The organism is Arachnia sp., from assembly GCF_057238465.1.
In genome coordinates this window covers 1-49,180 of sequence record NZ_DBHHFZ010000007.1, presented here as the reverse complement: position 1 = coordinate 49,180, position 49,180 = coordinate 1, and the positions used below count along the sequence as shown (strand labels likewise).

General features: G+C 67.0%; 40 protein-coding genes. 26 read left to right on the top strand and 14 right to left on the bottom strand.

All coding sequences use genetic code 11. The features are described from left to right. Window positions 1–47 precede the first annotated feature (47 nt). From ACO6D6_RS08635 to feoB (ACO6D6_RS08615), 5 genes are all read right to left on the bottom strand, one after another. Window positions 48–626, bottom strand: a complete 579-nt coding sequence (locus tag ACO6D6_RS08635) for a NifU family protein (protein WP_484784857.1) — start codon at window positions 624–626, stop codon at window positions 48–50. Then, window positions 623–2,503, bottom strand: coding sequence for a ferrous iron transporter B (gene feoB, locus ACO6D6_RS08630; RefSeq protein WP_484784974.1), 1,881 nt, complete (start codon window positions 2,501–2,503; stop codon window positions 623–625). Before feoB (ACO6D6_RS08630) ends, ACO6D6_RS08635 begins: the two co-directional genes overlap by 4 nt. 56 nt (window positions 2,504–2,559) lie before the next feature. After that, a complete protein-coding gene (locus ACO6D6_RS08625) occupies window positions 2,560–2,805 on the bottom strand; it encodes a FeoA family protein (RefSeq protein ID WP_484784856.1) in 246 nt (81 codons plus the stop codon). A gap of 100 nt (window positions 2,806–2,905) precedes the next feature. After that, window positions 2,906–3,493, bottom strand: coding sequence for a hypothetical protein (locus tag ACO6D6_RS08620; protein ID WP_484784855.1), 588 nt, complete (start codon window positions 3,491–3,493; stop codon window positions 2,906–2,908). Then, window positions 3,490–5,367 carry a ferrous iron transporter B gene (gene feoB, locus ACO6D6_RS08615; RefSeq protein WP_484784973.1) on the bottom strand — a complete coding sequence of 626 codons (1,878 nt, stop codon included), beginning with the start codon at window positions 5,365–5,367 and terminating at the stop codon, window positions 3,490–3,492. The genes ACO6D6_RS08620 and feoB (ACO6D6_RS08615) overlap by 4 nt, the downstream gene beginning before the upstream one ends. A 299-nt stretch (window positions 5,368–5,666) precedes the next feature. Between feoB (ACO6D6_RS08615) and ACO6D6_RS08610 the strand changes: the two genes are divergently transcribed. The 5 genes from ACO6D6_RS08610 (at window position 5,667) to ACO6D6_RS08590 (ending at window position 10,735) form a co-directional block, all read left to right on the top strand. Next, window positions 5,667–6,599 (top strand): 2-hydroxyacid dehydrogenase, encoded by a 933-nt coding sequence (locus ACO6D6_RS08610; protein WP_484784854.1) that lies wholly within the window; start codon window positions 5,667–5,669, stop codon window positions 6,597–6,599. Further along, the gene (locus ACO6D6_RS08605) at window positions 6,596–7,267 is read left to right on the top strand and encodes a GNAT family N-acetyltransferase (protein WP_484784853.1); all 672 of its coding nucleotides are present in this window, start codon (window positions 6,596–6,598) and stop codon (window positions 7,265–7,267) included. Before ACO6D6_RS08610 ends, ACO6D6_RS08605 begins: the two co-directional genes overlap by 4 nt. 320 nt (window positions 7,268–7,587) lie before the next feature. Next, complete coding sequence (locus ACO6D6_RS08600; protein ID WP_484784852.1) at window positions 7,588–8,229, top strand: TetR/AcrR family transcriptional regulator; 642 nt, start codon at window positions 7,588–7,590, stop codon at window positions 8,227–8,229. Beyond that, window positions 8,226–9,107: an ABC transporter ATP-binding protein gene (locus ACO6D6_RS08595; protein ID WP_484784851.1), complete on the top strand. Its 882-nt coding sequence runs from the start codon at window positions 8,226–8,228 to the stop codon at window positions 9,105–9,107. Before ACO6D6_RS08600 ends, ACO6D6_RS08595 begins: the two co-directional genes overlap by 4 nt. Continuing rightward, window positions 9,104–10,735, top strand: a complete 1,632-nt coding sequence (locus ACO6D6_RS08590; protein WP_484784850.1) for an ABC transporter permease subunit — start codon at window positions 9,104–9,106, stop codon at window positions 10,733–10,735. The genes ACO6D6_RS08595 and ACO6D6_RS08590 overlap by 4 nt, the downstream gene beginning before the upstream one ends. 9 nt (window positions 10,736–10,744) lie before the next feature. On the opposite strand, the gene ACO6D6_RS08585 is transcribed toward ACO6D6_RS08590, so the two are convergent. The 4 genes from ACO6D6_RS08585 to ACO6D6_RS08570 form a co-directional block, all read right to left on the bottom strand. Further along, entirely contained in the window at window positions 10,745–11,350 is a 606-nt protein-coding gene (locus ACO6D6_RS08585; protein ID WP_484784849.1) for a hypothetical protein, read from the bottom strand. Then, complete coding sequence (locus ACO6D6_RS08580; protein ID WP_061787454.1) at window positions 11,343–11,702, bottom strand: helix-turn-helix domain-containing protein; 360 nt, start codon at window positions 11,700–11,702, stop codon at window positions 11,343–11,345. The genes ACO6D6_RS08585 and ACO6D6_RS08580 overlap by 8 nt, the downstream gene beginning before the upstream one ends. A gap of 70 nt (window positions 11,703–11,772) precedes the next feature. Beyond that, on the bottom strand, window positions 11,773–12,813 hold the full coding sequence (mgrA, locus tag ACO6D6_RS08575; protein ID WP_484784848.1) for an L-glyceraldehyde 3-phosphate reductase: 1,041 nt from the start codon (window positions 12,811–12,813) through the stop codon (window positions 11,773–11,775). 139 nt (window positions 12,814–12,952) lie between these two features. Then, entirely contained in the window at window positions 12,953–13,450 is a 498-nt protein-coding gene (locus ACO6D6_RS08570; RefSeq protein ID WP_484784847.1) for a flavodoxin domain-containing protein, read from the bottom strand. A gap of 69 nt (window positions 13,451–13,519) precedes the next feature. Between ACO6D6_RS08570 and ACO6D6_RS08565 the strand changes: the two genes are divergently transcribed. From ACO6D6_RS08565 to ACO6D6_RS08490, 16 genes are all read left to right on the top strand, one after another. Further along, window positions 13,520–14,647 (top strand): 6-phosphofructokinase, encoded by a 1,128-nt coding sequence (locus tag ACO6D6_RS08565; protein WP_484784846.1) that lies wholly within the window; start codon window positions 13,520–13,522, stop codon window positions 14,645–14,647. Between the two features lie 247 nt (window positions 14,648–14,894). Then, the gene (locus tag ACO6D6_RS08560) at window positions 14,895–20,774 is read left to right on the top strand and encodes an Ig-like domain-containing protein (RefSeq protein ID WP_484784845.1); all 5,880 of its coding nucleotides are present in this window, start codon (window positions 14,895–14,897) and stop codon (window positions 20,772–20,774) included. Window positions 20,775–20,799: 25 nt separating this feature from the next. Further along, the gene (locus ACO6D6_RS08555) at window positions 20,800–21,768 is read left to right on the top strand and encodes an AAA family ATPase (RefSeq protein ID WP_484784844.1); all 969 of its coding nucleotides are present in this window, start codon (window positions 20,800–20,802) and stop codon (window positions 21,766–21,768) included. A 7-nt stretch (window positions 21,769–21,775) separates the two neighbouring features. Then, a complete protein-coding gene (locus ACO6D6_RS08550) occupies window positions 21,776–22,978 on the top strand; it encodes a DUF58 domain-containing protein (protein WP_484784843.1) in 1,203 nt (400 codons plus the stop codon). Beyond that, the gene (locus ACO6D6_RS08545) at window positions 22,975–25,245 is read left to right on the top strand and encodes a transglutaminase TgpA family protein (RefSeq protein WP_484784842.1); all 2,271 of its coding nucleotides are present in this window, start codon (window positions 22,975–22,977) and stop codon (window positions 25,243–25,245) included. Before ACO6D6_RS08550 ends, ACO6D6_RS08545 begins: the two co-directional genes overlap by 4 nt. Beyond that, window positions 25,235–26,239 carry an FHA domain-containing protein gene (locus ACO6D6_RS08540; RefSeq protein WP_484784841.1) on the top strand — a complete coding sequence of 335 codons (1,005 nt, stop codon included), beginning with the start codon at window positions 25,235–25,237 and terminating at the stop codon, window positions 26,237–26,239. Before ACO6D6_RS08545 ends, ACO6D6_RS08540 begins: the two co-directional genes overlap by 11 nt. Continuing rightward, a complete protein-coding gene (locus ACO6D6_RS08535; protein WP_484784840.1) occupies window positions 26,236–27,042 on the top strand; it encodes a PP2C family protein-serine/threonine phosphatase in 807 nt (268 codons plus the stop codon). Before ACO6D6_RS08540 ends, ACO6D6_RS08535 begins: the two co-directional genes overlap by 4 nt. Further along, window positions 27,039–28,277 (top strand): FHA domain-containing protein, encoded by a 1,239-nt coding sequence (locus tag ACO6D6_RS08530; RefSeq protein WP_484784839.1) that lies wholly within the window; start codon window positions 27,039–27,041, stop codon window positions 28,275–28,277. Before ACO6D6_RS08535 ends, ACO6D6_RS08530 begins: the two co-directional genes overlap by 4 nt. A 1-nt stretch (window position 28,278) precedes the next feature. Then, entirely contained in the window at window positions 28,279–29,868 is a 1,590-nt protein-coding gene (locus ACO6D6_RS08525) for a serine/threonine-protein kinase (protein WP_484784838.1), read from the top strand. Further along, entirely contained in the window at window positions 29,865–30,581 is a 717-nt protein-coding gene (locus ACO6D6_RS08520; protein ID WP_484784837.1) for an FHA domain-containing protein, read from the top strand. The genes ACO6D6_RS08525 and ACO6D6_RS08520 overlap by 4 nt, the downstream gene beginning before the upstream one ends. Beyond that, window positions 30,581–34,981: a type VII secretion EssC family protein gene (locus tag ACO6D6_RS08515; RefSeq protein ID WP_484784836.1), complete on the top strand. Its 4,401-nt coding sequence runs from the start codon at window positions 30,581–30,583 to the stop codon at window positions 34,979–34,981. The genes ACO6D6_RS08520 and ACO6D6_RS08515 overlap by 1 nt, the downstream gene beginning before the upstream one ends. 87 nt (window positions 34,982–35,068) lie before the next feature. Beyond that, window positions 35,069–36,532: a hypothetical protein gene (locus ACO6D6_RS08510; protein WP_484784835.1), complete on the top strand. Its 1,464-nt coding sequence runs from the start codon at window positions 35,069–35,071 to the stop codon at window positions 36,530–36,532. Then, on the top strand, window positions 36,516–37,715 hold the full coding sequence (locus tag ACO6D6_RS08505) for a hypothetical protein (protein WP_484784834.1): 1,200 nt from the start codon (window positions 36,516–36,518) through the stop codon (window positions 37,713–37,715). The genes ACO6D6_RS08510 and ACO6D6_RS08505 overlap by 17 nt, the downstream gene beginning before the upstream one ends. A gap of 31 nt (window positions 37,716–37,746) precedes the next feature. After that, on the top strand, window positions 37,747–38,442 hold the full coding sequence (locus tag ACO6D6_RS08500) for a hypothetical protein (RefSeq protein WP_484784833.1): 696 nt from the start codon (window positions 37,747–37,749) through the stop codon (window positions 38,440–38,442). Then, window positions 38,435–39,010: a hypothetical protein gene (locus ACO6D6_RS08495; protein WP_484784832.1), complete on the top strand. Its 576-nt coding sequence runs from the start codon at window positions 38,435–38,437 to the stop codon at window positions 39,008–39,010. The genes ACO6D6_RS08500 and ACO6D6_RS08495 overlap by 8 nt, the downstream gene beginning before the upstream one ends. A 79-nt stretch (window positions 39,011–39,089) precedes the next feature. After that, the gene (locus tag ACO6D6_RS08490) at window positions 39,090–39,389 is read left to right on the top strand and encodes a WXG100 family type VII secretion target (protein ID WP_484784831.1); all 300 of its coding nucleotides are present in this window, start codon (window positions 39,090–39,092) and stop codon (window positions 39,387–39,389) included. 49 nt (window positions 39,390–39,438) lie between these two features. Here ACO6D6_RS08490 and ACO6D6_RS08485 read toward each other — a convergent pair whose 3' ends face one another. Further along, a complete protein-coding gene (locus tag ACO6D6_RS08485; protein WP_484784830.1) occupies window positions 39,439–40,041 on the bottom strand; it encodes a mycothiol-dependent nitroreductase Rv2466c family protein in 603 nt (200 codons plus the stop codon). 105 nt (window positions 40,042–40,146) lie between these two features. Here ACO6D6_RS08485 and ACO6D6_RS08480 point away from each other — a divergent pair, with 105 nt between their 5' ends. Genes ACO6D6_RS08480 through ACO6D6_RS08470 form a run of 3 tightly spaced genes read left to right on the top strand, consistent with a single transcriptional unit; the run spans window position 40,147 to window position 43,549 of the window. Continuing rightward, window positions 40,147–40,698 (top strand): ECF transporter S component, encoded by a 552-nt coding sequence (locus tag ACO6D6_RS08480; protein WP_484784829.1) that lies wholly within the window; start codon window positions 40,147–40,149, stop codon window positions 40,696–40,698. Then, complete coding sequence (locus tag ACO6D6_RS08475) at window positions 40,695–41,456, top strand: AIR synthase family protein (protein WP_484784828.1); 762 nt, start codon at window positions 40,695–40,697, stop codon at window positions 41,454–41,456. The genes ACO6D6_RS08480 and ACO6D6_RS08475 overlap by 4 nt, the downstream gene beginning before the upstream one ends. After that, window positions 41,453–43,549: an ATP-binding cassette domain-containing protein gene (locus ACO6D6_RS08470; RefSeq protein ID WP_484784827.1), complete on the top strand. Its 2,097-nt coding sequence runs from the start codon at window positions 41,453–41,455 to the stop codon at window positions 43,547–43,549. The genes ACO6D6_RS08475 and ACO6D6_RS08470 overlap by 4 nt, the downstream gene beginning before the upstream one ends. Here ACO6D6_RS08470 and ACO6D6_RS08465 read toward each other — a convergent pair. Genes ACO6D6_RS08465 through ACO6D6_RS08455 form a run of 3 tightly spaced genes read right to left on the bottom strand, consistent with a single transcriptional unit; the run spans window position 43,520 to window position 45,303 of the window. Beyond that, window positions 43,520–44,326, bottom strand: coding sequence for an HAD-IIA family hydrolase (locus tag ACO6D6_RS08465; protein ID WP_484784972.1), 807 nt, complete (start codon window positions 44,324–44,326; stop codon window positions 43,520–43,522). The two genes, ACO6D6_RS08470 and ACO6D6_RS08465, sit on opposite strands and share 30 nt — an antisense overlap. 12 nt (window positions 44,327–44,338) lie before the next feature. Further along, window positions 44,339–44,911, bottom strand: coding sequence for a globin family protein (locus ACO6D6_RS08460; RefSeq protein ID WP_484784826.1), 573 nt, complete (start codon window positions 44,909–44,911; stop codon window positions 44,339–44,341). Window positions 44,912–44,913: 2 nt separating this feature from the next. Next, entirely contained in the window at window positions 44,914–45,303 is a 390-nt protein-coding gene (locus ACO6D6_RS08455; RefSeq protein ID WP_484784825.1) for a roadblock/LC7 domain-containing protein, read from the bottom strand. Window positions 45,304–45,542: 239 nt separating this feature from the next. Here ACO6D6_RS08455 and ACO6D6_RS08450 point away from each other — a divergent pair, with 239 nt between their 5' ends. Next, window positions 45,543–46,283 (top strand): OmpA family protein, encoded by a 741-nt coding sequence (locus ACO6D6_RS08450; RefSeq protein ID WP_484784824.1) that lies wholly within the window; start codon window positions 45,543–45,545, stop codon window positions 46,281–46,283. Window positions 46,284–46,286: 3 nt separating this feature from the next. Next, on the top strand, window positions 46,287–48,131 hold the full coding sequence (locus ACO6D6_RS08445) for a hypothetical protein (protein WP_484784823.1): 1,845 nt from the start codon (window positions 46,287–46,289) through the stop codon (window positions 48,129–48,131). Here ACO6D6_RS08445 and ACO6D6_RS08440 read toward each other — a convergent pair whose 3' ends face one another. After that, window positions 48,132–48,962 (bottom strand): fructosamine kinase family protein, encoded by an 831-nt coding sequence (locus ACO6D6_RS08440; RefSeq protein WP_484784822.1) that lies wholly within the window; start codon window positions 48,960–48,962, stop codon window positions 48,132–48,134. Window positions 48,963–49,180 lie beyond the last annotated feature (218 nt).

Below are 49,180 nucleotides of genomic sequence, written 5' to 3'. Positions count from 1 at the left end.
ATAGATATGCATGTATAATATACCAAATGAAAGCGAGCCGCGCGACTTCAGCAGTTGTGGCCCGGGAGGTTCAGCCAGGTGATGCCCCGCTTCTTCTTGCCTGTGTCGCCCACTCGTTTGACGGTTTTCAGCTGCGGGTAGCGGGCCCGGATGGTGGCCTCGATGCGCTGGTGGAGGGTCTGGCCGGCGGCGGGGCAGTCCTGGCATGCCCCGCCGAAGTCGACCTCCACCGTCTCGGCGTCGTTGTCGGCCACCTGGATCTGCCCGCCGTGGCTGGCGATGTAGGCCGCCAGCTGGTGCTCCACGACGTCACGGGAGATGTAGCCCAGCAGGTCGGCCGAGCCGGGCTCGACGTCCCAGTCCTCCTCCTCCGCGAGGGAGGCGACGATGGCGTCGCGGACCTTGGATCCGACCCTGCTCCACGCCTGGTCGGAGGCCAGCCACGTCCACACACCGTCGGCTTCCACCATGGCCCGGGAGATCACCCCGTACTCCAGCATCGACCCGAAGCTGCCGGGCGCGCCGCGCACCTCCCCGACGGGCACGCCGCCGGTGGGAACCACCCACCGGACGGCCTGCGGGTCGCCGGGAACGGCCTCGGGATGGATCGGCAACCTCCTGGTCATGTCGCGATCGCCCCCACGATGAGTTTCGCCGCGAACGCCGCAACCCAGGCGAGTCCACCCATGTAGACGAATGCGATGACCGACCACCGCCACGTGCCTGTTTCGCGTCTCATCACGCCCAGGGTGGATGCGCACTGCAACGCGTAGACGAAGAACACCAGCAGCGCCGCAATCGTGCTCGGCGTGAACACCGGCTCACCGGCATGCGGGCCGTCCGAATGCGTCATTCCCTCCAGCGACTCGCCCGGATCCTCCGGGTCCTCCGCGGATGCGACCTGACCCAGCGTCGAGACGACGGTCTCACGGGCGGCCAGGGAGCTGAGGACACCGATGTTGATGCGCCAGTCGAAACCGAGCGGATCGAAGACCGGCGACACCGCCCGACCAATGGCCGCGGCATAGGAGTTGTCGAGGGTGTAGGCAGTCACGGCCGCCTCGTCGCCGACATCCACCCCGGCCGCGGTCATGGCGTCCTCACTCGGAGCGGGGAAGTTCAGCAGCCCCCACAGCACGATGGTGACCACCATGATGATCCCCGCCACCTTCCGCAGGAACGCCTTGCACGCATCCCACACGGCGATGATGACGGAACGGGCGCTGGGCAGCCGGTAGGACGGCATCTCCATGTAGAACGGCAGCTGCGTGGTTCCGTGCCCGACGATGCGCTTGAACACCCACGCGGCGATCATCGCGGAGACCGCGCCGAGCAGGTACAGGCCGAACATGATGGTGCCCTGCGCCTGGAACGGACCCCAGAACAGGTCACCGGGAACCATGATCCCGATCATCAGGGTGTACACGGGCAGGCGTGCGGAGCAGGTCATCAGCGGCGCGCCCATCATGGTAGCGATCCGGTCCTTGGCCGACGGCAGGGTCCGGGTGGCCATGATCCCCGGGATCGCACAGGCCACCGAACTCAACAAAGCAACGAACGCGCGCCCTTCCAGACCCGCCATCCCCATCACACGGTCCATCAGGAACGCGGCCCGCGCGAGATATCCACTGCCCTCCATGATGGCGATCATGAGGAACAGCAACGCGATCTGCGGGATGAACGCCACCACCGCGCCGACACCGGCGAAGATGCCGTCGCCGATCAGCGAGGCTAGCCAGTCGATGGGAATGTGTTCCTTGGCGATCCCGCCCATCCACACGAAGAAGCCCTCGAAGGCGTCATTGATGGGCGCCGCGACGGTGAAGATGATCTGGAAGAACAGATACATCGTCGCGAAGAAGACCAGCGTCCCCCACAACGGGTGCAGCAGCACCTTGTCGATACGGTGGGTGCGTTCGTCGACGTCCGGGGTGCGGTAGTTGGCGCTCTCCAGCACCGAATCGACCCAGGCCGCGACCTCCTCGTGACCTGTGGGCGGGGGCACGATCGGCGCGGGCCACGAATCAGCCTCCGTGAAGGCCTTGGACAGCGCCTCGACGCCGCGCTTGTCGCCTGAGACGACAGGGATCACCCGCGCCCCGACGGCCCGCGACAGGGCGTCAACATCGATGGAACCGCCGCGCCGCGCCAGTTCGTCGGTGAAGGTCAGCACCGCGATGGTGGGGCGTTCACGCTGCTGCACCTGGGCCAGCATCCCGAGGCCGCGACGCAGCTGCGTGGCGTCCATCAGCACGACGTGACCGGAGATCGGCGAGTGCACCGACTCGCCCGCGTCCAAGACCTCCGTGACCACTTCCTCGTCGGGGCTGATCGGGTCGAGGGAGTAGGTGCCGGGCAGATCCTCGATGATCGCCTCGACGTCACCAAGCTTGTGGACGCCCTCGTAGCGGGAGACGGTGACCCCCGGATAGTTGCCGGTCTTGGCGCGCAACCCGGTCAGTGCGTTGAACAGCGTCGTCTTGCCGCAGTTCGGGCTGCCCACCAGCACGAAACGACGCAGATCCGTCGCGACCGGTGCGGATTGTTCGTCGTGACAGGTCATGATGTCACCAGCACTCTCGACGCCTCGGAGTGGCGGAGCACGATCTCGGTGCCCCCGACGTTGAACATGAGGGGATCGCGCAAGGGGGCGCGGCGCTCCAGCCTGCACGTCAACCCGGGAGCGAATCCGAGGTCGAAGAGTCGACGGCTGATCACGTCGTCACCGTCGAACCCGGTGATGCGTGCGCTCGCCCCGACCTTCAGGTCGGCGAGTGTCCTTGCGGTGGAAGGTGTCTCGTTCATAGTCGTGAACTTAGCAATGCCTTAACTGATCTGCGAAGATTTGCCCGAGGATTCATGAACTTTCGTCAATAGGCTCCACTTACCGGAATTGAGTTTCAATTCACTCATCCGTCCACAGCGCCCGGCGTGGAATGTTGGACAGCGTGAAGCGGCTGCTCTGCGGACCCCCCACCCGTGACGTCTCCCGCAGCGATGGGTACCGGGCGCGAACCGCAGTCTCAATGCGCTGCTGAAGCTCCGCGCTGGCGGCGGGATCGCGGGAATCGAGCTGGCCGAGGTCGAGCAGCAGCCAGCGGGCGTCGTTCTCCACCACTTCGACGGTGGTGTCGGCCGCGTGGATCTCGTCGGCAAGATCGCCCAGGAGCACGTCGTTCGTGACCAGACGCAACAGGTCCGCTGAGTCGCCATTGATCCGCCAGCCGTCGAGATCCAGGGAGTTGAGGATGGCCTCGCGCACCTTGTGACCGTAATCGGCCCAGGTGTTCCCGGGGGCCAGCCAGACCCAGATCCCCTCGGTTTCCAGCAGGGCCAGCGAGATCACCCTGTCCCGCATCAAAGCGCCGAGGGGATCCGGCGCGGCAACCACCTCGCCGACGATTTCCCGGGTGCCCGTGTGGACCACCCAGCGAACCGCCGACGGATCATCCGGAACCGCCTGGGGGTGGATCGGCCGCATGACATGGGTCATGTGATGAGCCTAGCGATACCTGATCCGAGGAAAGCCATCACCCACGCGACCACGCCCATGTAGACGAACGCGATGACAGGCCACCGCCACGTCCCTGTTTCACGTCTCAGCACGCCCAGGGTGGATGCACACTGCAACGCGTAGACGAAGAACAACAGCAGCGCCGTGACCGTGGGTGCCGTGAACACCGGCTCCCCGGCATGCGGGCCATCCGTGTAGGTCATCTGCTCCAAGGCCTCACCCGGATCCTCCGGGTCCTCCGCGGCCGCCACCTGACCCAGCGTCGCCACGACGACCTCTCGCGCCGCCAAGGAGCTGAGGACACCGATGTTGATGCGCCAGTCGAAACCGAGCGGATCGAAGACCGGCGACACCGCCCGACCGATGGCCGCGGCGTAAGAATTGTCGAGGGTGTAGGCCGTCACGGCCGCCTCGTCGCCGACATCCACCCCGGCGGCGGTCATGGCGTCCTCACTGTGGGTGGGGAAGTTCAGCAGCGCCCACAACACGATCGTGGTGGCCATGATGATCCCCGAGACCTTCCGCAGGAACGCCTTGCACGCATCCCACACGGCCACGACGACGGAACGGGCGCTGGGAATCTGATAGGCGGGCATCTCCATGTAGAACGGCATCACGGTCCCGCTGCGCCCCGTGAAACGTTTGAACACCCAGGCGGCGATCATCGCGGAGACCGACCCGAGCAGGTACAGCCCGAACATGATGGTGCCCTGCGCCTGGAACGGACCCCAGAACAGATCGCTGGGCACGACCATCGCGATCAGCAACGTGTAGACCGGCAGGCGTGCGGAGCAGGTCATCAGCGGCGCGCCCATCATGGTGGCGATCCGGTCCTTGGCCGACGGCAGGGTCCGGGTGGCCATGATCCCCGGGATCGCACAGGCCACCGAACTCAACAAAGCAACGAACGCGCGCCCTTCCAGACCCGCCATCCCCATCACACGGTCCATCAGGAACGCGGCCCGCGCGAGATATCCACTGCCCTCCATGATGGCGATCATGAGGAACAGCAACGCGATCTGCGGGATGAACGCCACCACCGCGCCGACACCGGCGAAGATGCCGTCGCCGATCAGCGAGGCTAGCCAGTCGATGGGAATGTGTTCCTTGGCGATCCCGCCCATCCACACGAAGAAGCCCTCGAAGGCGTCATTGATGGGCGCCGCGACGGTGAAGATGATCTGGAAGAACAGATACATCGTCGCGAAGAACACCAGCGTCCCCCACAACGGGTGCAGCAGCACCCTGTCGATGCCATGGCTGCGGCGGTCGGTGTCGGCCGCCCGGTAGTGCGCCGCATCCAGGACGGATGCGGACCAGCTGAAGATGTCGCTCTGACCGATGGGCGGGGCGACGATCGGAACGGGCCACGAGTCGACCTCGCTCAGCGCCTCGGAGAGCTCCTCCACCCCCGCCCGGTCACCCGCGACGATCGGGATCACCCGCACCCCGAGGGCCCGCGAGAGCGCTTTTATGTCGACGGAGCCGCCGCGCCGCGCCAGTTCGTCGGTGAAGGTCAGCACGACCAGCGTCGGTCGCGGAACCTGCTGCACGTGGGAAAGCAGGTTGAGGGAACGTCGCAGCGACGTGGCATCCAGGAGCACAATCTGCCCGCTGATTGGAGAACCAACGGAAATCCCGTCGCCGAGCACCCGGGAGACCACCTCCTCGTCGGGGCTGATGGCCTCGAGGGAATAGGCGCCGGGCAGATCCTCGATGATCACGTCGGCATCCCCCACCCGGTGCCGCCCCTCGTAGCGAGCGACGGTGACGCCCGGGTAGTTGCCGGTCTTGGCGCGCAGGCCGGTCAGTGCGTTGAACAGCGTCGTCTTGCCGCAGTTCGGGCTGCCCACCAGCACGAAACGCAGGATGCGATGGGCCTTGGCTGCGGAAGCGATCCCTGAACCGTGTCCGTGGTGGCTCATGACATCACCCTCCGAGGTTCGATGTCGGCAGTCATCGTCATTGGCGAAGTCTTGTTCACTCTCTCGAACCTAGCGTCGCGACACCCTGTCGTCAGGATTTCAGCCAATCAAACCGCGATCAACCCTGTCGGCTTTTTAACCGATGAATTCTGTGGTTTTTACGAATCAAGCCCGTCACATGGGGCCTCGCCACATCCCACCAAGCCCACGAGTCCTAGACTCAGGACATGATCGTGACTCTTCCGGACCGACAGCTCCTCGAAGCCCTCACCTCACACACCCCTGCAGATCAGCTCGGCGTCGAGCTGCGCATCTGGGACTGGAACTCCCCCGTCCGCGACGTGCTCGGCGACGAGGCCGACGACGTGGTGGCCACCGTCCTGCCGTACTTCCGTCCCGCCCCGGCGTGGAGGTCGCTGGCGGACCTGCCGAAGCTGCGTCTGCTGCAGGCACAGTCGGCGGGCTACGACAATCTCCTTCACATCACCCCCGACGGCGTCGCCCTCGCCAACGCGCGCGGAGTGCACGAGGCCTCCACCTCGGAGCTGGCCGTCGGTTTGATGCTCGCGGCGCAGCGGGAACTGCCCCGCTGGGCGCGTGAACGTCGCTGGCAGGCAGCATCGACCCGGGCGCTCGCGGATTCGCGAGTTCTGGTGGTCGGGGCGGGAGCCATCGGCGAGGCCATCCGGTCGCGCCTGGCGCCCTTCGAAACCGAGATCACGCGGGTCGCCACCACCGCCCGCGACGACGAGCACGGCCACATCCACGGCATCGACGAGCTGCCCGAGCTGCTGCCGAACACCGACATCCTGGTGCTGATCGTGCCGCTAACCGACTCCACCCGCGGCCTGATCGGAGCGAAGGAGCTGGCCCTGCTGCCCGACGGCGCCCTGGTGGTGAACGTGGCGCGCGGCCCCGTCGTCGACACCGATGCCATCACCGCTGAGGTGGTCGCGGGCCGGCTGCGGATGGCCTCCGATGTGTTCGACCCGGAACCCTTCCCCGACGACCATCCGCTGTGGCAGGCCGATGGGGCCTTCATCAGCCCCCACATCGGCGGCAACACCACCGCGATGCTGCCCCGGATCGTCGCGCTGCTGGCGGACCAGCTGCCGCGCCTGGCCGACGGCCGGGAACTCAAGTTCGTCGTGAAATCATGAGCGACCCCCTCGTCGAGGCCTATCCGCCTTTCGGACTGCGAATCACCCACGACGACATGACGCTGCGGGTGTTCCGCGACGCCGACATGCCCGAATACCTCGACCTGCTGAGCGCCCCGATCTTCGCCGAGGAGAACGTGGACTGGTTCTTCCCGTGGTGTGAGGCGCCGGTTCCCGAGCGGCGCCGCAACGCCATCCAGGCGCACTGGGGTTGGCGTTCCAGCTTCCGCCCGGAGTCCTGGACGTTGGCGTTCGGGGTCTACGTCGGCGGTGTGCTGGTCGGCTGCCAGGACCTCATCTCCGAGGACTTCCCGAGGCGGCGGGTGGTGCACTCGGGTTCTTGGCTGGCGCTGGAGCACCAGGGCAGGGGCTGGGGTTCGCGGATGCGCAGGCTGCTGCTGCACTTCGCCTTCGACCACCTGGGGGCGCAGCGGGCCGAGTCGGAGGCGGTGGCCGGCAACGAATCGTCGCTCGGGGTCTCCCGCAGCGCGGGCTACGAACCGAACGGCGCCGGGGTCGAGATCTTCGGAAAACGGGTGGTGGAGATGCATCGCGTCGTACTCACCCCCGACCGGCTCCGTCGCCTCGACGGCGAGGTCGTGGTGGAGGGGTTCACCGACGAACTGCGCGCCATGATGGGAGCGGGGCCAAAAGAAATCAGCTTGTAGGGAACCGGTTCATCGATACTTTCGAGGCGTGAAGCTGGTTGAGCCGACCTGCGAGCGCCAGCGAGCCGGTCGAGTCGAAACCACCGTGCGCATGTCCGAGGACTCGTGGTCGGGTCTGCCTCCCGAGCTGACGAACCCCTCCTTACCTGTTCACGAATCGCGGAGGTTCGACGGTTCAACGTCGCCACACGACGTTGAACCGTTTTTCTCCTGCGTTTCGTGTACGGGAGGGGGTGCGGATTTCAGTGGTTCTTTGAAGAAGAGCGGGTTCGACACGCCCGGTCCTTGTACAAGCGTTCAGCTTCTTATACGCTTGTATCATGATTGCTGATCTGACAGCCCGGGCGCGACTCCGTGACGCCACCATCGCGCTCATCGCGGCGGGTGAGAAACCCACGGCGCGCTCCGTCGCGGCTAGGGCGGAGGTGTCCATCGGGTTGATCCGGCACCACTTCGGCACCATGGATGGCCTGCTGCTGACCTGCGACGAGCACGTCGCCACGCTGATCCGCAACGCCAAGAACGATGCCATCCGCGGGCCGATGCCCAACGTGCTGGAAACCCTGCGGGAAACCGGGCAGGACAACATCCTCGGCTACCTGGCCCACCGCCTCACCGAATCCAGCGCCGCCATCGACGCTCTCGTCGACCAGCTCGCCGACGACGCCGCCGACTACATCCGCCGCGCCATCGACGCAGGTTTGCTGACCCCCATCCCCGACGTTCCCGTCGCGGCGCGGATGCTGACCATCTACTCGCTGGGTTCGCTGGTGCTGGGCCGCCACCTGAAACGCCTCCTCGACATCGACATCGCCGCCGAGGACATCGCGGCCGAACCGGGGGTCAGGAATTACGTGCAGGCCCAACTCACGCTGTTCGCGAGCCTGTTCACCCCGCACCTGCTGGAGCAGATGCAACCCCAGCTGGAGGAGACAGGAGAAAGGAAGGAGAAAGAGCAATGAACGCCATCGAGGTGAGGGAGCTCCGGAAGAAGTACGGCTCCTTCGAGGCGTTGAAGGGCATCGACCTGGAGGTTCACACCGGGGAGATCTTCGGATTCCTCGGCCCCAACGGCGCGGGCAAGTCCACCACCATCCGCATCCTCCTGGACGAGATCCGCGCCACCGGCGGCACCGCCCGGCTGCTCGGCCTCGACTCCCGCCGCGACGCCGCGGCGATCCACCGCCGGCTCGGCTACCTGCCCAGCGACCTGGCCCTCTACCCCGCGATGACCGGCGCGCAGACACTGCGGTTCTTCGCCCGGCTGCGCGGCGGCGTCGACTGGAATCACGTCAATGAGCTCCGGCAGCGACTCGACGCGAACCTCGACAAGCGCGTCGGGGAGCTGTCCTCGGGGAACCGTCAGAAGGTGGGGCTGATCGCCGCGTTGATGCACAAACCCGAGCTGATCATCATGGACGAACCCAACGCCGGCCTCGACCCCCTCGTGCAGCACGAGTTCCACCAGGTGCTGCGGGAGATCGTCGCGGAGGGCCGCACCGTGTTCCTGTCCTCCCACACCCTCTCCGAGGTGCAGCAGGTGGCCGACCGGGTCGGCATCATCCGCGCGGGCCGCCTGGTGGCGGTGGAGAACGTCGCGGACCTGCGCTCGGTGCGGCGCGTCGATCTGCTCCTGGACCGCGACGCCGATCCGCGCGACTTCGTCCGCATCCCCGGGGCCCGCGACATCACCGTGGACGGGCCGCGGGTGCGCATGGCCTTCGACGGGGAGCTCGGAACGTTGCTCAGTTCACTCGGCGGCCGTCGCGTCGTCGACCTGACCGCCCACGACGCCGACCTGGAGGAGATCTTCCTCGCGTTCTACCAGGAGCAGTCATGACCACCCTCGCAGTGTTGGGACGCGGTCTGCTGCCGCGCTGGAAGGCCGTCTGCGTCATCGTCGCGTGCATCCTCGCCTTCCTGCTGATGGGGGTCGCAATGGTGCAGTCAATGGACACCAATGTCTACGCATCCCTGCCGCCCGCGCTGCTAGCGATGGCCGGGATTCCCGCCGGCGCCTCGGCCCCGGTGATGTCCTACACGCAGATGCTCGGTTTCCTGGGCGCGATCGCGGTGGCGGGGTTCGCCGTCGCGGTGGGGGCGCAGCTGGTCGCGGGTGAGGAGAAGGACGGCACGCTGCCGCTGCTGCTCAGCCATCCCGTCTCCCGGGTCGGTGTCGGCGCGACGAAGGCCGCGGTGCTGGTGCTGGCGGTCGGTGTGACGTCGCTGGGGCTGTGGGGTGCGGCCGCGCTGGCGAGTCTGCCCTTCGACCTCACGCTGGGGGACGCCCATCTCGGGGAGCTCTGCCTGGCGCTGGGAGCCAATGCCCTGGTGTACGGGGGCGTCGCGTTCGCGGTCGGAGGTGCCACCGGGAGCCGCGGCCTGGCGACAGGGGCTGGTTCCGCGATCCTCGGGCTCGGTTGGTTGTTCGCCGGGCTGCTGCCCCAGTGGTCGGAGGGCCGCGACCTGGCGCAGTTCATCCCGTGGTACTGGTACAGCAAACCGACGGTGCTGCTGAACGGCATCGACGGCGGCTACCTGGCGTTGATGCTCGGCGTCGCGGCGGTGCTGCTGGCCGTCGGGGTCGCCGGCCTGATGGTCCGCGACCTGCGTCGAACAGCGACGAGGACACGACCGGCCAGGCACGCCACAACCAGATGGACCGGTTCGGCGGCTGGTCGCGGACCCTCCCGCTACCGCCTCCTGGTCTCCCGTCACACCGGTCTGCTCCTGGTGCTGGGTGTGGTGATGTTCGCGGTGATGGGCCTGTTGATGGGTCCGTTGTACGAGCAGATGGCCCCGCAGCTGGAGATGGCGACAAAGTCGATGCCACCCGAGCTCATGCAGGTCTGGGGCGCCACCGACATGGCCTCCCCCGCCGGGTTCTACTGGGGCGAGACGATGAGTCTGATGGCCCCCGCAGCCGTGATCCTGGCCGGCGCGGCGGTGGCGTCGCGGCTGGGGTCGGACGAACGTTCGGGCCGGCTCGGCGTGCTGCTGTCCACCCCCACCACCCGCACCCGGATGCTGGCCACGGCGATGGCGGCGCAGGCGACGCTCATCGCTCTGGTCACGGGGCTGACGGGGCTCGGGATCTGGGGCGGGGTCCAGCTGGGCTCGATGGGTCTGGCGACGGAGAACGTCGCGGGCGCCACCGCACACCTGCTGGCACTGGGGTTGTTCATCGGCTCGGCGGCGCTGCTGGCGGTGGCCGCCCTCGGCACCCCGGCAGCGGCCACCTGGACCGCGACCGGGGTGGGGCTGGTCGGCTACGTCATCAACACCACCATGCCCATGAACCCCGACCTCGCCGACTGGGCCCGCATCTCCCCATTCCACTGGTACGGGGCCGCCAGCCCCTTGGAGAACGGAGCCGACTGGGGGCACATCGCGATCCTGCTGGCGGGGTCGGTGGTGCTGCTGGCAGCGTCCTTCCCGCTGTTCACCAGACGCGACCTGCGAGTGTGAACCCGGCTCTCAGTCCTCGATCCGTAGGGGACGTTCGCCGCGGAACAGCACCGTTGGCGCGGAATGGACGCTGGGCATGGGTGCGATGTCATAGATATCAGCATGCGTAGCAAACAACAGCGGGTGCTGCCGAGCAATGGCACTGTGAAATTCAGCCGCCGTCGTTGGGGGAGCGACCTGTCGTTCGACAAACAGATCGATCACTGCCGCATAGGCTTTTCGAGTCAATTTGGCGGCAAGGAAAAGATCTGGATTAACCGCCGAAATACCGACAGATGCCAGATCAGCCTCTGCAAAATCATCCACATCTGCCGTAATCAGGAAACCCGCCTTGGCCGCGACGGCATCAGCAAGGATCTGCCTGTCCTCCGCCGTCGTTCCGAGAAACCTACTTGCACCTTCACCAACGGGGCTAAGCTCTCCCCCAAACCGCTGTCGGACGATGGTCGGCGAAAGTGCGTTTGGTTTCATGTGACGTGCAGCTTCCCGCTCAGCGGTTTCGCTCCACACGACAGCGAAACCGCTGAGCGGCCCGCCCACCATCAAGAGGGTGCGGGTGACAGGTTTGACCAAGACGTTCGCATCGAGAAAGACGCGAATCGGATCGTCAGTCACCGAACAGGTCTGTTCTTATCTCGCCCCGGCTGATCTCAATGACGTCACCCATGGTCGCCTGCCAGAATCGCTCGAACTCCTCATATGGGATCTGATTCCGGTTTCCGATTTTTACCGCACGTAGTTCCCCGGCAGCGATTTTTCGCGAAATCGTCGATCTCGACACCCCGGTTAGATCAGCAACCTGCGCAGGCGTGAGCACCCTCCGCTTGGCCGTGAGCGTCACCGATTCTCCCAACGAAGCGGCTCGTTTCACGTACTCCGCGATCTCGACCATCCACTCCGGCCATTCGCCGCTGTTTGCAGGGGCACGCACGGCTTCAGGATTGATGGTGATACTTCGAAGTGCCATGCGATCAATGATAGCACAGCATGCACACCTTGAATGTCTCAAGTGTGCAAGGTGTGCATTGTTCGAGTTTTCAGTCCTCGGTCTGTTTGACCCAGAGGTTGACCCCGGATTCGACGGCGTGCTGGTCGATGGCGGCCAGCTCGTCGTCGGTGAAAACCATGTTCTCCAGGGCTCCCAGGTTGGATTCGAGCTGCCGCAGCGACGACACCCCGATGAGCGTCGAAGTGACTCGTGGGTCGCGCAGCACCCAGGCGAGTGCCAGCTGCGCCAGCGACTGCCCCCGGTCGCGGGCGATCTCATTGAGGGCACGAACCCGGCCGAGGGTTTCGTCGGTGAGCTGGTCGCGGCTCAGCGACCCGTCGCGCGCGGCCCGGGAGTCGTCGGGGATTCCGTTGAGGTAGCGGTCGGTTAGCAGCCCCTGCGCCAGGGCGGTGAAGGCGATGATGCCCATGCCCTCGCTCTCGCAGGCGTCGACGAGCCCACCGGTCTCGACCCAGCGGTTGAACATGTTGTAGCTGGGCTGGTGTATCAGCAGCGGGGTGCCGAGCTCCCGGGCGATGCGGGCCGCTTCCCGGGTCTTGGCAGCCGAGTACGACGAGATGCCGACGTACAGCGCCCGGCCGGATCGCACCGCCTGGTCGAGGGCCATCATGGTCTCCTCGATCGGCGTGTCGGGGTCGAAACGGTGCGAATAGAAGATGTCGACGTAATCGAGGCCCATGCGCTCCAGCGACTGGTCGAGGGAGGCCAGCACGTACTTGCGCGACCCGCCGCCCTGCCCGTAGGGGCCCGGCCACATGTCCCAGCCGGCCTTGGTGGAGATGATCAACTCGTCGCGGAACGGCGCGAGATCCTGCCGGAAGATGGTTCCGAAGTTGATCTCCGCCTGACCGTAGGGCGGGCCGTAGTTGTTGGCCAGGTCGAAATGGGTGATGCCGGCGTCGAAGGCGCGACGAATGATCGCCCGCTGCACACCGAGAGGTTTGTCGTCGCCGAAGTTCTGCCACAGTCCCAACGACATCGCCGGAAGCAGCAGCCCGGAACGTCCGCAGCGACGGTAGGGCATGCGGCCGTCGTAACGGCCGGAGTCGGGTGTGTAGATCGGATACATGACGCAATCCTGCCAGACCGTCGCAACACCCACTGGACATCAAACAAGGAGCGCGCCGTCGAGGCCGTTGGGCCGGAAGGCTTCGGCCAAGAGGCCATGGAGGATCACGGGGAACGCCAGGAGTCGGCCTCCCGTTTCCTCAAGATGTTTCGCTCGTCCTCGTGAAATCGAGCTCCCGGGCCCAGGCGCGAACCGTCGGGGGGTCGACGTGATCGACGGGTTTCTTCGCGAGGACCCAGAGCAGCAGTTTCTTGAAGAAACCGACCCTCTCGGGTGCGTAACGACCCGCGAAGGCGGCCTGTGCGCTGGCCTCGACCAGTTCCGCGGCGGCCTTGTTGTGGCCGAGCGCGACGTCCTGCTTGGTGGGGTCGACGGCGGTGATGGAGAGATTGAACAGCGCGGCCCGGCCGATCTTTTCCCCGTGGTTGCGCAGCCACGTCAGCGACTCCGGCAGCCACGTCATCGCCTGGGTGGCGCTGCCCAGCACGAACCCGTCGAAACCAGCCGGGTCGGGGTCGTCGCGCAGGTCGGCCAACACGACGTCGACGCCCCGGGCACGCAGTTCGTCGGCGATGATCCCGGCCACCTCGGCCGTGGAACCCGCGCGGGTCGCATACCCAACCAGTACTCGCTGCATGGGTCAAAACTAGTGCCCAGCGGCAAATCCCGCTTCGGAGTAGGCTCGGGGACGGACAAGGAGGTTCTCATGGGCAATGCGAAACGCATCGGTGTTCTGACGGCGGGCGGCGACTCTCCCGGCTTGAACGCGGCCATCCGCGGGCTGGGCAAGGCGGCCATCGGCAGACACAAAATGGAGTTGATCGGTTTCCGTGACGGCGTGCGCGGCCTGGCTGAGAACCGGTGCTTCCAGCTCGGCCCCGAGGCGCTGTCCGGGATCCTCACCGTCGGTGGCACCATCCTCGGTACCAGCCGCGACAAGGTGCACCGCATGCGCATGGGCGGCGAGGTCGTCGACGCCATCCCCACCATCAAGGATGTCGTCGAGCAGGCCGACCTCGACTGTCTGGTGATGCTGGGTGGCGGTGGCACCGCGAAGAACGCGCTGCGCCTGTCGGAGGCCGGCATCCCGGTGGTGCACCTGCCCAAGACCATCGACCGCGACGTCGCCCACACCGACAACACCTTCGGTTTCTCCACGGCCCTGGAGATCGCCACCGACGCCATCGACCGGCTCCACTCCACCGCCCACAGCCACCACCGGGTGATCCTGGCGGAGATCATGGGCCACAAAGCGGGCTGGCTGGCGCTGGGCGCGGGCATCGCGGGCGGCGCCGATGTCATCCTGATCCCCGAGATCCCGTACACCGTCGAAGCCATCGCCGAGACCATCCGGGCCCGGCAGGCGCACGGCACCAACTTCAGCGTGATCGCGGTGGCCGAGGGAGCCAACGACACCGCGGCCGCGCAGGCCATTGCCGCCGCCGAGTCACTGAAGAAGGCCGCCGGGACACCGCAGGAGAAGGCGGCCGCGAAGTCGCACCTGGCGCGGGTCCTCGACGACCACCGCGAACACACCTTCCGGCTGGCCCGCGCCCTGGAGGACGCGACGGGCCTGGAAACCCGCGTCACCATCCTCGGCTACGTGCAGCGCGGCGGGACGCCGTGCGCGGAGGACCGGCTGCTGGGGTCGCGGATCGGCACCGCCGCCGCCGACCTGATCGCCGACGGGGTCAGCGGGGTGATGGTCGCGAGCAGGGGCGACGGCACCGAACCCGTCGACCTGAAGAAGGTCGCGGGCGTCCTGGCGCAGGTCCCACCGGACCATCCGTGGATCCAGACCGCCCGCGACGTGGGAACGGGTCTCGGGGACTGAGCGAATCGCAAATTCCTTCCCTAGGATTCCACGAGATCTTTTACCCGGGGTATAGAGCAAGAACTTCCATTTTGGCTATGCTTGACGAGTTCAGCTGATTTGTCCCGGGGGGGTAGTTGTGCAATCAACTATTCGAGGAGTTGCGCAACCGATCATTCGCCGCAGGGTGGAGAGTGGAGTAACCGCGTTGCTCGTGCTTGCCCTAGGGGGATTCGCGTTCGCGCATCAAGGCATCCCGGCCGAGGAAGTGGATCTGAATGACGGCGGGGTGTGGGTGACCAACACCGCCCAGGGAATGGCCGGACATCTGAACTACCAGTCGCGCGTCATCGACGGCGGTCTGAACGCTCCGACACGCGACTTCGATATCTCCCAGGAGGGCAACCGGGTCCTGCTGCAGGACAAGGCAGACAAGGCCGCCAGGACCGTTGACACCGCGACCCTGACGCTGGGTAACCGAATCGCCACCGGGAACCTGGAGTACAGTCACGGCGCGAACACGGTCTTGGTGGCGGACACGGACGGCGGCAAGGTCTGGGCAACCAGCCTGGATCGGTTAGCCGATTTCTCCCCTGGCGCCGCCCCGCTGCTGGAGGGCGTCGATTCCCCCCACGTCGTGGTGGGTCGTGACGGTGTCGGTTTCGTGGTCGATGAATCCGGGGTCATCACGAGGATCACCGGCTCCAGCAACCATTTCCAGGCCGAGCCCAGCGGCTCCCTTCCGCAGGGCATGACATCCAGCACCCAGCTGACGGTGGCGGCCAACCGGCTGGTGGCCGTCGACGAGGGCCGGATCCAGACGGCGGGCTCCAGCATCGATGTGGCCGAGATCACCGCGGGTTCCCTGGCCCAGCAGCCCAGCCTGGAACGCGACCACGTCAGCGTCGCAACCCCCGAGGCGCTGCTCACCATCCCGCTGGGCGGCGGAACCCCACAACGCACCGTGGTGCCCTCCGGGAAGCCGGCGGCTCCGGTGGATGTCGCGGGTTGTGTCTACGGGGTGTGGTCTGGTTCCGGCGCCCACGTGCGCGACTGTCCTGGAGAATCCGACGACGTCAACGACGTCAACGACACCTTGGCCACCAGCAGCGGCCTGGTGTTCCGGGTCAGCCGCGACATCGTCGTCATCAACGACGCGGCTGGCAACATTTACCTGCCGAACGAAAACATGGCAATCGTCAACGACTGGGACAACGTGAAGTCCCAGATCGAGAACCAGAACCAGACCGACGAGCAGCAGACCGACGAGAACCAGCGCGAACGGGCCAACGAAAGCAACGCCAAACAGGAACCCCCCGTCGCGACCGACGACAACCTGGGTGCCCGTCCCGGTAAAAACACCACTCTTCCGGTGCTGCTGAACGACATCGACCCCGACGGCGACGTGCTGACGGTGAAACTCGTGGACGTCCCCGACAACGTGCAAGTATCGCTCGGCCGGAACGGTCGTTCGATCCAGATCTTCCTGCCCCCCGAGACCACAAACCCCGCGACGTTCACCTATCAGGCCTTCGACGGGGAGGAGCTGTCCAACACCGCCACCGTGACGGTGACCCCCACATCGGACAACGGGGAACCCCAGCTGGCACGCAAGAACACCGTCACCATGACCGAGCGGGCGACGGTGGAGTACTCGGCCCTGCCCGACTGGACCGACCCCGACGGCGACCCGATCTACCTGGTCAACGCGACAGCAGACGAGGGCTTGGCCGTCACCTTCCGCCAAGACGGCTTCGTCTCGGTGCGCGACCTGGGAACGGCCGGACCCGGCTCCCGGGAACTGACCCTCACGGTCTCCGACGGAACCACCGAGGCCACCGAGAAAATACCCGTTCAGGTCTCCTCCGGCTCCACAAACCTACCGCCGGTGGCCAATGCCGACCACTACGTGGTCAACGTGGGGGAGCAGGTGCTGATGCGTCCCCTGAGCAACGACTCCGACCCCAACGGCGAGGCCCTCATGCTCTCGGACGTGGGCAAACCGGCCGCGGACGAAACCCTGGAGGCAGACTACGAGAAGGCCGAGGCGACGTTTTCCTCCACCCGCGTCGGCTCCCACGAGCTCACCTACGTCGTCTCCGACGGACCGAACGCATCCAGCGGCAAGATCCGCGTCGATGTGCAGGACCCCGCGACCATCGACCCGAAACCCAGCGCCCAGGACGACCTCGCCCTGCTGCCCTCCGACGCCCCGGTGCTGGCGAACGTCCTGGACAACGACTCCGACCCACTCGGCGGGGTTCTGGCGGTACAGTCGGTCTCCGTCGACGCAGGGCAGGACATCACCGTCGAGGTGAAGGATCACTCGACGCTGCGCATCTCGGCGTCCAAAGAGCTGAGCGGCCCCCGCACCTTCTCCTACACCGTCTCCAACGGCCGCGAGTCGGCGACCGCCCGGGTGGTGGTGCTGCCGCAGCCGCCCCGGTTGAGCAACCAGCCCCCCGTGGTCATCGACGACACCGCAGTGGTGCGGGCCGGCGACATCGTGGCGGTTCCCGTGCTGTCGAACGACTACTCACCCACCGGCCTGGAACTGGATGTCGCCCCCGAGGTGGACGTGCGCGGCGATTCCAGCCTGGGTGAGGCCTTCGTCTCCGGTGACCTGGTGCGTTTCCGCGCCGGGAGCACCGCGGGCAATACCACTTTGGTCTACACCGCGCGCGACTCCGCCGGGAACCACGCCAGCGGCAAGATCGACATCGCCATCCGCGCCCGGGAGAGCGCGAACCAGAAACCCACCCCGCGTCCCGTCACGGGCCGGGTCTTCGCGGGCGCGGAGACCACGGTGGCGGTGTCCATGAACGGGGTCGACCCCGACGGCGACTCCGTGGAACTCGTGGAGGGTTCCTCCCAGGCTCCCAAACTGGGCAGCGTCAAGATCGAGGAGGGCTACCTGACCTACAGCGCCGCCCACGGCTCCAAGGGCACGGACTCGTTCACCTACCAGGTGCGGGACCGGTTCGGCGCCACCGGTGAGGCCAGTATCCAGATAGGCGTCGTGCCGCCGCCGAGTATCAACCAGCTCCCCGTGGCGGTGCCCGACCAGGTGACGGTGCGTCCCGGGCGAACCGTGGAGATCCCCGTCACCAGGAACGATGTGGATCCCGACGGCGACGAGATCCGCATCATCGCGGGCACCGCCAGAGCCCAGGCCCCTTGGGAGGCCGACCTCGAGATCGTCGGGCAGGATGTCAAGCTGGTCGCACCCACCGAACCAGGCATCTACAAGTTCAGCTACGGCATCACCGACCGCGGCGGGGCTTCCGTGACCGGCTACGGCACCCTGATCGTCGACGAACAGGCACCGCTCAAACCGCCGGTGGCGGTGGACGACCGGCTTCCGGTCTCCAAGGTTCTGGGGAAGACCGAGGTCGAGGTTCCCGTGCTCAAGAACGACAGCGACCCCGACGGCAGCCAGGACGACCTGCGGATCGAGGTCGAGTCCCCGGGAGTCGTCGAATCGGGACAGGTCCGGGTACCGGTTTCCGACGACCCCCAAGTACTGCTCTACACCATCACCGACAAGGACGGCGGCACCGCCCGCGCCGCCATCTTCGTTCCCGGGGTCGCGAACGTTCCCCCCACCCTCAACCCCGAGACGGTTCCCGCCAAGGTGAAGGCCGGCCAGACCCTGCACGTCGAGCTGTCCGAGCACGTGTTGACCCGCCGTGGCCACTCGCCGAAACTCACATCGGGGGAGTCGTTGGTGGTCGGAACGGGCGCCTCCGCCAAGGTCGTCAGCGACACGGTTATCGAGTTCACCCCCGACGCCTCCTTCTACGGCCCGACGACCCTCGCCTTCGGGGTGCACGACGGCGAGAGCCTCGACGACCCGAACGGTCTGCGATCCACCCTCTCCCTGCCCGTCGAGGTGGAGGCCTCTGGCATGGTTCCCCCGGAGCTGCGTCCCTCACAGGTTACGGTGGCCAAGGGGGAGCAGGCCAGCGTCAAGCTGAGCGACATGGTCAATGACCCCGACCCCGGGGACAACGAGGCGATGACCTATTCGCTGGTCTCCGCCCCGGAAACGCTGAACGTGAAGGTCTCCGGGAAGGAGATGCAGATCTCAGCCACCGCCGAGGCCCCGCTCGGCGATGCGGGAGAGGTCGTGGTCCGGGTGCACGACGGAAAAACCGACCCCTTGGAGATGAAGATTCCCGTCACCGTGGTGGGCACCACACGGCCCCTCATGACCACGACGGAGCTCATCGCGTCCGATGGGCGCGTCGGTCAGGTGAAGGTCTTCGACCTCACCACCGCCATCACGAACCCGTTCGCCGACCAGGGCGGGGCCATCACGATCAGCGGCGCCACCGCACGGCAGGGAAAGGCCGAGGTCTCGGTCAACGGCACCGACCTGTCCGTGACACCCACCGAGATCGGCACCGTCGTGGTCAACTACACCGCATCCGATGCCACGGGGGACGCTTCCCGGCAGGTCACGGGGCAGGTCACGTTGATGGTCAAGGGCACCCCGCTGGCACCGACGGACCTGACCGCCCGGTCAGACGTCTCCCGCACCGTTGAGTTGGCCTGGGCCCAGGGCGACCTGCAGGGCGGATCCCTGGACCACTTCCAGGTCTCGTGGAACGGAGGCAGCCAGAACTGCGGAACCGTCACCAACTGCCGCATCACCGGACTCACCAACAACACCGACTACACCTTCACGGTCACCCAGGTCACCGAGGTCGGAACCTCCGAGCCCTCGAACCCCGTCCAGGCGCATCCCGACGTGCGCCCGAACCAGCCGGCGGTACCCACCGCCACCGCTGGTGACCGGGAGATCGCGCTCAGCTGGCCCGCCACCCAGGTGCCCGACGGGGGTTCACCGGTGGAGAAGTACAACATCCAGGTCTCGCCCGGGATCGGTGGACAGACGGCGTTCTTCACCAGCGACACCTCCCACACCTTCACGGGGCTGACCAACGGCACCGCGTACCGGTTCCGCATCCAGGCCGTCAACCGCTACGCGGACAACAACGTGGCCCGCGAGGCCGACTACCTGTGGAGCGACTGGTCCACCGCCGAGGTTCCCGCCGGAGCGCCGTCGGGGCAGGGCGCACCGACGGTGAGCATGAGCCGGGCCACCGCCGGGGTGACGCCGCGGGCGTCGCTGTCCTGGAGCAAGCCCTCGAACGTCAACGGCGATGACAACCTCATCTATGAGGTGACCGAGAGCACCTCGGGTCAGGTGGTGTACTCGGGCCAGGACACCCAGACCACGGTAAGCATGAGCACCGACTCGAACGACAAGACCTTCACCGTGCGTTCCACCAACAAGTCCAAGAAGTGGAGCGACCCTTCCCCCACCTCGAACGCGGTGCGTTTCTACCAGCCACCCGGCACCCCCATCGGTTTCTCGTTGAAACCCACCGGGGTGCCCAACCAGGTGACGTTCTCCTTCACCGCCGGGGCCGGGAACGGCGCCCGACCCGACGAGATCAGCTACCGGTGGAACGCCAATGGCGCGAGCGGCACCGTAACGAACGGCCAGACGGTCACCAACGGCGTCTTCGTCAACGGGCGCGACGTCCAGGTCTCCCTAACCCCGGTGGCCAACGTCAGGGGTGAAACCACCGAGGGGGAGTCCGCGACGGCCTCCGTGAACACCTACGGACCACCGTCGGTTCCGAGCATCTCTGCTTCCGGCGGCTACCAGTCGGTGACCTACAGCTGGAGCGCTGACATCAACAGCGGAGGCCGCAGCTCCACGGTCACCATCGACAACCAACAGGTGGCCGCCAGCGGCAGCACCACCCGCGAGGGCCTGGCCCCCAACAGCCAGGCATGCGCAACGATCACCATCACGAACTCGGAAGGCCAGCACGTCACCAACCAGGCCTGCGGCACCACCTGGCCTGCTCCCGTGGCCAGCGAACGCAGGGGGGCGACCAGCACCCTGTGTCCCCGCACCTGGGGAAGCTGCAATGTCTACGAGGTCCAGTTCCGGCACTACAGGCCCAACAGCGTGGTGGAATGCCACCTGCCGAACACCACCGGCGAGAACGGCTACACCCAGATCCGGATGGACGCCAACGGTTCCTGGGGCTGGGGCCAGTACAAGAACTGGGTGGTCGGCCAGCAAGACATTTCCGGTGACATCACCAGATATTGCACACAGAAGTGACCAGCGAGAAGGAACAAGAACAACCATGACAGTGACCCCCGAGCACGCCGCCTGGTTCGCGGACACCTTCACGAAACTCGCCGAGAACGTGGGACAGGCGCTGCTGGGAAAGGCATCCGTAATCCGGCTGGCACTCACCTGCATGCTGGCCGAGGGGCACCTCCTGCTGGAGGACTCCCCCGGAACGGGCAAGACCGCCCTCGCACGCGCCATCGCCGCCACGGTCCAGGGCAGCCACAGCCGCATCCAGTTCACCCCCGACCTGCTCCCCTCCGACATCACCGGCGTCACCATGTACGACCAGTCGAAGAGCCAGTGGGAATTCCACAAGGGTCCGATCTTCGCCAGCATCGTCCTGGCCGACGAGATCAACCGCGCCTCACCGAAAACCCAGTCGGCGCTGCTGGAGGTGATGGAGGAGGCCATGGTCACGGTCGACGGGGTGCGCCACCCGGCGGGTCGTCCCTTCATGGTGATCGCCACCCAGAACCCCATCGAGCAGGCTGGCACCTACAAACTGCCGGAGGCCCAGCTGGACCGTTTCCTGATGAAGACCAGCGTCGGCTACCCCGACCGTGCTGCCGCGTCACAGATCCTGCTGGGCGCGGCGCAACCCGACCGGTCGAAGTCACTGACGGCGGTGATCTCCCAGCAGGCCGTCAGCGAGATGAGCGACCTGGTCAAGGACAACTACATCGACCCCACCGTCATCGACTACATCCAGGACCTGGCCGAGGCAACCCGTCAGGACAAGGACACCACGATCGGGGTGTCCACCCGGGGCGCGATCGCCATGGTGCGGGCCGTTCGCGTCTGGGCAGCCGCCCACGGCCGCAATTTCGTCATGCCCGACGACGTGAAGGACCTCGCGGCCCCGGTGTGGACGCACCGGGTCATCATGTCTCCCACCGCCGAATTCGCCGGCTCCAACGCCTCCCGGGTGATCACCCGGGCGTTGGACTCCGTGGTGGCACCTGCGAATCGGGCGGGCTGATGGGATCGTGAGGTTCAGGGCGTTCCGGGAACAGGCACTGACGCTGTGGCGGAGAATCCGCGGCGCCAGTTTCATCGCTGCCGTCACCCCGCTGGGCTGGGCAACGCTGGGCGTCGGCGGGGTCTCCGCGTTGATCGGCTGGTCCCACGGCTGGCTGGAGTTTCGTGGACTCGCCTTCCTGGCTCTGGTGCTGTTGATAATCGCGGTGCTGCTGACGCTGCGACGACCCGCCCACGATGTGACGCTGGAACTGCACCAGCCGCGGGTCCCCATCGGGGAACCGGGGTTGGGCCGGGTGTTGCTGCGTGGACGTCCCGGCGGCACCCCGGCCACCACCATCGAGCTCCCGGTGGGCAGGGCGGTTGCGCGGTTCCGGGTCACCGCCCTGGGAGAGAACGACGAGCACGAGGAGCTCTTCAGCGTCCCGACCCGGCGCCGGGGGGTCATTCCCATCGGCCCGGTACGCGCGGTGCAGGCGGATCCGGTGGGTCTGATCCGTCGCACCAAGGTGTTCAGCGACCCCATGGAACTGTTCGTCCATCCCCGAATGGTGCCGGTGGAGCTGGCAGCCGTCGGTTTCCTCAAGGACGTGGAGGGCATCACGACCGCGAACCTGTCGAGTTCCGACGTCAGCTTCCACGCCCTGCGTGACTACATCCCCGGCGACGACCGCAGGTCCGTGCACTGGCGCACCACGGCCCGCACTGGGCGCCTCATGGTCCGTCAGTTCGAGGAGACGATGCGCGCCCACCTCCTGCTGGTGCTGTCCACCCTGCGTGGCGACTACGCGAGCGAGGACGACTTCGAGGCCGCGGTCAGCGTGACTGCATCGCTGGCCGTGGCCGCGTTGCTGGAGGACCGGCAGGTCAGCCTGTACACCTTCGAGGGGCCCGTGGCCTTCCCGAACGCGATTGGGGTGCTCGACGAGCTGTGCCGGGTGGGGTTGATCGACAAGGGCCCCGACCTCAGCCAGGTCGTGCTCCGGGCAGGACACGACACCCCGGGGGCGTCGGTGGCGGCCTTCGTCACCGGGGGTGTCGACCCCGTCGAGTTGCGGTCCGCGCAACTGGTGTTGCCGCTGCAGATCAAGACCTTCGCGCTGCGCGTCCAAACGGGCCTGGAGTTGGCGCGACGGCAACTCGGCGACCTGACCGTCATGGACGTGTCGCTGCTGGACCAGCTGCCCTTGGCATTGCGGGGCCTGTCGTGAAGGCCTCCGGGTTGCGTTGCCTCGGGATCTGGGTCCTGCTGCTCCCGTCGGTGGTGGCTCTCCAGCCGGCCTTCGGGGGCTGGCCCGGTTTCCTGCCCGGAATGGCCGGGATCACCTTGGGCGTGCTGGTCGGCTATCTGGCGGCCCGGTTCAGGTTCTCGTTGCTCTTCACCGTCCTCACGACGCTGATCGTCTACCTGTTGTTCGGGGGCGCGGTGGCCCTGCCACGCACCACCGTCGCCGGGTTCGTCCCGACCCCGGACACCCTCCGTCGTCTGGTGCTGCTCAGCGTCCAGGGCTGGCGTGACCTGTTGACGGTTGCCACCCCGGCCGACGACTTCACCGGTCCCGCCGTGGTGCCGTGGCTGTTGGGCCTGGTGGGGGGAGTCGTGGCGGTGACCCTGGCGGCACGCACCCGCGCCGTGTTCTGGCCCTTGTTGCCGGCCCCGGTGCTGTTGGCCGTGAGCATCGCAATGGGTGTGCACACCGCGCCGACCGCGACGTGGCTCGGGGCCGCCCTCGGGGTGTGCATGCTGGGGTGGGTGTGGCTCCACCAGCTGGCGGCCCAGCGCGCCGACAACGCCGACATCCTCGTGAACTCCCGGGCCGAATCGTCGCAGACGCTCCGCCGGGCGGTGGCGGCGCTGGCGCTGTTCGGGGTCGGGACCTGTGCCGCGATCACAGCCACGGGTATCACCGGAGTCGATGCCAGACGCGATGTGCTGCGCGACCACATCGCACCCCCGCTGAACCTGCGCAGCTATCCCTCCCCGCTGATGAGCTACCGCCGCTACGAGGTGGACCAGAAGGACACGACCCTGTTCACGGTCACCGGCATGCCACCCGGGGCCCGGCTGCGGCTGGCGGTCATGGACACCTACGACGGCAACGTGTTCAACGTGTCCCAGGACGCCAACCACTATCTGCGCACGGGCCGCAGCATCACCCAGGACATCGACACCGACACGAGCCTGCAGGTCTCGGTGGGCGAGTACAACGGGGTCTGGGTGCCGCTGGCCGGGTCGCCGCGCCGGCTGGAGTTCTCCGGTGACCGGGCCGATCTGATGGCCGACGGCACCTACTTCAACCAGAACGCGCAGCAGGTCCTGGCCACGGCCGGGGTGGGTTCCGGCGACACCTATCGGCTGGAATCATCCGTGACCCCGGAACCCACTGAGGAGCAACGGGCGGCACTGGGCGCCACCAATTCGGGAAGCGTCCCGCTGGCCAAACTGGAGCGGGTTCCCGAGGTCATGTCGATGCTGGCCGTCGAGTATGCCGCGGGCAAGTCCACCCCCTTCGAGCAGATGGTGGCCATCGAGACCAAGCTCAGGGCCGACGGTTACTACTCGGACGGCTCCAAGGACAGCAACCGCTCCCGGCCCGGGCACACCACCGAACGACTGTCCACGATGTTCCAAAGCCCGATCCTGGTGGGCGACGACGAACAGTACGCCACGGCAATGGCCCTGATGGCGAACCAGCTGGGGATCCCGGCCCGGGTGGTGCTCGGTTTCTACCCGGAGGAGAACCCTGGGGATGTCTGGGATGTGAAGGGAACCGAGGCCCACGTCTGGGTGGAGGCCAACTTCGCCGACGTCGGCTGGGTAAGTTTCAACCCCACCCCCAACCGTGACAAGCAGCCCAACACCGAGCTCCCCAAACCCAAACCGAAACCCAAACCGCAGGTGGATCCGCCGCCGAACCCGCCGGAGAAGTTTCCCGAGGAGCCGGTCATCCCGGATCGGGAGGCCGATGACAGGGACGGCGACGAAAACTGGAACATCAACTGGGGGCTGGTGTTCGCCACGCTCGGCGTGGTGGGCGGGCTCGGGGTGCTCTCGTCCCCGTTCCTGGTGGTGCTGGGGTTGAAGATTCACCGGGCCGGGCGTCGCCGCAACGCCCCCAAGGTCCAGGACCGCCTGGTTGGAGCCTGGGACGAGATCGTGGACCAGGCACGGGATCTCGGGTTCCAGACCGCGCGGAGCAGAACCCGTCGCGAAACCGCAGCCGAGTTGCAGCGCATCCACCCGGATATCCCCCTCACCCAGACGGCGGAGCAGATCAACGTAGCCGTTTTCGGACCCGCCCCACCCGAGGCCCCGGTGGCAGAACTGGCTTGGCGGGCGGCCGCTGACATCAGACAGGAACTGGTCAAGGACCTTCCTTGGTACCGCCGGGCGTTGGTGGCGTTGTCGCTGCGTTCGCTGCGCCGGACGAAGGTGGAGCCCAAACCCGAACCGGAGGAGGAACCCCGTGGCGAGTGAACCGATACCCGACCTTTTCAAAGGGGCCACGGTCACCACCATCCGGCGGGCATCGGCCCGCGTCCTGCTGGCCCTGCCGGAGGCCATCCTGGCGGGGATGATCGTGCTCCAGCTCCGAGTGAGGATCGATGACGCCTGGTTGGTGCCCTGCACCGCGGTCTTCGGAGTGTGGTTCTTGATCAACACCGTGCTCCTGCTGTTCCAGTCACGCACCGTCCCAGCGACGATGCTGGGCTTCGAGTACCGATCGGTGAGGACCGGTCAGCGCGCCGGCGGCAAGGCGTTCCTGGGGCGGCTGCTCACGACCCTGATGTTCTACGCAAGCCTGGGTGTCATGGGTGTCGTGCTGTCTCTCACCCACCGGAACGGGCAGTCGCTGGTGGATCGATGGCTGGGCCTGGTGGCGGTGCATCCGAAGCAGATCCGTGATGCCTTCGACCCGACCGCTCTAGCCCCCAAGGCTCCCCCGGCGCGGGTGCAGCAGGTCACCATGCCCGGCATGGTCTCCTCTCCCCCGGTCGGCCCCCAGCAACCCGGTTCGTCGCCCGGCGTGATTGTCGCCTCCCCGTTCGCACCACCCCGGGCGACGCCCTCGCCGTCGTTCCCGGTCGCGACACCACCGGCCCCGGTCGTTGATGAGACGGAACTGGATGCGTGTCTCTGCACCCCGGAGGAAATCACCATCCAGCTCGACGACGACACGCTCCTCACCCTGGATGCCCCGGTGGTTCTCGGACGCAATCCCGTCGCGCCCGAGGGTTTCCGGGAGGCCCGGTTGGTCGACTTGGAGGACCTGTCGATGAAGCTGTCGAAGACCCACATCGTGGTCGTGGCGGAGGGGGGAAGGGTCAAGGTCAGGGACATCGGTTCCTGTAACGGGGTCGTCTTCGAGTTGAACGAGACGAAGATGAGGATCCCCCCACAGCAGGTGATTGAGGTTCCCGGCCAGGCGACGGTGCATTTCGGTGGTCGCTCATTCAAGGTCGTGTCATGATCCCCCCGGGAACCGATGTGGACCGGCCGAGATTCGAGGTGCGCCACGGCGGCCGCTCCGACCGGGGACAGGTGCGACCCCGCAACGAGGATTCGTTCCTGGCCGCCGCTCCCTACTTCCTGGTAGCGGACGGAATGGGCGGGCACTCCAACGGCCAGGATGCCGCAAGGGCGGCGGTCGAGGCCTTCCGCCCCCCAGCAGGACTGACCTGGGCCACCTCCGACGGGGTGATAGATGGCGTCAACGCGGCAGCAGCAACCATCCGCAGGCTCTCGGGAGAGGGACGTCCCCCCGGCAGCACCGTCGCCGGAGTGGGGCTCAGTCTCCAGTCCGGCCATCCCTGCTGGCTGGTCTTCAACGTCGGTGATTCCCGGGTCTACCTGCTGCGCCGGGGCTCGCTGACCCAGATCACCACAGACCACTCCGTGCGCTACGAGGGACCGGGCACCGCCAGCCGAAACGTGATCACCCGCGCGTTGGGGGCCGGGCTGACGAAACCACTGCAACCCGACCAGTGGCTGATCCCGGCGCAACCGGGTGACCAGGTGTTGATCTGTTCCGACGGGCTCTACGCCGACCTCGCGCAGCATCTGATGACGGCGATCCTGCTGGAGGGCACCGATCCCCAGCGGAAGGCCGATGCCCTGGTGGATGCGGCGAACGCCGCCGGGGGAAGGGACAACGCGACGGCGGTGGTCGTGGTCGCCGACGAGGTGTTTCCGGCCTTCGGTGCGCTCACGGAAATCGACGAGGCCACGCTGCGTGACGACGAGACCGCTCAGGAGGAGGAGCTGATTCCATGACCAAGCGATGGGCCCCCGGAACCTGCAGGCTGCTGGCCTGGGAACGGGGCATGGCGCTGCTGGACAGCAGGATCAGTGACGAGCAGGCCGAAAAGCTCTGGGAGGCCGTGAGGCACGAGGCGGGGCTCGAAACCTTCCTGCAGGTCCTGATGGAGACCACGGGCGCCGGACTGTTGAACATCCCACCTTTTGCCGTGGCGATCCTGGACGAACGCGGAGCCCACGTGGCCGTTCGCGGGTCATGGTTGGTGTCGGTCCACACCGGGGAGCGTGAGATCCGGCTGAGCGGTGAGGACATCACCACTTGGGAGGAGAAGCTGGTGGTGGGGGCCGTCGCAGCGGAGTTGCAGGCCCCGGGCGCGCACGAACGAACCCTGCCGCTCGTGTGCGGGATCGTCGACGGGGACCGGGTCGCGTGGTCCGCCGGTACCGGATCACCGTCCCCTGCAAAACCCCCGGCCCACGAGGAGGATCAGGGCCCCGGCCAGGACACCGGGGAGGCGGCCGTGATGATCACGGTCCCCAAACGGAACCTCCCCGCCCCGGCACCAGACCCGGCGCCCGGAGGGCACACCACCCTGTCCGAACCCGCCGACCCGCCCCCGGAGGCATCCCGGGCGGCCCCCGAGAGCCCCTACTCCCACCTGTGGGATGAGTCGGAGGCGGTGGAACCCGAAACTGACGGGAGGGACGAGCAGAGGGACACCACAGGTGAGCTGCGTGACGGTCTGACCGTCGCCGATGACGTCGAGATTCCGATCGCCACGTTTCCCGAAGCCCACGGGCCGCAGGTCCTGGCGGTCTTCTGTGCCGGGGGTCACCCGAACCCCCCGCAGCGGATCCAGTGCTACCAGTGCGACGCACCCATGGGCGAGCAGCAGCCCCGGCTGGTGGAGCGACCGCAGCTGGGCTGGTTGCGGATCGCCGGTGGCGAGACGGTGCCGTTGCGCGGTCCCGTGGTGGCGGGCCGCAACCCCAGGACCACGGCCCTTCCGTCGGCGGAGCCACCGCGTCTGATAGCTCTGCCCCACCGTCACATCTCCAGCAACCACATCGCCTTCGTCCTGGAGGGCTGGTCGGTGCTGGTCCGCGATCTGGGGTCCAGCAACGGCTCCTACCTGCGGCGTCACGGAAACCCACCCGTCCGGTTGCCGGAGAACGACACCCCTCTGGTTCCGGGGGACGTGATCGATCTGGGGCACGGGGTGTTCATCAATCTGGATCGGATCCCCTGACATGCCACCACGCAAAGCCGCCCCGAAACTTCCCGGGTTCACGCTCATCGACTGGCTGGGGGGTGGTGGTTTCGCCGACGTTTTCCGGTACCGCGACCACAGCCTCGACCGCGAGGTGGCGATCAAGGTCCTCCACCGCGAGGTCACTGACAAGGCACGGCAGGCCTTCCGCACCGAGGCCAGCACCATGGCCAAGCTCAGCAGCCACCCCAACATCGTCAGCGTCTTCCAGGTCGGCGTCGCCGACGACGGCCGCCCCTTCCTGGTGATGGAGATGTGTTCGCCACGGCACCTGGGTGACGTCATCGCCCGCAAATCCTACAGCGCCGCGAAGGCGATGGAACTGGGCATCCAGATCGCCGGCGCGGTTGAAACCGCTCACCGGCTGGGGATTCTTCACCGCGACATCAAACCCGCCAACATCATGTTCACCGCATTCTCCCGGCCAGCCCTGACCGACTTCGGAATTTCGGTCTCCCTGGAGGAGGGCGCCTCGGCGCAGCTGGCGTTGAGTCCCCTGTGGGCCCCACCGGAGCAGTTCGGGAGTTCGGCGGGGCTGGTTGGGCCGTGGAGCGACGTCTACTCCCTGGCCGCCACGGTCTGGGCCCTGCTGATGGGACACAGCCCCATGTACGTCTCGGGCGAGTTGAACGACCGGCTGCACATGGAGGCGCGGGTCAGAACCATGCAGGCACCCCGAACGATGCGCACCGACGTACCAGAGCAACTGGAACGGGTGCTCGCGGTGGGGCTGGCCAAGGAGCCGGAGGAGCGTTTCCAGACCGCCATCGATTTCGCCCGGGCCCTGCAGGGTGTCCAAGGCCTGATCAACCAGCCCGTCACTTCCATCGACGTGTTCACCGAACCCGAACAGATTCAACAGGACGAGAGTGAACTGCTCGACGAAGGCACCCGGATCTCGGGTTTCCAGCTGATCGACCCCAACAATCCGGATTCAACCAGCCAGCTGACCGGCCCCACATCCGGTTCGACGACGGCGCTGGACAGTTCGGACTCCGGCGGCCACACCCCGGCGGTGCTGCAGCACGGCCGGGGTGTGGCCGCCCCGGGCCTGCGGGATTTCACCTTCACCGACGAACAACCGGCCCCCGCACCGCGGGAACAGATCGTCGAAACCCCGAGGATCCCACCCACCGAGCCCGTCGCCCCCGTCGGAGGCAGGACCCCTTGGAAACTGATCGTCTCCCTGGGGCTGGTGCTGGCGGTGATCGTCGGGGCGGTCCTGGTGTTCACGCTCAACCAGGGGCGGGGAGCCACCACCCCAGACATCACCGCCAGTCCGGCTCGCAGCGGTCATCCGGTCGATCCCCTCGTCGTCGTTCCCAAGGTAACCGACCTGACCGGACGCATCGAAGGCGACAAGGCCACGTTCACGTGGACCAATCCCGCTCCCGAGCCAGGAGACCAGTTTCGCTACACGCTGCTGGATCCCCGGAACGGAACCGCCTACGAAGCGACCAGCGAAACCACCATCACCGTCTCGACGCTGCCGGGCGACACGTGCCTGGAGGTGGCCCTGACCCGGAGGAACGGTCGAAGCTCCGAACCGGTCAGGGGGTGTGCGACATGAGCACCCTGCAGATCGACTTCGCCGGCGAGGTGTACCACGTGGAGCCGGGCCAGGAGTTCATCGTCGGACGCGCCGGGGATCTCGCCATTGACGACAACCCCTACCTGCATCGCCAGTTCCTGTCCATCCGTCACGACGGGCAGATGTGGTGGGTGTACAACATCGGAAGCCGTATCCCGGCCCGGCTGTCGGACATCAACCGGTTCACCACCAGCACGCTCCCGCCCGGCGCGGGGCTGCCACTGGTGTTCGAGTCGATGTTGCTGACCTTCAACGCCGGGCGGATCAGCTACGAGATCGAGGTGTCACTGACATCCTCGGTGTTCCAGATGGTGGTGTTGCCAGAGGAGGGGCAGGGGGACACCACCATGGGGGAGACCCGGTTCACCCATTCACAGCTGTTGGCGATCCTGGCCCTCGCGGAACCTGTGCTGAGCCGCGCCGGGGTGGGGAGCTGGCAGATCCCGTCGGCCAGCGAGGCGGCGGCGCGGCTGGGATGGACCCAGACCCGCTTCAACCGGAAGCTCGACAACGTGTGTGACAAGCTCGACAAGGCCGGTGTCAAGGGGCTGCACGGTGGCGTGGGGTCCCAGGCTCACAGCCGCCGCGCCAATCTCGTGGACTGGGCGGTCTCATCCCGCCTCGTTACGGCCGAGCACCTGCCCGTGCTGGACATCGAGGCAGCTCAGAACCGCAAGATGATGGAGGACTGATGCAGATCCGGGTCACTCTCAGGCGGGGTGATTCATTGCACAACGTGCTGATCACCGCCGACGCCACCGCGACCGCCACCGATGTGGCCACCGCCATCCTCAGCGAGGGAATGCCCGAGCCGATCGAGTCCCCGGAGCTGCGCCCGACACTGTGGGTCCAGGACCCCCTCGGACACGTCGCGGTGCTGTCCCCGGACGCCGCCGTCGCCGAGTCGGGGGTGCACTCCGGCAGCCTGATCCAGGTGGTGCCCGAACCCGAGAACCACGTGGTCAGCGAAACTGTCGGCGCCATGCTGCGGGTGTTGAAAGGGCCGGACGCAGGTCTGGAGGTGCCGCTGCGGATGGGCGTCTCGAGAATCGGGCGCTCCCCCGACGCCGATGCGCGGCTGAGCGACCCGAAAGTCTCAAAACTTCACGCCCGGGTCCTGGTCGGCACCACCGTGGACATCATCGACGACAACTCCGCCAACGGGGTGCTGGTCGGCAACCAGCGAGTCAGTCGGGCCACGCTGGGCGCGGGTGATGTCGCGGTGCTCGGCAACACCCAGCTGCGCATCGACGCCTTGGGGGGCGTGCGCGGCGGGGCCAGCGTCGAGGTGGCATACATGCGTCCGCCCCGGGTGCTGACCCGGCCCGCGGCGGCGGAACTGGACCTACCGGATGTCCCCGAGCCACCGGCCCGCCCCCGGTTCCCGTGGCTGGCGCTCGTCGCCCCGCTCGTGATGGGGGTGTCGATGTATTTCTTCACGCAATCCCCCATGACCCTGTTGTTCGTGGCGCTGAGCCCGATCCTGATGCTGGGCACCTACATCGCCACCCGGGTCGAGAACAAACGCAAGCAGAAAGCCGACTTGGTCAATTTCCGTGAGGGCATGAAACTGGCGGAACACGACATGGCCGAGGCCCAGGAACTGGAGCTTCGCCAGTTGCACCGACTGTATCCCTCCACCGCCGAGTGCGTGGATGCGGCGATGAACCGGAACGGGGCGCTGTGGTGCAGGCAGCCCGAGCATCCCGAGTTCCTGCAGGTGCGGTTGGGCATCGGCTCGGTCCGCGCCATGCACCAGTTCAAGGCCTCCCAGCGTCGCGGGCTCGTGGCGTTGCAACGGGAACAGACCCAACTGCGCGAGAAGTACCGGCTGATCCACGAGGCTCCGATCATCGCGGACCTGAGGTCGGTGGGTGGTCTGGGGATCGCTGGCGACAGCGCGAACCTGATCGAGATCGCGCGCGGCCTGATCTTCCAGGTAGCCGTGCTGCACTCCCCCGCCGAGGTGGTGCTGACGTGCCTCACATCCACCGACAACAAGTCTCACTGGAGCTGGCTCGAATGGTTGCCGCACACATCGTCGTCGCACCGGCCCATCGAGGGACCGTGTCTGGCGGGCGACGGGCCGAGTGGCAGGGCGTTGCTGGATCAGATCGAGGACCTCATCGAACTGCGCACCGAGGGCGACGAACCGACGCTGCGGGGTCCGCTGCAATCAGGTGAGAAAACACCCGACCCGGTGGTGCCCGCCGTGATCCTTCTGGTGCACGAGGCGGCCGTCGATCTGGCCAGGGTCGCGCGCGTGGCCGAACGCGGCCCCGACGTCGGGGTGTACGTGGTGTGGGTGGCGGGTGGACGCCATCAGTTCCCGGCCGCGTGCCGGAGCTTCGTGGAGTTGCAACCCAACGGTGAGGCGCTCGTCGGCATGGTGCGTTCCGAGCGGGTGTTCGCATCTGTCTCGACCGAGGCCGTCGACCTGGAGACCGCCCATGCGCTGGCCAGGACCATGTCTCCGCTGGTGGATGCCTCCTCACCGGTCGATGACGAATCCGACCTGCCGCGCCTGGTCTCCGTGGTCGGTCTGCTGGGGTCGTCGGCGGACGATCCCGAACAGGTGCTGTCCCGGTGGCGGGACAACGGCTCCTACGTGAACCGGTCGGCCCTGCCCGCGCCCCGGGAACGCGCCGGGGACCTGCGCGCCGTCGTCGGACACGCCGGTCTGGAACCTTTCACCATCGACCTGCGCTCCCAGGGGCCGCACGCCCTGGTGGGTGGCACGACGGGAGCCGGTAAGTCCGAGTTCCTCCAGGCGTGGGTGCTGGGCATGGCACACGCCCACAGCCCGGACCGGGTGACCTTCCTGTTCGTCGACTACAAGGGTGGCGCGGCCTTCGCCGAGTGCGTGAAGCTACCGCACTTCGTCGGGATCGTTACCGACCTGTCGCCCTACCTGGTGAGACGTGCGCTGCGGAGCCTGAGAGCGGAGATCCACCACCGCGAAGTCCTGTTCAACGCCAAGGGCGTCAAGGATCTCATCGAATTCGAGAAACGCGGCGACCCGGAGTGCCCGCCGAGCCTGATCATCATCGTCGACGAGTTCGCCGCCCTGGTCGGTGAGGTGCCGGAGTTCATTGACGGCGTGGTGGACGTGGCGCAGCGTGGTCGCTCGCTCGGGCTGCACCTGGTGCTGGCGACACAGCGGCCGGCTGGCGTGATCAAGGACAACCTGCGGGCGAACACGAACCTTCGTGTGGCGCTGCGCATGAACGACGAACACGACTCCACCGACGTGCTGGGAAGCCCCGTCGCGGCCTCCATCGACCCGGCGAACCCTGGCCGGGGGGTCGCGAAGATGGGTCCGGGGCGGCTGATCCCGTTCCAGTCGGCGTTCCCGGGGGCCAAGACACCCGCGGAGCCTCCAGCTCCCCCCATCGATGTCGAGGAGCTGGATTTCGGGATGGCTACGAGGTGGAAGATTCCCCGCGCAGCCGCATCCGGTGAGCAGGTGAAGAAGGACATCGAGCGGGTGGTGCACACGGTCTCGGAGGCCGCGAAACTGGGGCGGGTCCCGACCCCTCGCAGGCCGTGGCTGGACACCCTCAGCGAGTCTTACGACCTGCTGACTCTGAAGCAGCAGCGCGATTCCGAACTCATGCTGGGTGTCGTGGACGACCCGGACAACCAGGCCCAGCACCCGGGCGCCTTCTTCCCGGACGAGCGCGGCAACATCGTCTACTACGGGGCCGGAGGGTCGGGCAAGACCACGGCACTGCGGTCGCTGGCGATAGCGGCCTCCATCACGCCGCGTTCCGGCCCCGTTCACATCTACGGCCTGGATTTCGCAGGCGGCGGACTCAACATGCTCGAGGCACTGCCGAACGTGGGCGCCATCATCTCAGGCGACGACGACGAACGGATTTCGCGACTGATGGAGATGCTGACCAAGAAACTGGACGAGCGGGCGGCAGCGTTCAACGCGGTGGCGGCCAACGGCCTCGGCAACTACCGGCAACAACCCGGGAAACAGGACGAGCCGCGCATCCTGATCCTGATCGACGGATTCCAGAACTTCCGCACCGAGTACGATTCGGGGTTGCAGCGAGCGAAAACCTACGCCCAGTTCCACAGGCTGCTGGCCGAAGGTCGCGCCGTCGGGATCCATGTGGCGGCCACCGCGGACCGCATGGCCGCGATCCCCTCCGCCATGCAGGGTTCCTTCCAGGAACGGATCGTGCTGCGGATGAGCGATGCAGACCAGTACCTGACCCTCAACGTCCAGAAGGACGTGCTGAACAATGCCAGTCCTCCGGGACGTTGCATGAACAGCCGCGACGGCAACGAGATGCAGCTGGCGGTGCTCGGCAGCGACCCGTCACCGCCGGCCCAGGCGCGGGAGATCGAGCTGCTGGCCCGGAGCGTCGCGCAGTTCCAGCGCACACGTCCCGACCCGGTGAGACGCCTGCCGGCGCAGGTGTCGGCCGACGAGCTCCCGGTCACGGTGAGGGGTTTCCCGACGCTGGGCCTGGAGGACCAGAGCCTCGGCCCCATCGGCTTCGACCCTCAGGGGGTTTACCTGCTGGCCGGGCCCCCGAAGTCGGGGGTGACGTCGCTGGTGCGGTGGCTCGCGCAGTCGATGGCGAACGCCCAACCGCAGGTGCCGAGGGTGTTGCTGACGGCCCGCCCCTCCCCCCTGTCAAAGCTGGAGCACCTGTGGACGGCGACGATCACGGGCCCCGACCGGGTGCAGGACTACATCAACAACCAGCTCAAGCCCTACCTCACCACCGAGGCCGAACCGGGTCAGCCACGCGTCGCGGTGTTCGTGGAGCAGTTCTCAGAGCTGGCCGGTTCCCTCGCGGACTCGGCGTTGGCGGAAGCATTGAAACTGGCGCGCCGCAACGGGCACCTGATGGCGGGGGCCGGGGAAACAGCCTCGTTCTCGGGTTTCAACTCCAGTGTCCCGGAACTCAAGGGAGCCCGCCAGGGCATGCTGCTACAACCCGAGACCACCGACGGCGACCTGCTGAAAGCCGCCCTGCCCCGAACCCGGGCCGCCGATTTCCCGCCGGGCCGTGGTTTCTGGGTGAGCGCGGGAAACGTCGTCAAGGTGCAGACCCCCACCCTTGACTGATGGCAAATGGGCGGTCGTCGGATGGGGAGTTGAACCCATTGCGGGGGAATAAGGTTTCAGGCACCCTAGATGTCGAAAGGGGAACAGATGTCGGATCGGCTAGTTATCAAGAACCGGCTGGTCAAGGAGGCCGGCCAAGGGGCCAAGGATGCCCAAGGATACCTGGAGAGCGCGGAAAGTTTCGCGGGCAAACTAGCGGCGGCCGTCGGGCCTGCTGGTCCACTGGCGAAAGAGGTCGAGAAGCAGGAAAGCGAGTGGGAAATCCGCCGCCGGAAAATGTCCGAGAGTCTCGGCAAGCTCGCCCGGCTGGTCGAGGCGTGCGACAAAGAATTCGAACGCCTCGACAGGAAAATAGCCGAGGAATTGCAGCAGAAGCCCGAGGAGAAGAAACCCGAGGAGAAGAAACCCGGGGAAAAACGGCCTGACACTGGTTCCAGTGACTCCGGGAATGGCGGCGGTATCAGCGGTGGCGGGTCCCCGGCTCCGGCGAGACCGGATACCGAGGCTCCCCACGAGACGACCAAACCGGCCCCGGCAGGCACCAATCCCGGGATTGCCCCGCTGGAGGGAGCCGGTTCGGGAAGCGGCGCATCCGGTGACGCCGGTGGCGCCCCGGGGCTGGTCTCGCCAGGCGCTGCTGGAGCCATCGGGGGCGATCCCGAACGAAACCGCCAGCTGGGACAGCTGATCAACGACTTCGCCCAGCGCTGGGCCGAACTCACCGGGCAGCCGGTGGGCAAGGTGCTGAGCGTCATGGGCGGCCTGCTCGGCCTGGGCGCCTTGGTCTCCCTCGGCGTCGTCGGCGCCGAAAGCGCAAAGGGAACCGGTCCGGCGCTCGGACGTCGGGAGGATTCCGCGACAGGAGCGGGAAACGTCTCGGAGGTCCAGCCCCGAGATGATTTCTCCGAACCGGGTGTCGACGGCCCGGCACAGGATCAGGACCCCGGCGGATCCGGGACACCGGCCATGGATGATCCGGTCAAGGGCGGCGAAACCACACCGACGCCCGGAACCGACCTGGGTGTCTCACCCGAGATCCCGGATCTCGAGGTCGACCAGTCGCTCGGCGACCTGGAGACCTTGACCGGTTCATCCGATTCGGTGGGCAGCGGAGCAGCCGACCTGCCGCCACTCACGGGCAGCAGCGACACCGGCGGGGGAACGCCCTCCCCGGAGCCGCTTCCGGATCTGGGGGTCAGCGACCCGGGCATCTCAGGCGGCACCACCGGAACCCCGTCCGAGCTGCCCAGCCTGACACCCTCCGAGCCGACAGCGGCCCCCACCGCGGCCAGCGGCGAGCTGCCCAGTCTCGACGGCGGCTCCGGCACCCGCAGTTTTTCCATGATGGGGGCACCGCTGATGATGGGCGGCATGGCCGGGCTGGCCGCGGCGGGCGGTTCCGGGAACTCCTCGTCATCCTCCTCCGAGGTTTCGGTGGCGGCGCAGGAGGCCGCGGGATTCGACCGCCGCACAGAGCGGCAGGAGGCGGCCAACGTCTTGCTGGATGATGATCAATTCCGAGGGGAGGACTCAAATGGGTCTGGGTTGTGACGTTTCATTCGCCGGTGTCGGCAACAACCTGGAGGGCGAGCCGGCAGAAGTTCAGAACGGCGCCCGCCGCATGGTGATCGCCGGTAACCAGCTGGTCGACGCGGGTAACGCCGTGGACAAACTGGTTTCCAGCAGCGACGAGATCACCTCGGACGCATTCAAGGCAATCGGCGAGAAAGGGGTCGTGGCCACCAAACAGCTGCGGGCCGCGGGCATGCGATACCAAGGAATGGCGCGGGCACTGCAGGAATTCGCCGGGGTTCTGGACGAGGAGCAATGCAAGGCACGCCAGGCCGCGCAACGCGCACAGGCGGCGAAACAACGCAAGGACGTAGCTGAGCAGAACTACATGACTGCCCGAAAAGCGGCCCAGTCCTTCGACGAGAACGTCCAGAAAACCGCCGTGGACCAAGCGACCAAGGCAGCGCAGAGCTATAAGGCGGCGGATTGCGACTACCAGAAAGAGGTCAAGATCATCCAGGACGCCGCCAGCCGGGTCCAACAGGCCAACAAGGACGCGTGCTCGAAGCTCGTCCAGGCCAGTGACGACGCCGGATTGGACGATTCTTGGTTCGACAGGTTCAAGGATTTCGTCTCGAAGATCGCCGACGCCGTGGTCAAGATCGCCAAGTGGGTCTGGGAGCACATTGACGCAATCTGCACGGTGTTGGACATCGCCGCCATCGTACTGTCCTTCATCCCGGTGGTGAACATAGCAGTCGGTATAGCCAAAGTGGTGACGACGGCGATAAAAGTGGTCAGCGCCCTGTCCAAGGCCGCCAAGTTCGTCAGCACGGTGAAAACCTGCTTCACCAACGGCGGCGCCATGGTGAAGGCCATCCGGAACCCGACCGGGGAGAACGTCGCGACGGCGCTCACCACGGTGGGCGGCTCCCTTCTGAGCAAATATGCAGGGAAGAAGATCAGCGCCTTCTCGAGGAAACTGGGAGGCAAAGCGGGCGCCTACGCAGACCATCTGCTGCGCGGGAAGAAGGCCTTCCCCAAACTGATGTCCGATTTCTCCAAGGCGATGCCGAAGATCGCCAAGAAGATCCCCGAATTCGTCGGCAAGAACGTCTACCAGGGCACGAAGAAGGCACTCGATACCGCTCTGCACAAGACGATCGATTGGGGGAGATCCACGATCGTAGGAATGTTCAGGTCGAAACCGAGACACGCCTGAACGGGCGGCTCCGGGAATTGAGGAAATCACGATGGTGACATACAACTACCTGCTCCCCGAGGACTGGGCCGAGGTGCGGCTGGATCCCTTGGATCGTTCGACCGTCAAACAGCTGACGGACCGGATGTTCAGCGACATCGACGACGAGGTGACGCGCGTGCGCATCTCAGGTTGGGTGACCAGCCGGATGACGACCCAATTCGAGGAGATCTCCAACCAGAACGCCTGGGCGGCCTACCTGCCCGCCGAGGATCCCCGTGACTCGCCGATGCGGCCCATGATCGTCACCCGTCCCTTCGACATGGGCGCCACCGACTCCGATCCCATGGAGACGCTCATCGCCCTGGCGGCGGACTCAGAAGGGGAATTCTCGGCGATCGAGCCACGGGGCATGGTGGGATTGAAGATCCGGATGCCGGAGAACCCGGGGAAGGCTCTGCTGGACTCGCTCTCCGATGTGCCCGAGGACATCCTTGAGCTGACCAGCCGCGACGAGCTGTTGGCCGCAGCTGCCGAGACCACCCGGTTGGTGCGACGCATCCAGTACATCGTCGGTGACCCCTCCGATCAGGAACGCTGGATGGCGGTCGAGGCCTCGGTCAGTTGCATGCTGGCCGAGGGGGCCTCCGAGGCCCTGGACGGCGTGGAGGAGTTCTTCGACGCCTGGGTGAGTGCCCTGAGCTGGGTTGACGATGACGAGACCACCGAGGAGAAGCTCAATGAGTGAAGCAACACCCGTTGTGGTGCCCCTACCACCCAACATGCCCCAGGAGCAGGCAGCGTCCTGGCTGGAAGAGCTGCTCCCCGACCTGGAACGGACCGGCATCGTGACGGACCGCGATGCCGTGGCGGCTGCACTGCTGGAGATGACGAGGTTCGGAATCCCCGATCCCGCACTCGCCTGCTGCGCCTTGCTGCTTCCCGAGGCCATGCCGGTCCTGGTCGCGTTGTTCGCTTCGCCGGGCTCCGGCGAAGCGGCGGAGCTCCCGGGCATCCTCGTCGACAACCACCCGGGCGACCAGGTGCTCAACCGCGCCGACGAAACGGTGGACGCGCTCGGCGTCAGGGTTTTCCAGGCCTCACGGGTGGTCTCGGCGACCGAGGAGGGGAAAAGCACGTTGTTCCTCCGGGGTTCCTTGGCAGCCACCCGCCGGATAAACGGTGTCGACCGGGACGTGTGCCTCTATTTCACCGGCACCGAGGTCAGCGACCTGGCCACCGCGTTCTGGCCGCTGGCGGCGTTCCTCGTGGGCGATGCCGTGCTGCAGCTCGTCCAGCTGGCCGAGGGGACCTGACACAGAACTTGGCGACGGCACAGTGGGGGCCCGCCGCCATAACAGTAACCACTTCCCCACGAACGAAAGGAAATGAAACATGGCAGCGAACCTCAATGTCACCTACGAGGCGATGGAATCCGAGGCCACCGCACTGATCAACGGCAAAGAGCAGATCACCCAGCAGCTGCAGACCCTGAAGTCCCGCATTGAAAACTTGGTGTCCAATGGCTTTGTGACCGACCAGGCCTCCGGTGCCTTCAACGAGATGTACCAGAATTTCACCAACTCGGCCAGCAACACGATCTCGGCCCTCGACGGAATCGCCAACGGTCTGCGTTCCATGGCCAACGCCATGCGCGAGACCGACTCCCAGATGGCCAGCCAGATCCGCGGCTGACCCCGACCGAACGACGCCGGTTGCCAGGGCAACCGGCGTCGTCGGTTTCTCAGTCGAAAATCGGACCGACGTCGCGGGAACGCTTCAGTTCGAAGAATCCCGGGTAGGCGGTGACCTTCACGAAACCGTCGAACAGCTCGCCCGCGGCCTCGCCCTTCGGGGCGGGCGAGATGACGGGGCCGAACATCGCCATGCCGTTGACGCGGATGACCGGGGTGCCGACGTCCGGGCCGACGAGGTCCTGGGCCACCTTCTGGTAGGCACGCAGATCGGTGTCGAACTCGTCGGTGGTGACGCGTTCAGCGATGTCGGCCTCCAGGCCACAGTCGGCGAGGGCCGCGGCGACGGTCTCGACGGCGACCGGCTCGCCCCCGGGATGGAAGCGGGTGCCGAGCGCGGTGTAGAAGTCACGCAGGATGTCGTGGCCGTGGAGTTTCTGGACCGCGGCCGCCGCACGTGAGGCGACGAGGGTCGCGTCGATTCGTTCCCGGTAGCCGGGATCGAGGTCGCGCCCCTCGTTGAGGATGTAGAGGCTCATGGTGTGGAAGGTGACCTTCACGTCGCGGACCTTCTCCACCTCCAGGATCCAGCGGGAGGTCATCCAGGCCCACGGGCATGTCGGATCGAACCAGAAATCAACTTGAGTCGTCATGCATCCATCCCACCACATTGCGACGAAGGAGCGGCCCGTGTCGAAACCACCCTCCCCACTCCGCTATGTTCAGGACCGGCATATTTCTGTCACGAGGAAGGTCCCATGAGCGAGCAACCCACCCTGTCCACATCCGGTTCGAACGGGTTCCTCTCACCGCGACGGGTGGCGCGGGTCGCGATCCTGGTGGCGCTGTCAGGGGTGGGGGCGTTCATCAAGATCCCGAGCCCGACGGGCACCGTCGCCCTCGACTCCGCCCCCGGATACCTGGCCGCGGTCGCCTTCTCCCCGCTGGAGGGTGGCGTCGTGGGGGCGCTCGGGCACCTGATCTCCGCCGCTACCGCCGGTTTCCCGCTGGGCCTTCCGATCCACCTGATCGTCGCGGCGGAGATGTTCGTGTTCGCCTGGCTCTTCGGTCTGCTGGCCCGGCCCCTGGGCGCCCTGGTGGCCGCCGTGGTGGCGGCGCTCCTGAACGGCCTGCTGGCCCCCGCGATCCTGCTTCCCATCGGCGGCCTCGGAATGTATGCCGCGCAGGTGGTGCCGCTGCTGGTGGGTTCCGCCATCAACATCGCCGTGGCCGTGATCGCGGGGATCGCCCTGACGGCGGCCGGGCTCGCCGGGCGTCCCGTACGACTCACGGGCCCCGGCAAATCATGACGGACCCGGTTCGTTCCGTCCGCGACCTCCTGATCGTCGACGGCTCCCCGCCCCTGGTGATCGCCTGCGACTCGGTGGGTGGCATCGGGCCGCGACCCGCCGATCTGGTGCGGGTGTCCGCCGACGTGGTGGCGCACTTCGCGGCCCGGGTTCCGCTGCTGGAGGTGCTGTGCTCCGGGGCGCGGCCCGTCGCGTTGATCAACACCCTCTGCCACGACATGGCCGAGGCCACCGTCTTCATCGACACGTTCCGCGCGGTCGCCTCGGAGGTCGGCATCCGGCCCGAAGCGGTGACGGGCAGCACGGAGGAAAACGTGCCCTCACCCGCGACGGGGGTCGGGGTGACGGTGATCGGCACCCTGAAAGGTGACCTGCTGACCGGCGGGGGCCGCCCCGGCGACGTGGTGATCTGCGTCGGCTGGCCGCGTTCCGCCCCGCACGACGAGGTCTTCATCGGCCATCCGGACATCGTGCCGCTGTCCACCGTGCAGGCCCTGATCGCCACCGGCGCGGTCCACGACGCCCTGCCGGTCGGATCGCGGGGCATCGGTTACGAGGCCGAGCAGCTCGCCGAATCCAGCGGGTGTGGTCTCACGTGGCTGGCCCACCCCCTCCCCCTAGACGCCTCGGGCGGCCCCGCCAGCTGCGTGCTCCTCGCCTGCGACCCGGCCTCCGTCACCGAGCTGCGGAACGCGGTTCCCGGACACGTCCCGTGGCATCCGGTGGCGGAACTGACAGCGAAACCGACGCACCGGTGATCGAGGCCCGAGGGCTCGGTTTCTCCCACCGCGGCACCGGAACCCGGCAGCTTGCCGACATCACCTGCGACATCCCCGCCGGGAGCCGCGTCGCGGTGATGGGCGCCGCGGGTGCGGGCAAGTCGACATTCGCCATGGCCCTGAACGGCCTGGTCCCCCACCACCATCCCGGAGACCTCTACGGGCGGCTGCGGGTCGCGGGCATCGCCACCCACGAGACAACCCCGCCCCGCCTGGTGCGTGTCGTCGGCCTGGTCTCGCAGAATCCGGAGGCCCAGGTGATGGAACGCCTGGTGATCGACGACGTCGCCACCGGTCCCGCGAACCTGGGGCTGGGCCGCGACGAGGTGCTCTCCAGGGCCCGGCACGCCCTGGAAGAGGTCGGGCTGACGGGTCTGGCGGATCGCGAGACGGCCACCTTGTCCGGCGGGCAGCTCCAGCGGCTCGCGATCGCCGGGGCGCTCGCGATGGAACCGCAGATCCTGGTCCTCGACGAGCCCACCTCGGCCCTCGACCCGGAGGGGGCGGCGACGGTGCGGCGCATCGTCGCGGAACTGAGCGGCGAGGGACGCACCGTGGTCATGGTGGATCACGACCCGGATGCCGTCGCCGCCTGGGCGGATCTGCTCCTGGTGCTGGAGGAGGGGGAACTCGCGTATTTCGGCGCCCCCGGTCCGTTCCTCGACGACGAACGGCGGGTCACGGCGGCGGGGATCCGCCCCCGCCACCTGCACCGCGGCGGGGTGCCGGAGCGACCCGGACCAAGGACTCCCCCCGTCCTGGAGGCCATCGACCTGACCCACCGCTACCCGTCGGGGGTGCTGGCCCTCGACGGGGTCGGTGTCACCATCCACCGCGGCGAGTTCGTGGCACTGCTGGGCGGCAACGGCGCGGGCAAGACCACCCTGGCGAAGCATTTTGCCGGGCTGCTGGAGCCGACCTCCGGGACGGTCCGCAGCCACGCCGAGCGGGTGGGGTTCGTCTTCCAGAACCCCGACCATCAGATCTTCGCGAACACCGTCCTCGACGAGGCCGCCTTCGGGCCGCGCAACGCGGGACTGCCGGAACCGGAGGTGGCGGCACGGGCCGGGTGGGCCCTGGAACGGGTGGGTCTGGGGGATTTCGCAGGGCTGCATCCGCTGCGCCTCGGACGCGGGGACCGGCAGCGACTGGCGGTGGCCTCCACCCTGGCGATGAACCCCGATGTGCTGATCCTCGACGAACCCACCACCGGCCTGGACTGGCGGGGCACCGAGGCGCTGATGGGGCTGCTGGCGGACCTGAACCGCGACGGCACCACGATCGTCATGATTACCCACGACCTGCCCCTGGCGGCCCGCCACGCCTCCCGCACCGTGACGTTGACCACCCCAGCCCCGGAGACGGCCGTACCGGAACGTCCCGGGGGTGAGACCAGAAACGGAAACGGCTTCGACGTGCGTTCGAAACTGTTGGCGCTGGCCGCCGCCGTCACCGCGACCTTCCTGACCTCCAATCCCCTGGCCCATCTCGGGTTGGCCGCGCTCACCGCCGGGGTCCTGCTGCGGGTGCGCGGGCTTCGTGGGCTCTGGTGTCTCCTGGCCCCGATGATCCCCGTGCTGGTCCTGGTCTTCGGTTTCGCCGCCTTCACCCCGGGCGGAATCGGGTACGCCTCGGTCCTGGTGCTGCGGCTGGTGACGATGCTGTGCTCGACGGCGGCGCTGCTGGCCACCACCCCCGCCGAACGCTTCACCACCCTGATGCGCACCCTCCGGCTGCCGAACCCGCTGGTGTTCGTGTGCACGACGGCGCTGCGTTTCATCCCCACCCTGCGGCGGCGTTCCCGCCAGATCACCGAGGCCCAGCAGGTCCGGGGAGCGCACATCAACTCGCGCACTCCGGTGCGCCGCGTCCTGGCCCACGCCACCATCATGGTGCCGCTGCTGACCAGCGGGATCCGCATGTCGGAGGATCTGTCGGCAGCGATGATCTCCCGTGGTTACGGCATCACCTGCCACCCGACCCGCCTGCACGACCTCCACTGGACCTGGCGCGACACCCTCCTGACGCTGGCCTCCGTCGCCCTACCGCTCCTCGCCGTCGCCGCCGGCTGAATCCTGTTCGACGAGTTCGTGCACACCCTCGACTATCTCGCTCGGGCGGAAGGGGAACTTCTTGACGGATTCGCGGGTGGTGATCCCGGTTAGCACCAGGACGGTGTGGAGGCCGGCCTCCATTCCAGCGACGATATCGGTGTCCATCCGGTCGCCGATCATTCCCGTGTGTTCGCTGTGCACGCCTAGCCGGTTCAGCGCGGAACGGAACATCATCGGATTCGGTTTCCCCACCACATAGGGTTTCTTCTGCGTCGCCTCGCTCACGAGAGCGGCGATTGCGCCGGTCGCCGGCAATATTCCGTCATTGCTGGGTCCGGTGGCGTCGGGATTGGTGACGATGAAACGCGACCCGGCTTCGATCAACCGGATTGCGCGGGTGATTGATTCGAACGAATAGGTCCGGGTTTCACCGATGACCACGAAATCCGGATTGCGGTCGGTGAGCACGAAACCGGCCTCGTGAAGAGCGGTTATGGTGCCGGCCTCGCCGATCACGTACACCGACGCCCCAGGCTGCTGCTGCTCCAGGAAGGTGGCGGTGGCCAGCGCCGAGGTCCAGATGTGGTCCTCGGGAACCTCCAACCCGGAGTCCCGCAGCCGCGCCGAGAGGTCACGAGGGGTGAAGATCGAGTTGTTCGTCAGCACCAGGAACGGTGTTTCCGTGCGGGTCCACTGGGAGATCAGTTCCTGGGCCCCGGGAAGCGCATTTTCCTCGTGCACCAGGACCCCGTCCATGTCAGTCAACCAGGCACGCACGTCGCTTCGCTGTCGCATCATGGCATCACGCTACCGGTTCAGCTCGGCTCGGGCCCGTTCGAGAAACGCACCGACCTCCTGGTCGCGCAGCCTGGCCAGCAGCCCCTCCGGCATCCCGGCCGCCTCGTAAAGGGCGGCGCTGACCGCGCGCTCGTGGCTCCACGCGATTACCGCCCGTACGATGCCGGCGACCCTGCCGACGGCATCCAGCAGCGCCCGCCGCTCCTCGTCGGGGATCCCGAAGGAAACCGACGCGTCCGCAATCAGTTGCACCACATGGTCAGAGGCCGCCAACATCATCGGGTTCGTGACCCGCTTGGCGACGTGCCCCAACCCGACGAGGGCCATCCGGGCCAGGTATTCGTCGTCCCACGGCCCGGTCACCGTCCTTCCCCACCAGCGTTCCAGGCTCTCCCGCGATACCCCGGCACCCTCGGGCAGCCTGCCGTACAGAACCTCCTCCAAGGCCCCCACCACATCCGGCCCGAGGGTCAGCAGCCGGTCCCGGTGGCGCTGGATGACGTCGCGGTCCTCGTCGCGCAGGAGCCGCTGCGGGGGGATCTGTCCGGCCACCTCACGCGCCATCGCGTGCATCGTCTCCATGCTCAGGCCCTCGTGAGCAGCTGCTTGATCTCGACGGCCGCGACGCGGGCCTCGATCCGCATCAGGCCGAGGTTGGACTCGATCGGGCCCTGCATCACCAGCACCGCGTCCTCACCCGCGCCGTAAACGACCAGATAACCATTCCTGCCGTGGATGACCGTCTCCGACAGATCACCCATGTTGGTGCGCTCGGAGATGCGTTTGCCGAGCCCCAGGGCGGTGGCGGCCATGGCGGCAATGCGCTCCGCGTCCGCCTCCGGGAAGTCATGGGCGATGGCCAGGCCGTCCTGCGAGGCGATCATGACGCCGTGGAGCTCCGGGATGGCCCGTCTGATGGCGCTCAGCACCAGCTTGAGGTCGCTGTGCTTGCTGCTACCGTATTTTTCGTCCATTGCGTTTCCTTCTGCCCTCGTTGGATATGTCACGCCCGGGCGCCTCGGAGCCGGGGCACCTTCCGAGGACACTCGCGGACATGTTATCCCCTTTTTGTAGGTCTTCCCCCAAGGTGGAATACTAGATGATTCAAGGCGAAAGTTAGTACGTGAACGGAAAACGTTCGCCGAAACTGGGGTGTATACCCGGATGCAGCGACTCGGGATATAAGGTCGGTTCGCGAGAGTATGGAGGTACCGTGAAGGGAACCGTGGTGGCCGTGGTCACTGGGTTGGCCGCGCTAGTCGCCGCCGGGGCGGCAGGTGGCGCCCTGCTGGTGGAGCGGACACTCACCGAGGAGGCCACCCGGGCGCTGGCGGCGGAGGGCGTGGACGCCCACGTCAACTTCTCGGGATTGACCGCCACCGTGTCCGCCGCGGATCCGAATCAGTTGCCGACGGCGCTGCGCCTGGTGCTGGACGTCCCGGGTGTCGTCAGGGCCGAGGCGGATCGTTCATCGCTGCCCACCGCATCCACTTCGCAACCCACCACGTCCGCTCCGGCCCCCACTAAGACGCCGTCCCCCACGCCGAGTCCCTCCGAACCGGCGGCCTCACCCAGCCCGTCTCCGAGCCCCTCACCCAGCCCCGCCGCCGGCGAGATGCCGAAATCGGTGGTGAAGTTCGAGGGCGGGAAGTCCGACTTCCCCGCCAGTGAACGCACCAAGATCATAGAGCTGGCGGTCTGGCTGCAAGCCAATCCGAATGTCATCGTCGAGGTCGACGGGCACACGGACAACGGCCGCACTCCGGCTTTCCGGAAGGAACTGTCGGAGAAACGGGCGCAGCGCGTGGTCGACGCCCTCGTCGCGGCAGGGGCGAATCGTGACCAGCTGATCGCGGTCGGAAAATCCGATACGGAACCGGCAGAATCGAATTCGACTTCGGAAGGTCAGGCAGCGAACCGGCGAGTGACGTTCGTGCAACGAGGGGAAAGGTAGACCATGAGCGGATATGTTCTGCTGGCCATCGAACTGGCGGCAATTCTTGTCGTGGTTGTCGGTTTGGCATTGTTCCTGGGGTGGGTTCTCGGAAAACGTTCCGTCCGGGCCAAACTGACCGCCGAACGGGAAACCCGGCCGGCGAAACCGACACCCGAACTGGATGCGATGGCGAGCCTCAAGGCCGACGAGCAGGAACCCACGTCCCTGACGGCCCGGGCGGTTCCCGTCGAAACCCGGCCCGCCACCGCACAGTCCCCGTCACCGATCGCGATGGCCTCCAGTCCCGATTCAGGGCCGAAGGCCGAGGCCCAGCCGGTATCAGTCCCCTCCCCCTTCGCGCCCGACCCGTCGCTGTACGCCGGGCCCTCCGCTTCCACCGATCCGTCGGCCAGGGGGGTCGCCGCCGAGGTGAAACCAACCGGGGAACCCCAGCCCGACCTCCTCAACGACCGCACCGTCTCCGACGAGTCCACCGTCGACACCCACATGATCCCCCGGGTCACCGGCCAGACCCCGCCCAGCCCCACCGAACCCGATCCGCGACTGCTGGAGGCGGAGGCCCGCGCCAGCGACGCCGAGGCCAAGGCCAGCGAGGCCGAGGCCAGGATCAATGAGGCCAACCAACGCGCCCTTGAGGCCGAGGTCAAGGCTCAAGATGCGGAGGCCCGCGCCCAGCAGGCCGACCAGCACATCAGCGAGGCCGAACAGGCCCGCCGCCAAGTGATAGAGCTGGAGGAGCGGATCAACAAGCAGGAGATCGACATGGCCCGGTTGGAGAACCGCGCCACCGCCGCCTGGGACAAGACGATGCCGAACCTCATCGAACGGATCGAATCCCTGGAGGGTGATCTGGCACAGGCCCGCCGCGAGGCCGCCGAACTCCAGGCGGTGCTCGCCGTGGAACGCGACCAGGCCACACCGGTCCCGGCAACCGAACAGCCCGAGCAGCCCGAGCAGGCCAAGGTCCCACAGAACGAGATCATCAAGGAAGAACCCTGGCAGACGATCGGAACCGGCACCGGGCTCGCGCAGGGAACCCCGATCGTTTTCGCCTCCAGGCCCCCTGCTGAGGACTCGCAGGAGCAGCCGGAGCCCGAGCAGCCCGGGGAACCCGTGGACAAGGCCGAACCCGAAGAGAAAAACGGAAACGAGGAAACCGGGAACGAGGAAACCGAGGACGAAAAGACCTCCGAAGAAGAAACCGGGGTCGAAGAGGAGGTTCGCGCCCCCGAGCAGCTCGCCCCCACCGCCGCCGTGGAACACGAGGTGGAACTCCCGGCCCCCGAGGAGACGGCCAAGGACCAGGAGGACCCCACCCCCATGGACCTTCCCGAGACGGAGCATCTCGTCCCAACGGCACCGGTCTACCCCGTCACGGCGCACCACGACGACGCGACCATCCCCGACATTCCGCGGATCACCGCGCCGATCGCCCAGCCTTTCGGGGCGGAGGAGGACGCATCCGGTTGGCGGCGCACGATGACGCCCGACACCGGCCAACCGAAGGCCACCGGCAGCTCGCCGGAACCAACCGATCTGCTGATCGACGAAACCGAGGTCGACGAGGTTCCCGTCGTCGCGGGGCTTGCCGAACCGGGACCGGTGGCGGAACCGAGCGTCAACGCGGGGCACATCGTCACACCCCAGTTCAGCATGGCAGGGCAGTACGACGGGGTCCCGCACAGCCCCCTCGAACCGAAGGGGCACCAGCTCTCGATCAGCCTCGAGGAGGACTACACCCTCGTCGATCCCATCGACGAGAGCATCGCCGTCATGGACGACCCCGGCGAGGACTTCCCCGTCGGGGTCGGTATTCCCCCCGAGGACTACCCCCGGGCCCGGTGATCAACTGGCCAGGTCGGCCCTGATCCTGGCGGGCTGTCTGCCGCGTTCCGCCTCGCCCCTGAGCCGCCGCGCCAAGGTGAGGGCCTGGGGAACGTAGTTTCCGGAGTAGAGGGCCGCGTGCACCAGCACCATGTGGAACTGGTGCACGGCCACCCGGTGCCGCCACCCCTCCGCCAGCGGGCTGACCTCCTGGTATCCGGCGATGATGGCGTCCAGGTGGGGTGCACCGAAGAGCGCCAGCTCGGCCAGGTCCGTCTCGGCGTGACCGCCGTGGGCCGACGGGTCGAGCAGCGTGCCGGTGGTGCCTGCGCCGCCAGGTTCGGCAGCCCACATCACATTCCCCGCCCAGAGATCCCCGTGGATCCTGGCAACGCCCTTGACCAGCGCGGGCTGGGGAGCGTCAAAACGCCCCTCCGCCACCAGGTCGATGGCCCGGTGCAGCACCAGCCTGGCCTCTCTGGGAACCTCCGCCAGCCGCAGGTAGGGACGCAGCCTGGCCTCGGCGTAGAACTCGCCCCAGCTGCCCCAGCGGGGCATCTCACTGACGGGGGCCGGCAGCTCCGACAGCCGCGCATCGACGTCACGCAGCTCCGGTGGCGGAGCGCCCCAGTGCGGCGCACCCGCCGCGTGGGTGCGGGCGAGACGCCGCCCGAACCCGGCGGCATCCTCAATGCTCGGGGTTCCGTGGGTGAGACGACGGGTCTCCAGCCAGGACTGACCGCGGTTCACGACTTCGGCGACGGCCGCGCCGCCCACGGCACTTGCCAGCCAGAAAAGGCTCGTGACCTCCGTCGCTATGGCCGCTGGGCTACCGCTCTTGTGAAAACTCATAGTCGCTCCTCGCCGAAGGATCGACGGGGAAACAACACACTCGGGGCGGCACCTTCCTCAGGGCCGGACATCCGTTCCATACTCAAGGCTCCCTTGCCTGTGGGCACCCGGGCATCGGTCACCCGGACCTCAAGTTTATATGGCATCTCCCGAGAATCCAGCCCCGTTGGGTGGTGGTTTTTGGTGGGGGTGTGGTTGTGCCCCCGCAACCGGTTGGG

Coding starts and splice junctions, on each gene's coding strand:
- ACO6D6_RS08635 (WP_484784857.1), bottom strand. CDS start 626: ATGACCAGGAGGTTGCCGATCCATCCCGAGGCCGTTCCCGGCGACCCG.
- ACO6D6_RS08625 (WP_484784856.1), bottom strand. CDS start 2,805: ATGAACGAGACACCTTCCACCGCAAGGACACTCGCCGACCTGAAGGTC.
- ACO6D6_RS08620 (WP_484784855.1), bottom strand. CDS start 3,493: ATGACCCATGTCATGCGGCCGATCCACCCCCAGGCGGTTCCGGATGAT.
- ACO6D6_RS08610 (WP_484784854.1), top strand. CDS start 5,667: ATGATCGTGACTCTTCCGGACCGACAGCTCCTCGAAGCCCTCACCTCA.
- ACO6D6_RS08605 (WP_484784853.1), top strand. CDS start 6,596: ATGAGCGACCCCCTCGTCGAGGCCTATCCGCCTTTCGGACTGCGAATC.
- ACO6D6_RS08600 (WP_484784852.1), top strand. CDS start 7,588: ATGATTGCTGATCTGACAGCCCGGGCGCGACTCCGTGACGCCACCATC.
- ACO6D6_RS08595 (WP_484784851.1), top strand. CDS start 8,226: ATGAACGCCATCGAGGTGAGGGAGCTCCGGAAGAAGTACGGCTCCTTC.
- ACO6D6_RS08590 (WP_484784850.1), top strand. CDS start 9,104: ATGACCACCCTCGCAGTGTTGGGACGCGGTCTGCTGCCGCGCTGGAAG.
- ACO6D6_RS08580 (WP_061787454.1), bottom strand. CDS start 11,702: ATGGCACTTCGAAGTATCACCATCAATCCTGAAGCCGTGCGTGCCCCT.
- mgrA (WP_484784848.1), bottom strand. CDS start 12,813: ATGTATCCGATCTACACACCCGACTCCGGCCGTTACGACGGCCGCATG.
- ACO6D6_RS08570 (WP_484784847.1), bottom strand. CDS start 13,450: ATGCAGCGAGTACTGGTTGGGTATGCGACCCGCGCGGGTTCCACGGCC.
- ACO6D6_RS08565 (WP_484784846.1), top strand. CDS start 13,520: ATGGGCAATGCGAAACGCATCGGTGTTCTGACGGCGGGCGGCGACTCT.
- ACO6D6_RS08555 (WP_484784844.1), top strand. CDS start 20,800: ATGACAGTGACCCCCGAGCACGCCGCCTGGTTCGCGGACACCTTCACG.
- ACO6D6_RS08535 (WP_484784840.1), top strand. CDS start 26,236: ATGATCCCCCCGGGAACCGATGTGGACCGGCCGAGATTCGAGGTGCGC.
- ACO6D6_RS08530 (WP_484784839.1), top strand. CDS start 27,039: ATGACCAAGCGATGGGCCCCCGGAACCTGCAGGCTGCTGGCCTGGGAA.
- ACO6D6_RS08525 (WP_484784838.1), top strand. CDS start 28,279: ATGCCACCACGCAAAGCCGCCCCGAAACTTCCCGGGTTCACGCTCATC.
- ACO6D6_RS08520 (WP_484784837.1), top strand. CDS start 29,865: ATGAGCACCCTGCAGATCGACTTCGCCGGCGAGGTGTACCACGTGGAG.
- ACO6D6_RS08515 (WP_484784836.1), top strand. CDS start 30,581: ATGCAGATCCGGGTCACTCTCAGGCGGGGTGATTCATTGCACAACGTG.
- ACO6D6_RS08510 (WP_484784835.1), top strand. CDS start 35,069: ATGTCGGATCGGCTAGTTATCAAGAACCGGCTGGTCAAGGAGGCCGGC.
- ACO6D6_RS08505 (WP_484784834.1), top strand. CDS start 36,516: ATGGGTCTGGGTTGTGACGTTTCATTCGCCGGTGTCGGCAACAACCTG.
- ACO6D6_RS08500 (WP_484784833.1), top strand. CDS start 37,747: ATGGTGACATACAACTACCTGCTCCCCGAGGACTGGGCCGAGGTGCGG.
- ACO6D6_RS08495 (WP_484784832.1), top strand. CDS start 38,435: ATGAGTGAAGCAACACCCGTTGTGGTGCCCCTACCACCCAACATGCCC.
- ACO6D6_RS08490 (WP_484784831.1), top strand. CDS start 39,090: ATGGCAGCGAACCTCAATGTCACCTACGAGGCGATGGAATCCGAGGCC.
- ACO6D6_RS08485 (WP_484784830.1), bottom strand. CDS start 40,041: ATGACGACTCAAGTTGATTTCTGGTTCGATCCGACATGCCCGTGGGCC.
- ACO6D6_RS08480 (WP_484784829.1), top strand. CDS start 40,147: ATGAGCGAGCAACCCACCCTGTCCACATCCGGTTCGAACGGGTTCCTC.
- ACO6D6_RS08475 (WP_484784828.1), top strand. CDS start 40,695: ATGACGGACCCGGTTCGTTCCGTCCGCGACCTCCTGATCGTCGACGGC.
- ACO6D6_RS08465 (WP_484784972.1), bottom strand. CDS start 44,326: ATGCGACAGCGAAGCGACGTGCGTGCCTGGTTGACTGACATGGACGGG.
- ACO6D6_RS08460 (WP_484784826.1), bottom strand. CDS start 44,911: ATGGAGACGATGCACGCGATGGCGCGTGAGGTGGCCGGACAGATCCCC.
- ACO6D6_RS08455 (WP_484784825.1), bottom strand. CDS start 45,303: ATGGACGAAAAATACGGTAGCAGCAAGCACAGCGACCTCAAGCTGGTG.
- ACO6D6_RS08445 (WP_484784823.1), top strand. CDS start 46,287: ATGAGCGGATATGTTCTGCTGGCCATCGAACTGGCGGCAATTCTTGTC.
- ACO6D6_RS08440 (WP_484784822.1), bottom strand. CDS start 48,962: ATGAGTTTTCACAAGAGCGGTAGCCCAGCGGCCATAGCGACGGAGGTC.